This is a genomic window from Vineibacter terrae (assembly GCF_008039615.1).
GTDB classification, from domain to species: domain Bacteria; phylum Pseudomonadota; class Alphaproteobacteria; order Reyranellales; family Reyranellaceae; genus Vineibacter; species Vineibacter terrae.
In genome coordinates this window covers 168,531-220,294 of sequence record NZ_VDUZ01000008.1, presented here as the reverse complement: position 1 = coordinate 220,294, position 51,764 = coordinate 168,531, and the positions used below count along the sequence as shown (strand labels likewise).

Below are 51,764 nucleotides of genomic sequence, written 5' to 3'. Positions count from 1 at the left end.
CGAAGGCATGGGAAGGTGAGGGGTAGGAACGATCAAGCCATGCAGCAAAAATAGGGACTGATCGCTCGTACCCCTCACCTTCCCATCGCTTCGCGATGGGCCCCTCCCTCTCCCCGCTGCCGCGGGGCGAGGGGTGAAAGGCAGCATATGCGAATGCCCTGCGTAGCTCAGAGGGAGCTGCCGCCGGCATCGGCAAGCGGTGCCGTCAGGGCGTTGTAGCCGTAGACCCAGTCCGGGTCGGTCGCGCCCTTGCCCCAGCGGTTCTCGCGCGACGTGCGCTGCACCCGCGCCGTGCGATCCTGGCGCGTCGCCACATAGCGCGCCAGGGCCTGGGGGACACCTTCATGCGCGATACCGTCAAGGCAGCGCGCCAGGATGGCCGCGTCCTCAATGGCCATGGCAGCACCCTGCGCCATGTAGGGCGTCATGGGATGGCAGGCGTCGCCGAGCAGCACCACGTTGCCCTCGCCCCAGCGCGGCAGCGGGTCGCGGTCCACCAGCGTGCGCTTGTGCACCGCCGGGCAGGCCGCGAGCACGCCGCGAACCTGTGGGTGGAAGCCGTCGAATGCCGCACGCAGCACCGCGACGTCACCCTCGGTGGACCAGGATTCGGCGCTGAATTCCGGCTCCGGCTGGCTGGTGACGAAATAGACCTCGCTGCGGTCGGGCTTCACCGGGTACATCACGATGTGCCGATCTTCGCCCCACCACTTCACGCATTCGTCGAGCGTGACACCCTGCAGGAGCCGTGCCGGGAAGACCGTGCGATAGGCGATGCGGCCCGTGAAGTGCAGCTCTGAGTCGCCGAACAGGAAGCGGCGCACGACCGAATTCACTCCGTCGGCGCCGACCACGGCGTCGGCTTCGGCGGTGGCGCCGTCGGCGAAGACGAGCCGCACCCTGCCCGTGGCCAGCGGCTCCAGACCGATCAGTCGATGGTTCAGCCGGATGCAGTCGGCCGGCACCAGGCTGGCCAGCGCCGCATGCAGATCACCGCGATGGGCCAGCAGGTAGGGCGCGCCATATCGCTCCTCGGCCGGCCGGCCGAAGATCATGTCGAACAGCACCTCGCCGGTACGCCAGTCGCGGTTGTTCCATGAGCGCGGATAGAAGGTCTCGCCCCGCAGCCGCTGCTCCAGCCCCAGCGCCCGCAGCACGTGCATGGCATTGCAGCCGATCTGGATGCCCGCGCCCAACCGCGTGAACTGCCGCGCCTGCTCGTAGACAGTGACATCGATCCCCGCCTTGCGCAGGGACGCGGCGGCGGTCAGCCCGCCCATGCCGGCGCCGATGATGGCGACGTCGAGCCTTATCCTTGTCATGCGTGCCACGATACCGTGTCTTGCGCCAGCGGAGCAGGACTTTCATGGCCAGCGGGGCGGCCGCCGACGCGGTCGTGGACAGGATCGGGTATTTTGATACGGTCGTGCGCCGTGGTCCGACCCGAGGTCTTGTCCGTGCTCTCCGCTGGCGGCGCACGCCGCAACGTTCTCACGATTGATCCGCAGGACCAGCTCGAGGTCCTGAAAGGCCTCTCCTCGCCTGTCAGAATCAAGATCCTGCGCCTGCTTCATGCCGGCGGGCCGATGAACGTCAACGAAATCAGCAAGGCGCTCAAGCTGCCGCAATCGACGGTGGCGACACATGTGCAGGTCCTGGAGGAGTCGGCGCTGATCCAGACCCGGGCCGTCAAGGCGACCAAGGGACAGCAGAAGATCTGCTCGGCGCGATACGACGAGGTGTTCATCCGCCTGGACGGCGTCCCGGCGCAGCAGCAGGATCGGATGATCGAAGTCGCCATGCCGCTGGGATTGTACACCAGCTATCAGGTCAGCGCGCCGTGCGGCCTGTGCTCGACCGACGGCATCATCGGCCTGCTCGACGTCCCCGACTTCTTCCTCGATCCCAGCCGCATGCGCGCGTCGCTGATCTGGTTCGGTCGCGGCTATGTCGAGTACAAGTTTCCCAACAATGCCAAGATCGCCCAGGCCGAGGTCGAAGCGCTCGAGTTCAGCCTGGAGATCTCGTCGGAGGTGCCGGGCACCAACACCAACTGGCCGTCCGACATCAGCCTCTGGGTCAACGACACCCTGGTCGGAACCTGGACGTCGCCCGGCGATTTCGGCGACAAGCGCGGGATCCACACCCCGCGCTGGTGGAAGCTCGAGGGATCACAGTACGGCAAGCTGACGACGTGGCGGATCACCGACAAGGGATGCTTCGTCGACGGCGCCAGGGTATCGCGCGTCAACCTCAAGCAGCTCGATCTGGCGGCGCATCACTCCATCCGGCTCAAGATCGGAATCGACGACGGCGCCAAGCGCCCCGGCGGCATCAACATCTTCGGGCGCGGCTTCGGCAACCATGACCAGGACATCAATATGCGCCTGTATCTGAAACCGGCGCTCGCGGAGGGTGCGCCGGCATCAAGGAATGGTGCCGCCCGACTATATCATAAATCTTGATATATATCAGCCTCGTTTGACGTGACGTTGCGAACGATCTAGCCTCACGGCAACGACAAGCGCCCGATGGCGCAGGTGAGGGAGGAAACGATGCGCATCTGGCGTGCCATCGTGACGTTCGTCGTGGCCGTGTCGGCGATTGCGTCCGCCCATGCGCAAGGCTCGATCTCCAAACTGCCGCGTCGCGAGACGCTGATCGTCGAGAACCCCGAAGGAACGATCAAGAACGCCGGCTGGTTCAACATCTGGGCGATCAACGCCGGCGGCCAGTCGACCGGCCTGCACCAGCTGGCGATGGATACCTTCTGGTACATAGACCCGCAACGCGGCCTCGACGGCGTCTGGGACAACTCGCTGGCATCGGAGAAACCCATCTACAACGCCGACTTCACCGAAATGACGGTGAAGCTGCGCCAAGGCATCTTCTGGAGCGACGGCAAGGAGTTCACCGCCGACGACGTCGTCTACACCATACAGACCCACATGAAGACCCCGGGCCTGCGCTGGAGCGCGGCCGTGCAGGTCAATGTCGCCGATATCTCGGCACCAGATCCCTATACCGTCGTCTTCAAGCTGAAGAAGTCCAATTCGCGCTTCCATGCACTGTTCACCGTGCGCTGGAACGCGATGTGGATGATGCCCAAGCACGTGTTCGAGAAGGCGGGCGACCTGCTGAAGTTCGCCTTCGATCCGCCGGTGACGCTCGGGCCTTACGTTCTGCACAGCTACGATCCGAACGGCAAGTGGTTCATCTGGCAGAAGCGCCAGGACTGGCAGCGCACCACCGTCGCCCGCTTCGGCGAGCCGGGTCCGAGATACGTCGCCTATATCGATCCCGGTCCGCCGGACAAGCGCGTGATCGCCCAGCTCAACCATGAGCTGGACATCATCCACGACACGTCACCCGAAGGCATGTTCACGCTGGCCAAGCAATCCAAGACGTCTCACAGCTGGTTCAAGGGCTTCCCCTACGCTCACCCCGATCCGACCCTGCCGGCGGTGATCCTCAACAACCAGCTCGACATGTTCAAGAACCGCGACGTGCGCTGGGCGCTGGCGCTCCTCATCGACATCAAGGCGGTATCGATGGCGTCCTATCGCGGCGCGGCGACCATATCGGCGATCGGCGTGCCGCCGACCGGCTCGCACCCGGAGTACTACCATGCGCCCTTGGAGAGCTGGCTCAAGGACTTCGAGCTCGACACCGGCAAGCGCAAGTTCAAGCCCTATGATCCGACGCTGGGCCGCCAGATCGCCGACATGCTGCGTCCGTCGATGACAGAGCAGATCCCCAGCGACCCCGAGGAGATTAACCGCGCCTTCGGCCGGGGTTGGTGGAAGCCGAACCCGCAGGCGGCGCAGGAGCTGCTGGAGCGCGCCGGCTTCACCAAGCGCGGTGAGCGCTGGTTCATGCCGGACGGCAAGCCGTTCACCATCCGCATCACGGTCGAAGGCGAGTTGCGTCCGGTGATGACCCGTGCCGGCAGCATGATCGCACAGCAGTGGCGCCAGTTCGGGATCGACGCGACGACCATCGTCGCCCAGGGCAGCCTGGTCGACCGCCGCAACGCCGGCGACTACGAAGCGATCATCAGCTGGAGCGTCGAGACCTGGGGCGGGCACCCCGACCTGTCGTTCTTCCTCGACAGCTGGCATTCCCAGTTCGTCGCCGCGCCCGGCAAGGCGCAGCCGCCGCGCAACTGGCAGCGCTGGTCCAGCCCGGAGCTCGACAGGATCATCGAGCAGATCCGGCAAACCGGCTTCGACGATCCCAAGGGGCTCGAGCTGGGCCGCGAGTACGTGAAGCTCGTCGTGCGCGAAATGCCGACCATCCCGTTGATGTCCTATAACGTGTTCACCGTCATGGACGACACGTATTGGACCGGCTATCCCAGCGCCGAGAGCGCGCCTTACACCGATCCGGTTCCGAACTGGGCCAACACCAAGTACATGATGGTCCGGCTGAAGCCGCGGCAGTAGCGTGTGTGTGACATGCCGGGCTATGCGGCCTACCTGCTGTCGCGACTGGGCCAGTTCGTCCTCGTCGTCTTCATCGGGATGAACATCTCGTTCATCGTCACCCACTCCACGCCCATAGACCCGGTAGAGCAGACGATCGCCGCGGCGACCCAGTACGGCAGCACCAATCCCGAGGCGATCGCGCTGATGCGGCAATCCCTGCGCGAGCTGTACGGGCTGGAGGGCGGCCTGGGCGCGCAATATGTCGCGTTCTGGCGACGCATCGCCGTCGGCGACTTCGGCCCGTCACTGTCCGCCTTTCCCACGCCTGTTGCCGTCCTGGTCGGGCGCGCCATCCCGTGGACCGTGGGCCTGCTCGTCGTCTCGACGGTGTTGACCTGGATCCTCGGCAACGCGCTGGGCGGGCTCGCCGGCTACTACCGCAAGAACCGCGTGCTGCGCTTCGCGGGTATCCTGGCAATGGCGTTCCACCCCATCCCCTACTACATCGTCGCGTTCATCCTGCTGATCACCTTCGGCTATCTATGGCCGGTGCTGCCGATCAGCGGCGGCTACATGATGAACATGGAGCGCGGCTTCAACCTGGGGTTCATCATGAGCCTGCTGGAGCATTCCATCCTGCCGATCCTGTCGCTGGTCCTGGTCGGACTCGGCGGCTGGTTCATGGGCATGCGCTCACTGGTGTCGAATGTGGTCACCGAAGACTACGTCACCTACGCCGAACTGGGCGGCGTCAGCCGCCGCCGGATCCTCGTGTCGTACGTCATGCGCAATGCGCTGGTGCCGCAGGTGACCGGGCTTGCCATGTCGCTGGGCGCCATCTTCAACGGCGCCATCATCACCGAGCAGGTCTTCGGCTATCCCGGCATCGGCACCCTGCTCGTGTCGGCCGTGCATGCCGGCGACTACAGCCTGGTGCTCGGCATCACGTCGGTGTCGATCGTCGCCGTCTCGGCGGCGGTCCTGATGATCGACCTGCTCTATCCGTTGCTCGATCCCAGGGTCAGAGCCCGCTAGCCATGTGGCGGATCCTGCGCGACCTCTTCCGCCACAACCGCGCGTTCGCGGTCGGCATGGCGCTGGTCTTCTTCGTGGTGGTCTTCGCGACGCTGTCGCTCTTCTCACCCTACCCGCCGAACGACAGCTTCGTCGTGCCTCCCGACCTGCCGCCGTCCTGGGCCTATCTCCTAGGAACCACGTCACGCGGCCAGGATGTGTTCTGGCTGCTGAGTTTCTCCATCCGCAACACCCTGCTGTTCGGCCTCACCGTCGCCTTCATCAGCCGCATCCTGTCGCTGGTGATCGGCCTCGTCGCCGGCTACCTGGGCGGCGTCATGGACCGCGTCCTCATGTCGATCAACGACACGTTCATCGTGATCCCGCTCTTTCCGATCCTGGTCCTGTTCTACTTCGTGATGCGGGACAGGATGTCCTGGAGCCTGCTGGCGCTGATGATGGCTTGTCTTGGCTGGGCCTACGATGCGCGGCTGATCCGCTCGGTCGCCATGAGCCTGCGTACGCGCGAGTTCACCGAAACCGGCATCTTCTCCGGCATGAGCATGCGCCAGGTGCTGGTCCAGGAGCATCTGCCCTACGTGTTGCCGATCGTCTTCTCCACGACCATGAACAACCTCAACTGGTCGATCGGACTGGAGGTCACGCTCTCGGTGCTGGGCTTCACCGACATCAATACGCCCACGATCGGCGTGCTGATCTACTGGGCGAACCAGCACACCGCGCTGGTCGCCGGAATCTGGTGGTGGATCGCCTTCCCGGTGCTGCTGGTCGTGATCGCCTTCGTGGGCCTGTTCCTGCTGGCCGTGTCGATGAACGAGTACATCGACCCGCGCAGCCGGCTCGACCGGGTGCACGGATGAGCGGGGCGCGGAACAACCCGATGCCCGAACCCGTGCTCGCGGTCGACCGCCTGCGCGCCTACTACCGGACGTCGTCTTTCGGCGTCGAGCGCGAGGTGCGGGCCGTCGACGACGTGAGCTTCCAGGTCAATGCGAACGAGATCTACGGCCTGGCAGGCGAATCGAGCTGTGGCAAGACGACCCTGATCAGGACCATCGCCGCCGCCATCCGCCCGCCCCTGACCGTGGTCGATGGCGCCGTCGTGTTCAACTTCCGCCAACAGCGCCTGGACGTGTACGCCGCCGACACGAAAGCGCTGGATGCGATCCGGTGGAAGAACCTCTCCTATATCATGCAGGGGTCGATGAACGTGCTGAACCCGGTACGGCGGGTACAGCAGTCCTTCGTCGACTTCGCCTATCGCCATCTCGGCCAGCGGATGCCTGCCTTCCTGGGCCTGGTGCGAGCCCATCTGCAGCGGCTCCACCTCGAGCCGGAGGTGCTCGATGCCTTCCGCACCAGCTTTCCGGCGGCATGCGCCAGCGCGTGACCATCGCGCTCGCCACCGTCTGCCGGCCGGAATTCATCATCGCCGACGAGCCGACGACGGCGCTCGATGTGGTCGTGCAGACCGGCGTGCTGGCGATGATCCGCGAGGTGCAACGCGAGATCGGTGCGTCGATCATCTTCGTGACCCACGACATGGCGGTGCACGCCAACCTGTGCGACCGCCTGGGCATCATGTATGCTGGCCGACTGGTCGAGGAAGGCCCCACTGCCGCGGTCTTCCGCACGCCCAGGCATCCCTACACCGCCCATCTCATCGCCAGCCTGCCTCGTCTGGGCGACACCGTGCCCAAGCACGGCCTCGCCGGCGCGCCGCCGAACCTCGCCGACCCGCCGGCAGGCTGCCGCTTCCACCCGCGCTGCCCGCGCGCCATGGACGTCTGCCGGCGGGAGGCACCGCCCATGACGTGGCTGGGCCCTGGGCACCGCGCCGCGTGCTTCGCGGCAGCGCCGGGCGGAGCGTCATGACCGCGCCACTGCTGGAGGTTTCGGACGTTGTCCGGACCTACGCCATGGGCGGCCTGCTGGCCCGTCATCGCACGCGGGCCGTCGATGGCGTCAGCTTCCACCTGGATGCCGATCGGCCCGAGATCCTCGCCGTCGTGGGTGAATCAGGCAGCGGCAAGACCACGCTCGCCCGGATGATCCTCAACACCGTGACGCCGACCGCGGGCATCATCCGCTTCCAGGGCACGGACCTGTCCCGCATCCGCCGCGCTCGTGACCGGCGCGCCTTCATGACGCACGTCCAGCCGATCTTCCAGAACCCGTTCGAGGCCTTCAATCCGCTGAAACCGGTGGACCGCTACCTCTTCGTGACCGCGCAGCGCATGGCCGGCCTGAAAGCCGCCGAGGAAATCAGGCAGCGCGCCGACGACTCACTGAAGACCGTCGGCCTGTCACTGGCAGAAGTCAAAGGGCGCTTCCCTCATGAGCTGTCGGGAGGCCAATTGCAGCGGGTGGCGATCGCCAGGGCACTGATCCCGACGCCAAGGCTGCTGGTGGCCGACGAGCCAGTGTCGATGATCGATGCCTCGTTGCGCACATCGATCGTCAACCTGCTGCGCCGCCTGCGCGACGAGATGGGCGTCTCGATCATCTACATCACGCACGACCTGGCGACGGCATACTACATCAGCGACCGCATCCTCATCATGCATCGCGGCCGCGTCGTGGAGAGCGGCAACGCGCGCGCCGTGCTCGACAATCCGCAGCACGCCTACTCGATCCTGCTCAAGAGGTCGGTGTTGTCGCCCGACGCGGCTGCCAGCGGCGGCGCTGTGCTCGCGGCCGCGACGAGCCGATATGACCAGCCATGATGGAGGCGATGACTTATGCGTAACGTCGACGTTCTTCTTCACCGTGATTTCGTCATAGGCACCACGGACCCTCGGCTCTTCGGCGCCTTCGTCGAGCATCTCGGTCGCTGCGTCTACGGCGGCATTTTCGAGCCTGATCATCCGACCGCCGACAAGAATGGCTTCCGGCAGGATGTCCTGGCGCTGGTGCGCGAGCTCGCCCCGACGATCATGCGCTATCCCGGCGGCAACTTCGTCTCGGGCTACAACTGGGAAGACGGCGTCGGCCCGGTCGCCCGGCGCCCGCGCCGGCTAGACCTGGCGTGGATGTCGACCGAGACCAATGCCTTCGGCACCAACGAGTTCATAGACTGGTGCCGCGCCGCCGCCATCGAGCCGATGCTGGCGGTGAATCTCGGGACCCGCGACGCGGACGCCGCCCGCAACCTGGTCGAATACTGCAACCATCCCGGCGGCACGGCGCTCTCGGACCTGCGGCGCGAACACGGCTGGGCGCGGCCGCACGATGTGAAGTTCTGGTGCCTGGGCAACGAGATGGACGGTCCGTGGCAGATGGAGGCGAAGACGCCGGAGGAGTACGGGCGCATTGCCGTGGAAGCCGCGAAGATGATGAAATGGATCGATCCCACCATCGAGCTCGCGGCCTGCGGATCCTCCGGCCGCCGGATGCCCACGTTCGGGCGATGGGAGGACGCCGTGCTCGAGCACACGTTCGACCATGTCGAGTTCATCTCGTTGCACACCTATCTCAACAACTACGCGGGGGACACGGCCGCCTTCATCGCCAGCTGCGACCTGATGGACAATTTCATCGACGAGGTGGTGGCGATCGCCGACACCGTGGCCGCGCGCCGGCGTTCGGACAAGCGCATCATGCTCAGCTTCGACGAATGGAATGTGTGGTATCGCACGCGGCGCGGCCGCGACGCCAGGGTCAAGCCGGGCTGGCCCGTGGCGCCGCCGATCCTCGAGGAAATCTACAACATGGAGGACGCGCTTGCGTTCGGGGGCGCCTGCATCTCGCTGCTCAATCATGCCAACCGCGTCAAGGCCGCATGCCTGGCACAGCTCGTCAACGTGATCGCCCCGATCATGACCGAGACAGGCGGCCCGGCATGGCGACAGACGATCTTCCATCCCTTCGCGCATTTCAGCAATTTCGGCCGCGGGCGGGTGCTGCGCGCCGTCATCGACTCGCCGACCTACACGGCCAGCTACCTCGATCCGAACGGGCCCCAGGATCTGTATTTCCGGCTGCCGGCCGTACCCTACCTGAAGCTGGCGGCCATCCACGACGAGAAGGCGGGCCTGCTGACCCTGTTCGCCCTCAACCGCAGCTTGACCGAGGACATGCCGCTACAAGTGCGGATCGAGGGCTTCTCGCGCCTCGAGGTGGCGCAATCCCTGCAGCTCTGCGACGCCGACCTGAAGGCCGTGAACACTAAGGAAGCTCCCGATCGCATTGCGCCACTACGTCGTGGAGAACTAGGTAGATGACTGATGCCGTGAACACTAAGGAAGCTCCCGATCGCATTGCGCCCCGTCCGTTGACGGCCGTTCGCGCGTCCTGCAACCGGCTCGATGCGACGCTGTCACCGGCGTCGTGGACGGTCATCCGGATGGCCGTATCTGCATGAGCTTCTGGCCGCGGCGTGGATCCCGGCCCCGTTGCTGCGGCGCTCGGGATGACAGATCAGCCAAGGACAGCAGCCCGTCGGTCACGCCGACATTTGCTGATGATCGCATCGGAACTTCTCATGCGCGCCCTGGTCTGGAGACATGTCGGTTCGTGATACAAGCGTAGCCGACGCAGCACCTGGGGATGCCATGGGTTGGGACAAGGAGCTCGACGAGATCGCGCAACGACGGCAGGCCGCTAAGGCATTGGGTGGCGAGCCAGCCGTGGCTCGCCAGCATGCCAAGGCGCGGCTCACGATCCGCGAGCGCATCGATGCGCTGCTCGACCCCGGCTCATTCCGTGAGATCGGCCCGATCGCCGGCGCCGCCGAGCACACGGACACGGGTGAGCTGGCCGGCATGACGCCAGCCAATTTCGTGCTGGGCTTCGGCAAGATCGCAGGCCGGCCCTGCGTCGCGGGCGGCGAGGATTTCACCATCGCTGCCGGCTCGCCCAACCTGGCCGGCCTGCGCAAGAGCATCTACACCGAGGAGCTGGCCTGCCAGTACCGTGTGCCGCTGGTGCGCCTGCACGAGGGATCGGGCGGCAGCGTCACCGGCAGCGCCGGCAAGGGGGCACCGCCCACGCCGCCCGAGCCGGTCTACGCGCCGCATCGCTTCGCCTCTGTCGGCCGCGCGCTGGCCACGGTGCCGGTGGCGACGGCGGCGCTGGGCGCGGTCGCCGGACTGCCCGCCGTGCGCCTGGTGTCGTCGCACTATTGCGTGATGACGCGCCAGACGGCGCAGGTCCTGGTCGGCGGTCCGGCCCTGGTCGAGCGCGCCCTGGGCCAGGCCGCATCGAAGGACGATCTGGGCGGCGCCGCCGTGCATGAGAAGAGCGGCGTGATCGACGATGTCGTCGACGACGAAGCGGCCGCCTTCGCTGCCATCCGCCGCTTCCTGAGCTACCTGCCGCAGCATGTCTGGGCGCTGCCGCCGGCGCTGCCCTGCACCGACGACCGCAACCGTGCCGATCAGCGCCTGGCCGATATCGTGCCGGTCGACCGGCGCCATGTCTTCGACATGCGGGCCGTCGTGCGCGCCGTCGTCGACCAGGAGTCCTTCTTCGAGATCGGGCGCCGCTATGGCTCGGGGCAGATCACCGGACTCGCCCGCCTGCTGGGCTGTCCGGTCGGCGTGCTGGCCAATGATTGCCGACAGCTGGCGGGATCGATGACGGCAGCCGGCGCGCGCAAGGTGCGCCGCTTCGTCGAGTTCTGCCAGACCTTCCATCTGCCGGTGCTGAACTTCGTCGACGAGCCCGGCTTCATGATCGGCGCCGAGGCCGAGATGGAGGGTACCGTGCGTGCCGGCGCCGGTGCCGTGCTGGCCGTGGCGATGGCCACCATCCCCTGGGCCTCGATCATGGTGCGCAAGAGCATGGGGCTGGGCGCCGCGGCCCACTACGCGCCCGGCAGCTACATCCTTGCCTGGCCGTCGGCGGAGTCCGGCGCCTTGCCTGTCGAGGGCGGAGTCGCGGTCGCCTTCGGACGCGAGATCGCGGCCGCCGCCGATCCGGCGGCGCGACGACGCGAGCTGGAGGCGCAGTTCGCGGCGCGCCGGTCGCCTTTCCCGCGCGCCGAGGCGCTGTCGGTGCATGACCTGATCGATCCCCGCGAGACCCGCGCCCGGCTCTGCGACTGGATCGAGCTGGCCTGGCCGCTGCTCGACCAGCAGGTCGGGCCGACGAGCTTCACGTACCGGCCATGACGATCATGTCGACTCGCATCGTCGTTGGTCGCGTCGCGATGCCACTGTCATCCCGAGCGCAGCGAGGGATCTCCCGCGAAAGGTGCACTGTGCGTCTTGCCGCAGGAGAGCCCTCGCTACGCTCGGGATGACGTAGATAACGGGAGAATCCCCCACATGCCAGGACCGCTGCACGGCTATCGTATCCTCGATCTCAGCGCCGTGATCTCGGGGCCCTACGGCACCATGATCCTGGCCGACCAGGGGGCGGACGTCATCAAGGTCGAGCCGCCCGGGCGCGGCGACTTCACGCGCAGCGCCGGCAACAAGAGCGGCGGCCTCTCGGCCAGCTTCCTCAACAACAACCGCAACAAGCGCTCGATCACCATCGACCTGCGGCACCCCGACGGCGTCGAGGTCGTGAAGCGCCTGGCGCGCATCTGCGACGTGCTGGTGCAGAACTTCCGGCCCGGCGTGGTCGATCGGCTCGGCGTCGGCGAGGCGGCGATCCGAGCCGTCGCGCCCCGTATCATCTACGTCTCGATCAGCGGCTTCGGCGAGACCGGGCCGTTCGCGCACAAGCCGGTCTACGATCCGATCGTGCAGGCGTTGAGCAGCCTGGCCTCGGTCCAGGGCGGTTCCGATGCAGCCCGTCCTCGGCTCGTGCGCACCATCCTGCCCGACAAGCTGACGGCGGTCACCGCCGCGCAGGCCATCACCGCGGCCTTGCTGGCGCGCGAGCGCAGCGGCGTCGGCCAGCACGTCCGGTTGTCGATGCTGGATGCCGTCGTGGCGTTCCTGTGGTCGTCGGACATGGGTGGGCAGACCTATGTCGGCCGCACCATCAGCGCCCAGCGCGCCGCCAGCTTCATCGACCTGATCTATGAGACCAAGGACGGCTACATGAGCGTCGCGGTGATGACCGACGAGCAGTGGTCGGGTCTGACCCGGGCCTTCAACCGGCCGCAATGGCTCGAGGATCCGCGCTTCGCGACCACCGAGCTGCGCGATCTCAACATCGATGCGCGCCTGGAGCTGATCCAGTCGGTGCTGCTCGAGCGCAGCACGGCGGAATGGATGCAGCGGCTCGAAGCCGAGGGCGTGCCGTGCGCCCCGGTGCTGACCCGCAGCGAGATGATCGATCACCCGCAGATCGCGGCCACCGGCATCGTCGTGCAGAGCGATCATCCGCAGGCCGGCCGGCTGCGCCAGGCGCGCAACGCCGCGCGCTTCAGCGTGACGCAGCCGGAGCTTCGCCGCGGCGCCCCCACCCTGGGCGAGCATACGCAGGAGATCCTGCGCGAGGCAGGTTTCAGCGACGACGAGATCGCGCGCCTGCAGGCGACGGCGCTTGGCGGCGCCCGGGGTTCGCACGCAGCCGCAACCGGCACATAGGCGCGGCGCAGCGTCGCTTCATGGTTCGACTCGGTGAATGCGAAGCATTCACCTGTGCTCACCATGAAGCTGTTCTCGAGAGCGGCTGATAGGCTTCGCACGAACCGTCCGTATCAGCCCCGGTCGCGCCACATCGCCGGCCACCGCCAGGCGCACAGGATGAGCGCGGCGACGGCACAGGCCGCCGACACGACCACCGCCTCGGCCGCGCCGATCTGCGATGCCAGCCACCCGATATGCAGGGTGCCGAGCTGGCCGAGGCCGATCGTCGTGGTGAGCACGCCCATGATGCCGGAGCGACGCTCCGCCGGCGTATGCGCCAGCACCTGGGTGCTCTGCATGGCGGCGAACCAGGACATGCCGAGGCCGGCCGGCAGCAGCGCCACCAGCGACAGGGCATAGGCCTGCGACAGGCCGAAGCCCAGCGCACCCAGCGCCACGGCGAAGGAGCCGACCAGGAAGGCGCGGCCGAACCATGCGGGCCGCACGAAGGCCGTCAGCCCGATCGCCCCCAGCATGGCGCCCAGCCCTTCCGTGGACGACAGCAGCCCGACGTCAGCCGGCGCGGCGTGCAGAACCTCCTTGCCGATGACCGGTATCATGCTGCCGTAGGGAAAGCCGAAGAAGTTGAGGCAGATGCTGACCGCCAGCACGCCCTGCACGGTTGTGCTGCGGCGCACGACGGCAAAGCTTTCGGCGATATCGTCCCAGATGCGCCGCTGCCCCGACAGCGCCGCCACGCTGCCGGTTGACATCCCCAGCGCCAGCATCAGCGCCGCGGCGAAGCAGGCGACACCCAGGACGCAGGTCGCCCCGAAGCCGAAGGCGGCATAGAGCACACCGCCGATGAACGGCCCGGCCAGCCGCAGGCCGTTGATCGTGGCCCAGTCGAAGCTGATGGCGGTGCCCGTGTTGGCCATGCCGGCGACGGCGCACATCATCGTGCGCCGCACGGAGTTCTCGGAGCTCCAGTAGGTGCCGATGACCAGCGCCCCGGCGGTGACATGCCAGACCGCGAGCGCATCCAGGGCCGCGAGGATCGCAAGGCTGCCATAGGTCAGCGCCACGGCAGCGATGCCGACCCGCATCAGCCGGCCAAGCGGCATCCGCGCCGCGAGCGCGCCGAACATCACGCCGACGATCATGGGCGCGGCCCGCGCGAAGGTGACGATGGCCACCCAGGTCGGCGAGCCGGTGACGTCGAAGACGTAGATCCCGGTCACGACCATGTCGAGCCAGCGCATGATGCCGGTCGTCGCGCCGATCAGCCATAGCCGTCGAAAGGCGCCATCGGCGATCAGCGCGCGCAAGCCACTTTCCGGCGCCACACCCGCTCCCGTCTGGTGCGCCCGTTCTCGGCGGGCGCGTCTCCTCCGGGCGATATTGTAGAAGAGCCGATGCCGCCTCCGCGCGCCTCGACAGGACAAAGCTGCCCTGCCGCTGCTGCAGCCGTATCGCGGCGGATTTCCTACTGGATGCCGCCGTCGACCTGGATCACCGATCCCGTCGTGAACCCGGAATGATCGCTGGCGAGGTAGAGCGCGGCTGTGACGATCTCCTCCGGCTTGCCGCTGCGCTGCAAGGCGACGCCGGTGTTCTGCCGCGCCTCCTCCGTCCACGCCTTGGAGATGTCGGTGAGGAACCGCCCCGGCATGATCGCGTTCACCCGCACCTTGGGCCCGTATTCGAAGGCAAAGGCCGTGGTGATGGCATTCAGCGCCGCCTTGGCGCCGGCATAGGGTGCGATCGACGGCCGCGGCCGGATGGCGCCGACGCTGCTGATATTGATGATGCAGCCGCCGTTGCCTGCCGCCATGCGGCTGCCCACCAGCGACATCAGCCGGAACGGGCCCTTGAAGTTCAGGTGCACGATGCGGTCAAAAAGCTGCTCGCTCGTTTCCAGCGACGAGGGCGCCAATGGCGAGCTGCCGGCGTTGTTGACCAGGATGTCGACCTTGCCGAAGGCGGCGTAGGCCGCGTCGGCCAGCCCCTCGAGCTCCTCCCAGCGCGTCACGTTGCAGGCATAGGCCACTGCCCGGCGCCCCATCTTCTCGATCTCGGCGGCGACCTGCTGGCAGGCATCCAGCTTGCGGCTGGTCACGACGATGTCAGCACCACGCTCGGCGAAGGCCTTGGCCATCTCATAGCCCATGCCCCGGCTGGCGCCGGTGATCAGGGCCACCTTGCCGCTGAAATCAAACAGACGATCGGTCATCGCTCTCCTCCAGTTCCTTGCACCCTGGTCCTTGCATTCATGCTATCCGACCCACGATGATAACCATCGGCTTGCTGTCGTCACCCTTCCATCAGGCGGTCTGATGACCGAGAAAGACGTCCGGAAGATCATCCATCTGGACATGGATGCGTTCTATGCGTCGGTGGAGCAGCGCGACAATCCCGAGCTGCGCGGGCTGCCGGTGGCGGTGGGCGGCTCGCGCGAGCGCGGCGTGGTGGCGGCCGCCAGCTACGAAGCCCGCAAGTTCGGTGTGCGTTCGGCCATGCCGTCGGTCACGGCGCGGCGCAAATGCCCCGACCTGGTGTTCGTGAAGCCGCGCTTCGACGTCTACAAGGCAGTATCGCGGCAGATCCGCGCCATCTTTGCGGAGTTCACGCCGCTCATCGAGCCGCTGTCGCTCGACGAAGCCTATCTCGACGTGACCACCAACCTCAAGAACATGGCCTCGGCGACGCTGATCGCGCAGGATATCCGCGCCCGCATCCTGACGGAGACCGGCCTCACCGCCTCGGCCGGCATTTCCTACAACAAGTTCCTGGCCAAGCTGGCTTCCGACCAGAACAAGCCCAACGGCCAGTACGTCATCACACCGGCCATAGGCGCGGCGTTTGTCGAAAACCTGCCGGTCGGCAAGTTCCACGGCATCGGCCCCGTCACGGCCGCCAAGATGAACCACCTCGGCATCTTCACCGGCGCCGATCTGCGCGGCCAGACGCTGGCGTTCCTGCAGCAGCATTTCGGCAAGGCCGGCCCGTGGTATCACGCCATCTCGCGCGGCCAGGATGACCGGCCGGTGGTGGCCGACCGGCCGCGCAAGTCGGTCGGCTCGGAAACGACCTTCGCGCAGGATCTCAGCGCGCCGGCCGATATCGAAGCCGGCGTGCTGGCGATGCTGGACGAGGCCTGGGCCTATTGCGAAAAGAGCGGCATCACCGGCCGAACCGTGACGGTGAAGGTGAAGTATGCCGACTTCCAGATCGTGACGCGCAGCCATACCGGCGCGGCGCCCTTCACCAGCAAGCCCGTGGCCGAGCGCACCTGCCTGGAGCTGGTGCGAGGCCTCTTCCCGCTGAGCAAGCCGATCCGGCTGCTGGGCGTGGCGCTGTCCAACCTCAGCACCGACAACGCGTCGGCCCCGACGCAAATGACCTTGGCGCTGTCGTAGAGCCACCCTCCATCAGGGCCGCGTGAAACGCAGCAGCGTGGTCGACCGGAACGAATCCCCCGGCCGCAGCACGGTCGAGGGGAAGCCGGGTTGGTTCGGTGAATCGGGGAAGTGCTGGGTCTCCAGGCAAAGGCCGGCGCGCGGTCCATAGGCGCGGCCCTCGGCGCCGACATCGAGGCCGCGCAGGGCGTTGCCGCTATAGAACTGCACGCCCGGCTCCGTGGTCCAGACCTCCATCGCGAGCCCCGACGGAGGCTCACGCACGCGCGCCGCAAGGCGTGGGCCAGCCGCACCTGTGGATCGCAGGACGAAGGTGTGATCGTACCCGTGGGCCAGCGCCAGCTGCTCGTCGGCCTCAGCGATGCGCGCGCCGATCGGCATGGGTGTGCGGAAATCGAACGGCGTTCCGTCCACCGGCCGAACCTCACCCGTTGGAATGAGATGCCGATCGACCGGCAGGAAGGCGTCGGCGTTGATCTGCAGCTCGTGCGCAAGCACATCGCCTGAGCCGGCGCCGGCGAGATTGAAGTAGGCGTGGTTGGTGAGGTTGATCACCGTCGGGCGATCCGTCGTCGCGGTGTAGTCGAGCCGCAGCGTGCTTCCTTCCAGGGTATAGCGGGCGCGCGCTTCCACGCGTCCCGGAAAGCCCTGGTCGCCGTCAGGGCTGACATGCGCGAGCGTCACCGACGGTGCCACATCCGCCGCCAGCGCGTCCAGGCGCCAGACGGCTGCGTCGAAGCCGTTCCTGCCGCCATGCAACGTGTTGGGCGGCTCGTTCACCGATAAGGCATGGTCGACACCGTCGAGGCGGAAGCGGCCTGCTGCGATGCGATTGGCGAAGCGGCCGATCGTGCCGCCCAAATGCCCCCGCGCGCGGCAATAGTCCTCGAGCGTCGTGAATCCGAGCACGATGCTGCGCGACCTGCCGCTGCCGTCGGGAACATCCAGGGCGGCCAGCGTGGCGCCGTAAGTCAGGATCCGGGCACGCAGGCCGTCCGTGCTGGCCAGCGTGACGACATCGACGTCATCGCCGGCCGCCAGCGTGCCGAACCGGTCGCGCGTGGCACGACCGCGGTCCACCGGCACCGCATGGGGATCCTGGCTCATGACAGCGTGATGCTCACCTCGCCCGCAATCAGTAGCGTATCGGCGCGGCTGATGGAAAGGTCCAGCGTCGCGCGGCCGGCAGCGACCGACCGCACCGTCAGGACCATTGCGCCCCGCTCGCCAGCCCGCGCCGGGCTGAGCATCGTCGCCTTCAGCCCGCCGCTGCCATGCCAGGCCTCTCGACCAAACAGGTCGCACAGCCACGTCTCGACGGGCGCCAGCAGGAGCATGCCCTGGGCGATGGTGCCGCCATAGACGGTTCGCGCGCCGTAGTCAGGATCGACGTGGATCGGCGCATCGGTGCCCAGCAGCGCCCCGAAATCGTTGAAGGCGGCCTGAACCATCGGGGGGCCGGCACGCTCGAACCGCCTGCCCGGCGACAGATCGCGTGCCGTCAGCATGGCCAGTACAGGACATGGCGCACGGTCACGGCGCGGCGTTGATCCTGCGCGCGATGAACGGCCTGCTCGACGACGACGAAGCGCTTGCCTTTGCGGATGTACTTGTCGGCGATCCGCACGCGCATCTCCAGGGCTTCCCCCACCGCGACGCCGTGCTCCAGCACAAGCTCCTCCTTGGCATGCAGCACGCCTGGCGGCAGCCGAAGATGCGCCTTCAGCGTCTTGAGCTCGTTGAGAAGGAAGACAGGCACCGGCTCGCCTGCCGTGACCTCGCGCGGCGGCTCGCCCAGGCACTGCCTGAAGCGCCGCATGTCGTCGGGCGTGATGACGAACACACGCGAAGGCAGGGCGCTGCCGACCTCGATGTCGCCATAGCCGACGCCGGTCCACCCGCCCATGCGCGTGTCGATGTCGGGAGAGGACGCTGGATGCTCCGGCAATACCGCCTCGATGCTGCTGCATGACGATGCCCGGAGCCTACATCGCAAACCAATACTGTCAACAGTTAGCAGATGACATTTGACGCGACTTGTACTAGCAAGTGCCCCGGTCAGTGACCAGCCGGGAGCGAAGGGGGCGCCGATGCCATTGTTCAACGACTTCGGTTTCACCGACGAGCAGAAGATGATGCGCCAGAGCCTGCTGAAGCTGGCGGAGCGCGCCCTGCCGCCGGCGAAGATCCGTGAGCTCGACCGCACCGACGGATGGCCTACCGAGGCCTATCGGGCGCTGGCCAAGGATGGCTGGCTCGGCCTGCCCTACCCGACCGAGTACGGCGGCCTGGGCGGCGGCTACAAGGACATCGCCATCCTGCTGGAGACGCTGTCGTACCACTATGCCTGCTTCGGCACGACCTACATGACGAGCGTCATCTATGCCGGCCTGCAGCTTCTGCACAGCGACAGCGAGGGCCTGCGCCAAGACTACATGGTGCCGATGATCAAGGGCGACCTGTACCTCGCCTTCGCGCTCACCGAGCCGCAGACGGGCTCGGACGCGGCCTCGATCAAGACCTACGCCCGCGCCGACGGCCCCGACTACGTCGTCAACGGCCAGAAATGGTTCATCACCTCGGCCCATGTCGCCGACTATCTCGTGCTGGTGGTCAAGACCGACCCCGACGTGCGTCCCGCCCATAGCGGCTTCAGCATGCTGCTGGTCGACACGCGCGCGCCGGGGGTCTCCATCAAGCCGATCGAGACGATGGGCCGGCACACCACCCATACCAACCAGATCTTCTTCGACAACGTGCGCGTTCCCGGCCGCAACCTGATCGGCGCCAAGAACGGCGCCTGGAAGGCGCTGATGCGCGGGCTGAACCTGGAGCGCATGTGCATCGCGGCCTGCGGCGCCGGCAATGCCCAGAAGGCGGTCGAGATCGCCCAGGACTACGCCACCCAGCGCATCCAGTTCGGCCAGCCCATCTCCCGCTTCCAGGTGATCGCGCACAAGCTGGCCGACATGCGCATCAAGGCCGAGATGGCGCGGCTGGTGACCTATCGCACCGCCGAGATGATGGACGCCGGCGCCGATGCCCGCATGGAGACCGCGATCGCCAAGATCGTGGCCACCGACAACGACTTCGAGTGCGCCCATATCGGCATGCAGGTCATGGGCGGCGCCGGCTACTCGATGGAGCACGACATGCAGCGGCTGTTCCGCGATTCGCGCCTGGGGCCGATCGGGGGCGGCAGCAACGAGATCCAGCGCAACATCATCACCAAGCTGATGGGACTGTAGCGTCGCCACAGCGCAATCGGGGGGACATGCAATGAAACGGCGTTTCCTGGTCAAGTCTACGCTCGCGCTCGGCGCCCTGTGCGGAACCGGCACGGCGCAGGCCCAGACCTATCCGACCACCGGCGTCAAGATGGTGGTGGGCTTCAGCCCCGGGGGCACGGTCGACGTCGTGGCCCGCGTGCTGGCCGAGCATCTCACCACGACGCTGGGCCAGACCTTCATCGTCGACAACCGCACCGGCGCCAACGGCATGCTGGCAGCCCAGACCGTGGCCAAGGCCGAGCCGGACGGGCATACGATCTTTGTCAGCAACAGCAGCTCGATCACGCTCAACCCGACCCTGTTCAAGAACCTGACCTACGACCCCGAGCGCGACTTCACGCCGGTCACCACCGTCGTTGCCGTGCCGCTGATCCTGGCGGTCAATCCCGACAACCCGGAGACCGCGTCGGTCAAGACGTTCCAGGACTTCCTGGCGCTGGTGAAGGCAAAGCCGGGCGCGGTGCCGTTCGGATCGGCCGGCGTCGGCAACATCACGCATCTGGCCTTCGAGCTGCTGGGCGACCGCGCCGGCTTCAAGATGATGCATGTTCCCTACCGCGGCGCGGCGGCAGCCCAGGCAGCGATCTTCTCCAAGGAAGTGATCGCCATCTTCGACACGATGGCGGCCGTGCCGCATGTCAGGACCGGCAAGCTGCGTGCGCTCGCAGTCTCCTCCAGCCAGCGCCTGCCGGCCCTGCCAGACGTGCCCACGGTCGCCGAGCTGGGCTATCCCGGCTTCGACATCACGTTCTGGGTCGGGCTCTTCGTGCCCAAGGCCACACCGCAGGGCATTGTCGACCGCCTCAACCGCGAGGTCATCGCGGCCACGGCGGTGCCCGCCGTGCGCGCCAAGCTCGAGATGCAGGGCGGCGTGCTGACCCAGACACCCGCCGCCTTCGCCGCCAAGGTCAAGTCGGAAACTGCCGAGCTGGCCGCGATCGTCGCCAAGGCGAAGATCACTGTCGAGTAGATTTCCCCTCGCTCGCGGATGCGGAGCGATGCATCTACGCCGGGAGATGCGGGCGCCGGCCGTGCCACGGCACGGCCTGCTCGAGCTGACCGGCGAGGCTGAAGAGGGTGGCCTCGTCACCGAAACGCGCAGCGATCATGACGCCCACCGGCAAACCGTCTGATGTCCATGACAGCGGCACCGACATCGCCGGCTGGCCAGTCGTGTTGTACAGTGCCGTAAAGGGGGAGAACTCGCGCTGCGTACGGCGGAAGTACTCGGGTTTGGGGTTGTCCATGTGCAGCGGCCCGAGCGGAATCGGCGGCGCCGACAGGGTCGGGCTCAGCACCACGTCGTGGCGCTCGTGAAACGCCGCCATCCGCCGACCCTGCCGATGAATTGTCTGCTGCGCTGCGGCATAGGCCTCGGCCGTCATAGCCGCCGACGCCTCCACGGCGGCCCAGGTCACACTCTCCACATCGGCGCGACGCAGCGTGCGCCCGAGCGTTGTCGCTCGCCGGTGGAACGCCTGCGCAACATTGCTCGCCACCAGAACCCAGAGCGCCGCCGCCAGCTCATCCGCGTCGCCCGGCGGCATCGCCTCTTCGACGTCGTGGCCAAGGGCCTCGAGCAGCTTCGCCGCCTCGACCACGGCATCGCGGCACGCAGGGGCTACAGTGGCGCCGCCGAGTGGCGCAGGCTGCAGCGCCACACGCAAGCGGGCGGGCCGGATAGCCACTGCTTCCAGGAAAGATCCTGGCGCGGGCGGCGCGCAATAGGGGTCGCCCGGTGCCATGCCATGTGTCGCATCCAGCGCAGCGGCGCTGTCGCGCACGGAGCGCGAGATCACGTGCTGACACGCAAGGCTTCCCCACCCTTCGCCGGCATCCGGTCCGGCGGGCGTGCGCCCGCGCGTCGGCTTAAGGCCGAAAACGCCGCAGGCCGACGCCGGAACACGGATCGAGCCGCCACCGTCGCTGGCATGGGCCAGCGGCACGATCCCCGTCGCAACCGCCGCCGCAGCTCCGCCCGACGATCCGCCCGCCGTCCGCGCCGTGTTCCAGGGATTGCGAGTGACGCCGGTCAGAGTCGTCTCGGTCGAGACGGCAAGGCCCATTTCCGGCGTTGTCGTCTTGCCGAAGATCACGAGCCCAGCCTGCTGGTACCGTTTCGTCAACGTCGAGTCGTGGTCGGCGACAAAATCGCGAACAGCCGTGATCCCATAGTCGTCGCCGTGCCTGTCAGCAGCAACGACAGATCCTTGAGCAGGAACGGGACGCCCCGGAACGGCCCGTCGGGCAGACCAGCGTCGATCGCCCGCCGCGCCCGCTCAGGGAAGCTGGCCGACAGCGCGTTGACGTGGGGATTCCATCGCGCCACGCGCGCTAGCGCCGCCTCGAGCAGATCGCTCGGCCGGAGCTGACCGGCCTTCACCAGCGCCGCCATGGCCAGCCCATCGAGGTGATCGTATTCCGGCAGGGGCATCATCGGTCATCACCGCGCCGTCGTCGGCCGGTCAGCGTTCATGATGTCACGATGAAGCTGCCAACCGCGGTTGGTGCGCCTCCAGATCACGACGTATTTGCCAGGATCTAGCACCGTGCCATCGGCTGCCACCCACTGAGAGCTGCCGCGCTCCCAGGCCATGTTGCCCGAACCGCCGACCTCGTGCGTGACCAGCGCCAGCCGCGCCGGCCGGCGCGCCTGCGCACGCCGGGCGAATTGCACTGCACCGGCGAGGCCGACCAGCGTTTCATGATCGGGGACCATGATCAGCGCGTCCTCTGTGTATAGCGCCGCGAAGGCGTCGACGTCGTCCCCGTTGATCAGCGCGACGAAGCGCGCGACCTGGGCTTCGATCTCCAGACGGATGGTCAAATCTTCGCTCACGCAGCTTCTCCTTCGACGGCGTTGTGGAGATGACAGGCGACGGCATGCGTGCCGCCCTCACCGGCCAGCACCGGCTCGATCCGGGCACAGACCGGCATGGCCTTCGGGCAACGTGTATGGAACCGGCACCCCGAGGGTGGCCGCAGCACGCTGGGCACCTCGCCGGCGACGATCTGCCTCGGACGCGCCGCCTCAGCCGCCGGGTCAGGGATCGGAATTGCGGCGAGCAGCGCCTGCGTGTACGGATGCAATGGCTGGCGATACAGATCGGCGCTGGCGGCGACTTCGACGATCCGGCCGAGATACATCACGGCAATGCGATCACTGACATGACGCACCACGGCCAGGTCATGGGCGATGAAGATGTAGGCCATCCCGAATCGCTCCTGCAGATCCTCGAACAGGTTTACGACCTGTGCCTGGATCGACACATCCAGCGCCGACACCGGCTCATCGCAGATCAGCAGGCCGGGATGGACGGCAATGGCGCGGGCGATGCCAATGCGCTGCCGCTGGCCGCCGGAGAACTCGTGCGGATAGCGGTCGATCATGTCGGCTCGCAGCCCCACCATCTGAAGGAGCTCACGCGCACGCTCGCGCCGTTCCGCCTTTCCCGGGGCCAGGCCATGCACGGCCAGCGGCTCGCCGATGATATCGGCAACCGGCATCCGCGGATTGAGCGAGCCGTAGGGATCCTGATAGACCATCTGCATGCGCCGCCGAATCGGCTGCATGCCGGCGCGGTCGAGACGGGTGATGTCGCGGCCTTCGAAGACGACGCGGCCATCGTTCACCTCGGTCATGCGCAGCACGGCGAGACCGGTCGTCGACTTGCCGCAACCCGATTCTCCAACCAGCCCGAGCGTCTCGCCGGCGCGCAGGGTGAAGGACACGCCGTCGACTGCTTGCGCCGCGCCGACACGGCGCTTGAAGATGACGCCCTTGTAGAGTGGGAAATGCACCTTTAGCCTCTCGACACAGAGGAGCGGCGCGTCGTTCTCAGACGGCGGCATCGACGAAGCACGCCCGATGGTGGCGCTCCCCGATTTTCTCAAGCATGGGTACGCGCCGCCCGCAGGGATCAGCCGCGAAGCGACAGCGAGGGTGGAAGGCACAGCCGGGCGGCAGCTGCGCCAGGCTCGGCGGGTAGCCTTCGATAGGCTCCAAGCGCGTGGCCGTGTCGCGATCGAGCCTTGGTATCGAGGCCATCAACGCCCTGGTGTAGGGGTGGCTCGCGCGTTCGTAGATGTCTCGCGCCGTTCCCGTCTCCACGATCCGGCCGGCATACATCACGCATACGCGATCGGCGTAGCGCGCCACTACGCCCAGATCGTGAGTGATCAGAATTAGCGCCGAGCGGGTCTCCTGGGTCAGCTCCTTGAGCAGATCCAGGATCTGCGCCTGCACAGTCACGTCTAGCGCCGTGGTGGGCTCGTCGGCGATGATCATGCGAGGCCGGCATGCCAGCGCCATCGCGATCATCACCCGCTGCCGCATGCCGCCCGAGAACTGATGCGGATAGGCCGCCAAGCGTGCGCCGGAGTCCGGGATGCGCACGCGGTCGAGCAGCGTCTTGGCCTTGCCCAAGGCGGCCGCCCATGGCGTGCCGTCGTGGATGCTGAATGGTTCGGCAACCTGCAGCCCCATGGTCAATGTCGGGTTGAGCGACGACATCGGCTCCTGGAAGATCATGGCTATCCTGTTGCCTCGCACGGCCCGCATCTGCCTGTCGTCGAGCGTCAGCAGATCCTGGCCGTCGAAGATCACCTCGCCGGCGACGATACGTCCCTGCGGACTCGGCACAAGGCGCAGCAGCGACAGTGCCGTGACGCTCTTGCCCGAGCCGCTTTCGCCGACGACAGCCAGAGTCTCTCCGGCATCAACGTTGAGGGACACCGAGTCGACCGCGTTGACAAAGCCGCGATCGGTGCGGAACTGAACCGTCAGCCCGCGAACCTGCAGGAGAGGAGAAGTCATGGATCCGGCCATTTCAGTTCCTGTCGAAAAGCGGATGCCGGCGATCAGAAGCCCATCTTCCTCTTCAGCTCCTGGTCGATCCAGATCCGGGCATAGATCGGCCCCGGCCTTACAGCGCCGACAGACAGCTCACCATCGTAGTTCTTCACCCAGGGCCACCACGCGGCATAGAGATAAGCGGTCGGCAGCCAGATGTACGGGGCCTGATCAAGCATATGCACGGTCATCTCGCGCAGCATGCGCTGGCGCTCGGCCTCATCGCGGGTGGCGTAGACATCGGCCATCTTCCTGTCGAACGCCGCATCGCTCCATTGCGACGGATTCCACAACTGGCCCGTCACGAAGTTGGTGCGAATGGTCATGGTCGGGTTGGTGTGCCCCTTGTTCATCAGGTACATGGGGGCGTTCTTGCGCGTCGTCATGGCCGAGAGGAACGCACCGTACTCCATGGGCTGCAGCTCGATCCTCACCCCGATCTTCTCGAGATAGGCCGCGATCATCGGCGCCAGATCGCCATGCGCGGGTGAGCAGGTACAGAACTGCATTTTCGTGGTGAAGCCGTTGGGATAGCCGGCATCTTTCAGCAGTTCCTTGGCCTTCTGCGGATCGTAGGTGAACAGCTGCTTCACCGAAGGCGGCATCTCGGCGAGCGGCTGATAATAGCCGGTCCAGTCCGTATACATGGGAAAACCGAGCATCTCGGCGTTGCCGCCGTAGTAGGCGGCAACGATCTCGTCCTTGTTTACGGCCATGTTGAGCGCGCGCCGCACGCGGATATCGTCGAACGGCTTGGAGTCGACACGCAACGCGACATACTGGCCCAGCGTCGATAGCCGCTTGCTCCAGAGCAGCGTCGGCGCGCTCTTCTTGAGCTCGTCCACAGAACGCCAGCCGACGCTTTCCAGGATGTCCAGCTTGCCGGAACGCAGCGCGGTGAGCTGCGTGGCCGTGTCCTTGATCGTCCGATAGGTCACCTTGTCGACGAACGGCAGCCTGTAGTCCGTATTGCCGATGCGCTCCTTGTCCCAATAATCTGGATTCTTGACGTAGGTCTGGAATCCGCCTTGGACGAACTCGGCGATCTGGAACGGCCCGGTGCCGGTGGCGTTCTTCCAGTTGCTCGGGCCGGCATCGACAAGCTCCTTTGGCACGATCGCCGAGTTGTAGCCCCATCCGAATCGCGCACCCCATTCGGCGTTGAACGCCTTCATGTGGAAGACGACCGTGTGGCGGTCGCGCGCTTCGACGCGGTCGACAAAGTCGAAGTAGTCAGCTTGCTTCCGCGGACTCGTATTCAGCCTGTTGAAGCTGAACACAACGTCATCAGCCACGAACTCGCGGGTCTTCATCACGCCGGGCTTTTCGGGCCACATGATGCCGCGGCGCAGCTTGAAAACGAGCGCCAGGGGGTTGGCTTCCCACTCCCAGCTTTCCGCGAGCTCGCCACGCAAGCCGTCGCTTGGCAGCGAGGCGTCGGCGACGAACCGGTGCTTGCCGCCGTTCTTCCGCGACTTCGACAGGTCGCCAGCGATCAGCTGCTCGAAATAGAAGCCCGTATCGTGGTTCACCTTCCAGTTCCAATCATAGGGATCCCACGACAGGGCGCTCAGCGTGACGTACACCGACCCGATGTTCAGGGCGCCGCCATACCGCGGAGTCTCGCCGTTCTCCGCCGCCGCGCTGCCGGCGACCGTGGCCAACGTCCACGCCATGGCGCCAGCGCGGGCCACCTGCAGCAATTTGCTGTTGCTCATCTTTCCCTCCCTGTTCCTCAAAATGCTCATGGGGCGCTGCGCAGGCGCGGATCGAGCAGGTCGCGCAGGGCGTCGCCGAACACATTGACGGCATACACCACGAGCGTGAGGCAGATCCCCGGCGCCAGCGCCAGCCACGGCGCGTCGTACATGAACACGCGACCGGCACCGCTCAGCATGCCGCCCCAGGTCGGGGCCGGCGGCGGAACGCCCAGCCCGATGAAGGACAGACCTGACTCCGCCAGGATGACGGCACCGACGCGCGTGGTGAAGAGCACGATCACGATCGGCGTCACATTGGGCAGAATGTGATGCCACAGAATGCGTAGAGTGCTGGCCCCGGTGGACTGCGCGGCGTGCACGTACATGTTCTCGCGCACCGAGATGACGGCACCGCGCACGATGCGCGACCCGGCGATGCCGAACAGCAGGCCCAGAAGCCCGATCACCTGCGGCATGCCGGGTCCGATGACGGACACTACGACAATGAGAAGGACGAGGTCCGGGAAGCTCATCCAGGCATCGACGAAGCGCTGGACGACCATGTCGACCTTGCCACCGAGATACCCGGTGAGGACTCCCAGCACGACGGAGATCACCGTGGCGATCGCCGCGGCCGAGAAGCCGATGATCACCGAGAGCTGGGCGCCGTAGAGGACCCGGCTCAGCATGTCACGGCCTAGGCTGTCCGTTCCCAGCGGCGCCTGCAGTGACGGCGGCTTCAGACGCGCAATTGGGTTGATCTGGTTCATGCCGTGCGGCGCGACCACGTCCGCCAGCAGGCCGCAGGCCAGGAACAGCAGGAAGATCGCAGCGCCGAACGCGCCCAGCGGCTTCTCGCGCACCAAACGCACGATGAAGCGCACGAAAGGGCCAGCGTCGCGCCGCCGCGACGTCAGCGCGCCGGTTGCGGGTTGGGCTACCTCGACCATCAGGCATACCTCACTTTGGGGTCGAGCAGCCCGTAGCTGAGATCCACCAGGAGATTGATGAGCAGGACAGCCACGCCGACGACGAGGAAGACACCGGTGATGATCGGGTAGTCACGCTGGCTGACGGCCTCCAGCAGCAGCAGGCCCATGCCGGGGATGACGAAGATCTGCTCCATGATGACCGTGCCGCCGATCAGCAGCGGCGCCTGCAGGCCGATCACCGTGACCACGGGAATGAGCGCGTTGCGCAGCGCATGGCGCATCACAACCAGCTTCTCGCCCAGCCCCTTGGCCCAGGCGGTGCGGATATAGTCCTGCCGCAGCACCTCCAGCATCATGGTGCGCGTCATGCGCATCGTGACCGCGGACATCGCCGTGCCCAGGATCGCGGCCGGGATCAGCATCTGGCCCAGATGCCGCAGGGGATCATCGCGAAACGGCGTGAACTCCACCTCGGGTGCCCAGCCCCACCAGATCGAGGGGAAAACCATGATCATGGTGGCCTTCCAAAACCCGGGGATGGCCAGCATCAGGATGGCGAAGGAACGGCCGACATAGTCACCGATTGTGTCCTGGCGCATCGCCGAGTAGGCCCCGAGTGGCAGCGCGACGATGAGCGCGATCAGCAGCGCCATAAGCCCGAGCTCAAAGGTGACCGCCAGGCGCTCCATCACCAGCTCGGTGACCGGCGTGGTCTGCCACAGGGAGCGCCCCAGATCGCCATCCAGCAGCACAGCGCCGATCCATCGGAAGTACTGGACGTGCATCGGCTTGTCGAAGCCGAGCGCCGCCTCGATCTGCACCCGCGACTGCCGGGTCGCCCCGATGTCGTTCTCCGTCAGCATCAGATCGATGACATCGCCGGGGATCAGGCGCACGGTGATGAACACGATGACGCTGGTGAACAGCAAGGTCGGCACGAGCGCCAGCAATCGCCGAATGATATAGGCCTGCATGATGTCTTTGCCCCGCGCGGTTGCCGCTGGCCGGATCAGGGACGGCCGGCCAGGGCAAGCGCCCGGTCGATGCCGGCGCGCACGTCGGGCCGATCGAGGCGATAGTCGAAGCTGTGCGGCGCCGCCGGCAGGTTGACGACCTCCACCGGCGCATCAGCGGCCAGCAGCGCCGTCGTCGTCTCGTCGAGCATCGCCAGCAGGCCGGGGATCTCATCCTTTCCCGCCCGCAGCATCAGCAACGGCGTGCCCCGCTTGGCCAGCCTTGCTGCCGCGGCGCGCAGGCTCATACGCTCGCCGACCGCCGCATCGACGACGGCGGCGCTGGGGCTGCCCGGCACGATGCCCGTCGAGGGGTAGAACATGGCCACGCTGTCGATGCGGACCGGACGGCCGTCGCTCAGCAGCTCGGGCACCAGCAGGCCGCCGGCCGAGAAGACGAAGGCCCGCACCCGCTGCAGGTCGAGCCCGCGGCTCGCCCCTTCCTTCGCCAACCACGCCAGGACAGCGTCGACCTCCCCCATCGCCTGGTCAAGCCGACGCCGGGGAACACCGAGCGTGTGATCGAACATCACCGCCGCCACGCCGCTGGCCGCAAGGACCGCGCCCCAGTCTCGATAGACCTGCCATGCCGACGGCTTGATCGGCGCCTCGTCCGACAAGCCGCCATGGACCAGGACCACCACGGGCACCGGCTTGCCCGCCTCCTGCCGCGGCAGCGTCAGGTCGACCATCAACGGTGTGCCGTCGGCCCGCGCGCCGGCCGTCTGGCGGCTGCGCACGACACCGGCTTCGCGCAGCGGATGGCGCAATGGGGAGCGGATGGCCTCGACATAGGCCGCCGGGAGCTGGGGCGGCAGCGGCGACGTCTGGGCGGCGGCACTGCCTGCCGTCATCAGCGCCGACAGCGTCAAGGCCATCGCTGGCACACCGGAACGTCTGCGATCCACGACCCCTCCCCGACGCTGTTGCCTGCCTGCAGCAGGCCCTGCGGCTCGTGCGCGGGAGCAGACGCTAGCGAAGCGGAGTCAGGTCCGCAGTGCCGGGATTGCGCAATTGCGCCGCGTTGCCACTACCCTACGCGGCGATGGCGCCGGCGGTGGTCGTGAGGGGGAATGCCCGGGCGATCTCGTCGACCGCGGCGTCCGGCCGAAGCGGCACGAAGAGCTCGATGCGCTGCTCGTCGTCCAACCGGTACGAGGGGTCGTTGAGATAGTACAACAGCAACGGCCGGTCCTCGCATCGCAGCGCCGCCAAGTGGAAGTCGTGCTGCGCGCGGTGCCACACCTCCTGTGGCAGGCCACGCAGGCAGGCATGCCATCCGCCACCTACCGCCTGCCGCGCCAACGGGAGCGGCTCGCGGGTGTTGGCGCTGTCCAGGACGCAGGCGTGGGTGAAGGCGCTGTCCGGCGACAGCACCGCCAGCAGGCGTTCGCTGGATTTGGGGAGGCCTTGCAGCGTGAGGTGGCCGACCAACTCGTCGAAGGCCACCCAGGGATCCGCCAGCGAGCCGATCTGCCGCGTACACGGCCGCATTCGGGGAAACACGATCGCCGACACATCCACCGCGGCGCGCCGGTCCGTGGCGGATGCGCGGATGCTGGGGGGCGCCCCGAACTGACGGCGATACGCGCGCGCAAAGGCCTGTGCGTTGTCGTAGCCAGTGTCAAGCGCCACCATGGTGACACTGGCGTTGCGATCCACAATGAGGCGGTGATGCGCTGCCCGCAGCTTGACGCGCCGCACGGTCGCCTGCGGAGTCTCGCCAACCGCGTGATGATAGAGGCGGATGAAATGGTACGGCGACAGGCAGGCCACGTCTGCCAGCTCGTCCAGCGACAGCCGCACATCCGGCTGCACCTCCAATTGCGCCTCAAGGTAGCGCACGGTCTTGCGGATCCGGCGGCGGCGATCCATCGTGGCGGCAAGTCGGCTGGCCATCAGAGCTTTCCTCGGCTCGGTCGACATCGCTGTCGGACCCGATGCCACACTACACCGGCGATCCCGAGACTTCACAGGCCAACGTTGGTCCGACAGAGCGGGTGGCCCATCGCTGCGGCACGCCGATACCGCTATCGCCAGGAGCGAACCGGGGTGCACCAACTCCCGTTGCGGGCTGCGCGGGCCCTGCTCGAAGGGCTTCAACGGCACCTGGAAGGCGCTGATGCGCGGGCTGAACTGGAGCGCATATGCATCGCGGCCTGCGGCGCAGGCTACTCAATGGAGCGCGAGATACAGCGGCTGTTCCGCGATTCGCGCCTGGGACCGATCGGCGGCGGCGGCAACGACGGCGGGTACCCAACGATGTCTCGCTGTTCTCCTCGCCGCGCCTGCCATGCTACCCTCCATCGGACCTGATGGAGGCGTTCCTTGCGTAGCGCGATATTCGTGTTGTCTTGTGCAGCGATCCTGGGGGCGTGCACGCCCAATCCGCCGGTGACGACGGTCACGGACGCCGACGCCAAGCGGTTCGGGACCAATCCCGGGATGGGCGCGCTGTACGTGGTGCGCACGAACGACGAGATGAGCGCCTACGGCCTCGATCTCGGCCTCGATACGCGGTCGATCGCGACACTGGGACAGAACACATACACGCGCGTCGACCTGGCAAGCGGCCCGCACACCCTGACTTGCCGCGGCGCCAGAGCGCCGCTCGTCGTCCAGATCATGAGCGGACAACCGACATTCATCGACGCGGCGCTGATGCAAGGCCGTTGTGTGATGGCCCCTCTGGATCAGGCCTCAGGCCGCGCTCGCGTGCTGGGCAGCCAGCTCATGCCGCCGCGCTCATAGCAGACAGGCCTTCCGTCCCACCGCCGTGCCTGGTGAGGACAGAAGGCCGGGTGACGTCGTGCTGGGGCCTGGAGTCGCTGGTTGCTGACACACCCGTCATCCCGAGCGCAGCGAAGGAGCAAGCGACGCACGGTGCGCCATTCGCGGGAGATCCCTCGCTGCGCTCGGGATGACAGTCGCGGCCTCACCCTCCACCGATAGCCGGTACGTTCTGCGGCAGCGGCGGTGCGCCGAGCCAAACCCTGGCATCCTCGACGTCCCGGAACAGACGGCACGCGCGCTGGCCTTCCGTCCGGTCGATGAAATATCCGCCCATCTCCTGCTCCGCGTCCGATCCGACGACGAGCGCGATCCGGCCGTCCGACACGTCGTCTCGCCTTCTATCCTTGACGGCCTGGCTCAAGGCGGTGAGATAGCCTGGCCGAAGATCGGCGGTGGCCGACCGCGCATCGAAGAGGACGCGGTAGCCGACGGCGCCTTCCGCAGCCACGGCAGCCATGTAGCTCTCGAAATCCTGGCGCGCGAGCCCACCACTTGCCGTTGCGATAATGAGCTTGGCGCCGTGGTCCACCGTCCATCGCAGCGGCATCCTGCCCTCCGTCTGGTGTCCCCGCAGTGTCGACCTAGCATCGACCAACGGCATGCTCAAGCCGATCGAAATCTGTCGCCTCCGCTCTCAACTGCGGGACCGGCTCTGACCAGCCATCGCAGCCGAAATCCCGGCCGCGCGGTGGCGGAGATCCTCGCCGAGCGCCTTGACGCGGGCTTTGCTCATCTGCGCACCGAAACCGACCGCGCTGATCGCCATCACCGGCTTGTCCAGCGCGTCGAGCACCACGGACGAAACTGTCGTCACGCCCTTCACATAACGACCCAGGTCGACAGCATAGCCACGCTTGCGCACCTCTTCGACCTCGGCCAGATAGGTCTCGAAGGTCAGTTCGTCCTCCCAGCGCAGCCTCGCAAAACGCGCGCGCAACTCTGACGGAGTCAACCCCGAATGCGCGGCCATGCACCGGCCCAACGCCGCGATGTACATCGGCAGGCGCTGCCCGATGCTCATATGGACCCTGATCGCCGCATCGTTGTCGGCGCGGTCGACCAGCACCACGCGTTCCCCCCGCATCACGTGCCACAGCGTGCAGGTCACGCGATGGTTCACCGCCACCTCGCGCAAGTGGGGCCGCACCATCGCGATGTAGCTCACCGGCTCCAGCGTACCCTTGGCCAGCGCCAGCAAGCCCATGCCGACCGCATAGGTCTTGGTGGCCTCGTCGAACACCGCCAGCCCCTCGTGCACGAGCGTCTTGAGCAGGTTGAAGCACGTGCTCGGGTTGAGCTCGAGATCCCGCGCGATCCGGGTGACCCCGACAGGCGCCTGCGCGGCCACCAGGTAACGCAGCACGGCGAGGCCGCTGATCAGAGCGCCGACCAGCTTCTCGGGCATTGGCTCGCCAGGGGGCATCGGATCGTGCTCGCGCAGCTCACTCGGCCTTGAGGTTGAGATCCTTGACGATCGCCCTCCAGACCTGGAGCTGCTCCTCCTGGTACTGCACCGCGTGCTGGCGCGTCGAGGGTGTCGGCACGATGCCGGCCTGCAGCAGCGCAGACCGCACCGTCCCGGTGTTGAGGATCCGCACGACCTCCTGGTTCAGGCGATCCAGGATCGGATCGGGCGTGCCGGCGGGCGCGACCAGGACCCACCAGCCCGACATGTCGGGCGGCGTCGCGAGCCCGCTCTCGGCAAAGGTCGGCACGTCGGGCAGCAGCGGGTTGCGCTGCGCCGTAGGCACGCCGATCGCGCGCACCTTGCCAGATCTGATCATGGCCAGCGACGCGGCCACGTCGGCCACCATGACCTGCACGTTGCCGGCGATCAGGTCGACCAGCGCCGGCGGCACCGACTTGTAGGGCACGTGCGTCATGTCGAGCTGGTAGGTGTTCTTGATCGTGCCGCCGTAGGCGATGCCGCCGGTGTTGCCGCTGGCATAGTTGAACTTGCCGGGGCTGGCCTTGATCAGCCGGATCAGCTCAGGCGCGGTTCTGGCAGCGACATCGGTGTTGACGACCCAGACATAGGTGACCGATCCGACCATCGTGGCGTAGCCCAGGTCCTTGGCCGGATCGTAGCGCACGCCGCCGGTCAGCCCGGCCGGACTGGCGACGAGGCCGGCATTCGTCATCAGCCCCAGTGTGTAGCCGTCGGGCGGCGAGGTCACGACGGCCTCGGTGCCGACGGTCGAGTTGGCGCCGGGCTTGTTGTCCACGACGATCGGCTGGCCCAGCGCACGGGACAATGGGTCGGCGACAATGCGCGCAACGATGTCGCTGCCGGAGCCAGCTGCATAGGGCACAACGAGCCGGATCGGCTTGCTCGGCCAGGGCTGCGCCGCGCCGGGCCCGGCGGCAGCCAGGAGGCTCGCGACGGCAGCGAAGCCGGCGAGCCAGCGGATGATCTTCATGCGCGGTTCCTCCCTTGGTTGTCGTATAGGACGATGCGAAGAGGATGCGCGGCGGCTCAGGGCTTGAAGCCGAGCTCGCGCAGGATGATGTTCTTCTGGATCTCGCTGGTGCCTTCGCCGATCACGTAGACCAGCGCGTCGCGATGGATACGGCCCACCGGATACTCGCGCATGATCCCGGCGCCGCCGTGGATGCGGATCGCCTGCTCGCTCACGGCCACCGCGGTCTCGCTCGCGATCAGCTTCACCCGCGCCGCGGTCGCCGCATCGAGCGTGTTCTGGTCGACGCGCCAGGCGCCGTAGTAGACGAGCCACCGGGCCGCCTCGATCTGGGCCGACATCTCCGCGAGCTTGTGCCCGATCGCCTGGTAGTCGCCGATGCGCCGGCCCGCGACCAGGCGGTCGCGCGCGTAGGCGGTGGCCGCATCGAACGCCGCGCGTGCCATGCCCAGCGCGTTGGCCGCGACGCCGACCCGGTTCTCGCTGAGCGATTCCAGGATCACCGGGTAGGTGCCCAGGCGCTCGCCCAGCACGCAGTCGTCGGGCACGAAGACATCCTCGATATGGATCAAGCCGGTCTCGGAGGCGCGGATGCCCTCCTTCTTCAGCTTGTGGATGACCATGCCCTTGGCCGGCAGCTCGACGATGAACAGGCTGACGGCATCGCCCCTGAGCTCGGGCGCCGTGCGCGCCGCGACCAACAGGAAATCGGCGATCGGCGCGTTGGTGATGTAGAGCTTGCTGCCGTTCAGCCGCCAGCCGCCGGCGACGCGCTCGGCTCGCGTCTTGAGCGCGCGGATGTTGGAGCCGCCGTCGGGCTCGCTGAGCGCGAAGCCAGCGATCTTGCTGCCCTGCACCGCGGGCCGGAAAAAGCGCTGCCGCTGCGCGTCCGTGCCGGCCTTCCAGATCGGCCAGATCCCGAGATGGCTGTGCGCCGACCAGCTCGACGCGAAGCCCTGGCTCATATAGCTCAGCTCCTCACGCACGATGCAGTCGCTGATCTTGTCGAGGCCGCTGCCGCCGTCGCTTTCAGGGTAGCGGACGCCGAGCAGGCCGAGCTCGCCCCAGCGCGCGAACACATGCCGCGGCAGAACCTCGTTTTCCTCTGCCGCCGCGATCAGCGGCTGATGTTCTGACTGGCACAGGCGCCGCACGGTGTCCCGCACGGCGACGTGCTGCTCGGAGAAGGAGAAATCCATGGGCGCTGATATTCTCTATAAAGAATTCTATTCTTGAAAAAGAATACTGCGCATGAGCGGGCTCGAGTCAACGAGTGAATCGCGGACGACTCGAACACCCTGTTTGCAGCAAGAGTCACCACGGCCCGAATTCTCGAACCAAGCAACTTCCCTCATTCGGATCGCCCGCTTACTGTCGTCCCAGCAACGTCGGCCTAGATTGAGAATGGGAACGCTTGAATGGACATCGCCCGCCTGACGCATTTCGTCGAGACCTTCTGGGAGGGCTCGATACTGCCCCCGCTTACCGAGTACATCCGCATTCCCAACAAGTCGCCTGCCTACGATCCGTTTTGGGTGGAACACGGCTACATGGAAGACGCCGTGAAGCTGATGGAAAACTGGGCGCGACAGCAGCTCGGCGCGTTTGCAGGCGCCACGCTGGAGGTGATCCGGCTGCCGGGGCGCACTCCCCTTCTGCTCATCGATCTGCCTGGCGACGACAACAGCGACACCGTCCTGCTCTACGGCCATCTCGATAAGCAGCCTGAAATGGTCGGCTGGTCGGAGGGACTCGGCCCCTGGCAACCGGTCCTAAAGGACGACAGGCTCTATGGCCGCGGCGGCGCGGACGACGGCTACGCGATCTTTGCATGCATGGCCGCGCTTCGCGCGCTGCACGAGCAGAAGGTGCCGCGCGCTCGCTGCGTCATCATGATCGAGGCGTGCGAGGAGTCCGGCAGCTACGATCTGCCCTATTATGTCGACCATCTCATCGACCGCATCGGGAGCCCGTCACTTGTCATATGTCTGGACTCGGGCTGTGGTGATTACGAACGGCTGTGGCTCACCACATCCCTGCGCGGAATCGCAGCCGGCACACTCACGGTGCGCGTGCTGACGGAGGGTGTGCACTCCGGCGACGCGTCGGGCGTCGTGCCCTCCTCCTTTCGCATCATGCGCAGCCTCCTGTCGCGCCTCGAGGACGAGGACACCGGCGAGATCAATCTATCCGAGCTCCGTGTTCAGGTCCCGCCGCAACGCATCGCACAAGCCAGGGAGGTGGCCCGCATACTCGGCGATGCCGTCTACGATCGCTTTCCCTTTGCGGGATCGACGCGGCCGATGCGGGACGACACCGAGGAACTGGTCCTCAACCGCACCTGGCGGTCGCAGCTCGCCGTCGTTGGAATGGACGGCTACCCTGCGCCCGGCAATGCCGGCAACGTGCTTCTGCCGGTTTCGACCGCCAAGCTCAGCGTCCGCATACCGCCAACGCTTATCGGCAAGACGGCCGTGCAGGCGATCAAGCAGGCGCTGGAGGCGGACCCTCCGTACGGCGCCATGGTCGAATTCGAGGCCGAAGATGGACAGAGCGGCTGGGATGCACCGGCGCTTGCACCCTGGCTCGAGGCGGCGGTGGCACAGGCATCACTGGATGCCTTCGGCAAGCCACCGGCCTACATGGGCGAAGGCGGCTCGATTCCGTTCATGGGCATGTTGGGCGAGAAATTCCCGCGCACGCAGTTTGTCATCACCGGTGTGCTCGGCCCTCACTCCAATGCCCATGGGCCCAACGAATTCCTGCACATTCCCACAGGCAAGCGCGTCACGATGGCCGTGGCGCGCCTGATCGCCGCGCACCACGACCGGCAGAGGCGTTAATCGAGGCCCAATCCAAGATCGCGCCTGATTGAAAAGAGGATGGTGCCCAGGGGCGGAATCGAACCACCGACACTGCGATTTTCAGTCGCATGCTCTACCAACTGAGCTACCTGGGCCCGTCGATCACCGGCATCATCGCTGTGCCGGATCCTGGGGTGCGGCGGGGCTGCCCGCCGGTTGGCGGTGACGCTTATAGGGAACGGCCCATCGCCTGTCCAGAGGCACGGCGCCGATCGCGCTTTCGCCTCGCGACGCGGCCTTCGCATCATGGCAGGCTTGCCGAAAGGATGCCCCTGGCGCCTTTACAAGGCGCCATCTCGGCAGTGACACTTCCGTCACAAAAGGCCCGATACTCGGAGGAAACGCGATGCCCAAGCGGCCGATTTCGGCGGATTCGCATATCACCGAACCGCCCAACTGCTATATCGACCACATCGATCCGGCCTATCGCGACCGCGCCCCGCGCATGACCCGCGATCCCGTGCGCGGCGACATGTACATCGTCCCCGGAATGACCTCGACCATTCCGGTCTCCCTTTCGTCGGGCGCCGGCCGGCCGCCCGCCGAGCTGAGCACCACGGGCGCCCGCTTCGAGGAGCTGCACCGCGGCGGCTGGGACGCCGAGGCACGCCTGGCCGACCAGGACCGTGACGGCGTCGCCGCCGAGCTGATCTATCCCTCGGTCGGCATGGTGCTCTGCAACCACGAGGATCTCGACTACAAGCGCGCCTGCATGGAGGCCTACAATCGCTGGCTGCAGAGCTTCTGCGAGCAGACCCCCGGCCGCGTCTTCGGCCTCGGGCAGACGGCGGTGCGCACCGTCGAGGAAGGCATCGAGGATCTGCGCGCCATCAAGGCGATGGGCTTCAAGGGCGTCATGCTCCCCGGCTTCCCCGGCCAGGAGGACTATGACAGCCGCATCTACGACCCGTTCTGGGAAGCCGCCGTCGATCTCGCCCTGCCGCTGTCGTTCCACATCCTGACCTCCAAGACCGACGGCCTCGCCAAGCCGCGCGGCCCCAAGATCAACGCCTTCCTGTCGATCATCCGCGGCAACCAGGACATCCTGGGAATGCTGGTCTTCTCCGGCGTCTTCATGCGGCATCCCAAGCTGAAGGTGGTGTGCGCCGAGGCCGATGCCGGCTGGGCGCCGCATTACATGTACCGCATGGACCATGCCTACAAGCGGCACCGGCACTGGCTTAAGGGCCGCGAGCTGGAGAAGATGCCCAGCGACTATTTCCGCGAAAACATCTTCATGACGTTCCAGGATGACTTCACGGCATTCCAGTTCGCCAACCACGTCAACCACGAGCGCCTGATGTGGGCCAGCGACTTCCCGCACAGCGACTCGACCTGGCCCGACAGCCAGAAGGTGATCGCGGAGCAGACCAGCCACCTGTCGGCCGACGTGCGCGACCGCATCCTGCACGACAACGTCGCCGAGCTGTACGGGCTGTCCGTTCAGTAACGGACGAAACAGCAGCAACAAACGAAACAATCGTGCGCTGGACCCTTCAGGTCCAGCGAGGCACCTCCTTCACCGCCGAGCGGGCGCTTGCTCATGTTGCTCAGCACGACGTGAAGGAGAGGCCAAATGCGTTCGTTGATTCCCGGCATGGTGCTGGGCGCTGTCATGCTTGCCGCAACGCCATCGCTGGCGCAGGAGAAGGTCGGCATCGCGGTGTGCGACGAGTTCCTGGAGAAGTACGCGGTCTGCGCCAGGGACAAGATGCCGGCCGCGCAGCGCGGCACGATCCTCGAGTCGATCGACCAGATGCGCTCGAGCTGGAAGCAGACCCTGGCCAGCAGCCCCGAGTCGAAGGGGCAGATGGAAGGCACCTGCCGCCAGACCATGGAGACGATGAAGACGTCGCTATCCGCCGCCTATGGCTGCAGCTTCTGACGCCGGGGAGACGGACATGCTGGAATTGATCACGCTCCTGGCGGCGCTGGTGCTGTGCGTCTGGACCCCGATCGAGGCGCGCAAGGTGCGCAGCGGCTGGATGCGCAAGAACTTCAAGGGCGATCACGCCGAATTCGTTGTCAAGTACCGGCACCAGCTCGCGGTGATGGGTTGGGTCGGGCTGACGCTCGGCATCCTCAACATCGGCCTTGGGGCGCTCGCCGCCAACGAGGCAGGCTTCATCGTGAAGCTGGTTGTCGGAAGCATCTGGATCGTCGGCGGCGGAGTCTCGCTCGCCTCCCGCCGCCTCCTGAACACGCCACGCACGGCATAGGGATGGGCCGAGCAAGACCGACGGCGCGTGCGGTCAGTCCTCGTCGTCGCCGTCGTCAGCCGGCCGCTCATGGGCAGGCACGCGATAGCTCTCGTTCAGCCAGCGGCCAAGATCGATGTCGGCGCAACGCTTCGAGCAGAACGGGCGATGCGCCGCCTCGACAGGCTTGCCGCAAATCGGGCATTTCGCCTGACGTCTGACGATGCGCAGCGACGGTCGGTCGCTCATGACTCTTCTGCCGTGTTGCCGCGGTCGGCGGGTCCGGCCACGCCCGCCGCGTTGGCACGCTCGAACGCATCGAGCGCCTGCGCCAGGCTCGGGCCGCGGCGCGCCCGCGTGATCTCCATCAGGCCCAGCCGCGTCATCCCGACGACTTGCGTCGGCACCGGATCGTCGGCCACGCGTTCGGCCAGCACCGCCTGCACCCGGGCCCGGTCGCCCTGCGCCCGCATGTCGATGAAATCGACAATCACGATGCCGCCGATATTGCGCAAGCGCAATTGCCGCGCGATCTCTTCGGCGGCGTCGAGGTTGACCTCGAGCGCGGTGCGCGGCCCTTGTCCCTGCCGCATCCCGGCCGAACCGCTGTCGACGTCTATGGCGCACAGCGTGCGGCCGGGCTCGAACAGGATCTCGACCCCCGATCGCAGCACCATCCGCGGCTGCAGCGCGGCCTCGATCTGGCCGGCGACGTCGTGCGTATCCAGCACATCGCCATTGCCGATCACCAGCCGCAGCTCACCGCGATCGTCGAACGAATCGAGCGTGCGGCGCGCCTGCAGCGCCAGCGCCCGGTCATCCAGCACGATCTCGGCCAGGGTGCCGCCGCGGTCGCGCACGGCCCGCAGCAACGGGTGCGGCTCCGACACGAGCACGACCGGCGGACGTTGTGCGAGCGCGCGCGTGCGCAGGCCGTCCCAGCGAACCAGCAATCCCTGGCCTTCGTTCACGACGGCTTCGCGCGGCGCGCCGGCGGCGGCGGTGCGCACTACCCAGCCACCTTCATCGGCACCGATATCTCCCATCGCCTGCAGCAACCGGTCGCGCGCAGCGCTGTCAGGCACCCGGCGCGACAACTGGGTGCCCTCGCCATGCGGGTGGAACACCAGATAGCGTCCGACCAGGCCGAGATTCATCGTCAGCCGCGCGCCCTTGTCCTCCAGCGCATCGCGCGTGACCTGCACCAGGATCGGCAGGCCCGCCGGCGGACGCTCGCCGTCGAAGCCCATCATGTCGGTGCGCCGCAGGAAGCCGGCGCGAGCCGCCCCGATATCCACGAAGGCAGCGTCCAGCTCGGGCACGAAGCGCTCGATACGGCCCAGGATCACCGCGCCCGTCAGATCGGCATGGTCCCTGGTGGCGACCGCCACCTCCACCAGCCGCCCGCCCGACAGCGACGCCAGCAGCGTCGCGCCGGGCGTCTCATGACAGACGAGGCGGTCGATGCTGCTCATGGCTGGCGCCCCGGCGCCAACCGGGCCGCCGCGGCCGCGCGGTGGTATCTCGTCATGCCGTGTCGCGCCACCATCCGGCGCCCCTCAGCAGGTTGACGGTCTCGTGCAGCGGCAGGCCCACGACATTGCTGTACGACCCGGACATGAACGCCACGAACGCTGCGGCCCGCCCCTGGATGGCATAGCCGCCGGCCTTGCCGTGCCACTCGCCACTGGCGATGTAGGCATTGATCTCGGTGGCGCTCAAGCGTTTGAAGCGCACGGCGCTCGTCACCAGCGCCCGGCGCTGCACGTTCCCCGGCCCCATCACGCAGACACCGCCCAGCACGCGGTGCCGCCGGCCCGACAACAGCGCCAGGCACTGCCGCGCCTGAGCCTCGGTCTCGGCCTTGGGCAGGATACGCCGGCCGCAGGCGACCACGGTGTCGGCACCGAGCATGATGCAACCGGGGTGCCGCACAGCCACGGCTTGCGCCTTGGCCATGGCCAGGCGCTGAGCATGGGCCGCCGGCAGCTCCGCGCGCCAGGGCGCTTCGTCCAGGTCGGCCGCATCGACGGCATGCGGCGTCACACCGATCTGGCGCAACAATTCGAGGCGCCGCGGCGAGGCCGATGCCAGCACGAGCGGATAGGCGGTCAAGGTCGGCACGATTGGCGCTGGGACATCGATGGAGCCGCCGGCCATGCCGGCGGCGGCGCCACTTGATGGCGTCCGGGCGGGGTGAAGTCAAGGCGGCAGGACCAACGCCGCGGCATCAAACCTCGACCGCGCCGCTGGCGCCGAAGCGCTGCCGCATGCGCCGCCCCAGCATGTCCCGCACCTGCCGATAGGCCTCCAGCCGCCGCATGCGGTCGTCCTCGATGACGCTCGGATCGGGCGTCGGCCAGTACTCCACCTGCGTGGCCGCATCGCGCGTCAGCTCCAGCGCCGCATGATGCGCTTCGGGCGAGAGCGTGATGATCAGCTCGAACTCCGAAGGATCGATCTCGTCCAGCGTCTTCACGGTATGGCGATGAATGTCGACCCCGACCTCATCCAGCACCGACACGGTGAAGCCATCGAGATCGCCGGCGCGCACGCCCGCCGAATCGAAATACGCGCGCCTGCCGTAGTAGCGCTTGGCCAGGGCCTCGGCCATGGGCGAGCGCACCGAGTTCAACGTGCAGGCGAAGAGCACGCTGGAGGGCAGTTCGCTCATCGGGAGCCCGTCAAGCCCGGGCGAGCAAGGCACAGATCAGCGTGAACAGCCGCCGCGACGTGTCGAAATCGACGTCGATCTTGCCGGCCAGGCGCTCGCGCAGCACTTCGGAGCCCTCGTTGTGCAAGCCCCGGCGGCCCATGTCCAAGGCCTCGATCTGCGACGGGCTGAGCTTTTTGATCGCCGCATAGTAGCTTTCGCAGATCATGAAATAGTCCTTCACGACCTTGCGAAACGGGGTCAACGACAACACGATGTCGCGCAGCTTGCGGCCGCTTTCGTGGCGGACGTCGAACACCAGCCGGCTTTCGTGGATGGCGAGATGCAGGCGGTACGGACCATCGAGCCCGGCCAGCGTGAAGCTGTTCTCCTCCAGCAGGTCGAAGATCGCCACCTGACGCTCGTGCTCGGCTTCCGCCGACCGCGCCGCCATCGTGTCCTCGTCGAGCACGATGTCGATGACCCGGTCCTGGCGTGCGGCCGACATGGTGCTAGCAATCCTCCCGCACGGGTCCGGCATGTGCGGCACGCGTTCCTGACATGAGCATCATGCCCGGTTCGTCCGGATGGAGACGGAGCGGCCATGCGCCGGCAGGCCCTCGGCCGCCGCCAGGGTCACGGCGGCCGGACCGATCCGGGCCAGCGCTTCGGCATCGCAGGACACGATGGATGTGCGCTTCAGGAAATCGGCTACACCCAGTCCCGAGGAGAAGCGCGCCGTACGCGATGTCGGCAGCACGTGGTTGGTGCCGGCGACGTAGTCGCCCACCGCCTCCGGCGTATGGCGGCCGAGGAAGATCGCGCCGGCATGGCGGATACGGCGCATGAGCGTCTCGGCGGGCCCTGGCTCCAGGCACAGCTCGACGTGCTCGGCGGCGATGCGGTCGATGATGGGCGCAGCGTCGAGCAGCGACGGCACCAGGATCACCGCGCCGTTGCCTTGCCAGCTTTTGGCAGCCCGTTCCGCCGTATCGAGCCGCTTCAGCTCCCCCGTCACCGCGCGGCAGACGGCATCGGCAAACGCGGCATCGTCGCAGATCAGGATCGACTGCGCGGCCTCATCATGCTCGGCCTGCGACAGCAGGTCGGCGGCGATCCAGGACGGGTCGTTGGCAGCATCGGCAACCACCAGGATCTCCGACGGGCCGGCGATCAGGTCGATGCCCACCTTGCCGAACACCAGCCGCTTGGCGGCGGCGACATAGGCATTGCCCGGGCCGACGATCTTGTCGACCGGCGCGATCGTGGCTGTGCCATAGGCCAGCGCCGCCACCGCCTGCGCCCCGCCGATACGGTAGATCTCGTCGATGCCGGCGACGCGCGCCGCGCACATCACCAGGGGATCGAGCGCCCCGCCCGGCGTGGGCATGACCATGGCGATGCGGCGCACGCCGGCAACCTTGGCGGGAATAGCATTCATCAGCAACGATGACGGATATGCCGCCTTGCCGCCGGGCACGTAGAGGCCGACGGCGTCCAGGGCCGTGAAGCGCGCGCCCAGGCGCACGCCCTGCGCGTCCACGAAGTCGAGGTCGGTGGGCAGCAGCCGCCGGTGATAGGCCTCGATGCGGGAAGCTGCGAACTCGATCGCGGCACGCGCCTCGGGCGCCGCCGCCGATGCCGCCGCATCGATCTCGGCAGCGCTCAGGCGCAGGGTGCCGGGTGTCACCGCGATGCGATCGAAGCGCGTGGTATATTCGATGACAGCGGCATCGCCGCGCCGGCGTACGTCGGCCACGATATCGCGCGCCACGGCATCGACATCGGCGCCGCTGTCGCGATCGCGCGCCAGGAAGGCGGCGAACGCCGTCTCGAAGTCCGGCGCACGGGCATCGAGCCGCAGAGGCCCGTCAGAGTCGACAGACATGGTCGCGCTCCGCCTCAGGCCGCATCGGCGACGGCGCCATGGGCGGCGGCGCGGAAGCGCTCGATCCAGGCGCCGATGGCCTCCGGCCGCGTCTTGAGCGCCGCCCGGTTGACGATGAAGCGCGACGAGACTTCGGCGATGCGCTCGATCTCCTTCAGGCCGTTCTCCTTGAGCGTTCGGCCGCTGGAGACCAGGTCGACGATTCGGTGGCAGAGTCCCAGGGTCGGGGCCAGCTCCATGGCGCCGTTGAGCTTGATGCACTCGGCCTGCACACCGCGGGCTGCGAAGTGCCGCTTGGTCAGCTCGGGGTACTTCGTGGCGATGCGGATATGGCTCCAGCGCGACGGGTCGTCGCTTGCCGCCAGATCGGCCGGCTCGGCCACAGACAGCCGGCAGCGGCCGATGCCGAGATCGACCGGGGCGTAGATCTCGGTGAAGTCGAACTCCATCAGCACGTCGCTGCCGCAGATGCCCAGATGCGCCGCGCCGAAGGCGACGAACGTCGCGACGTCGAAGGAACGCACCCGGATGATGTCGATATCCGGCCGGTTGGTCGTGAAGCGCAGCGCGCGGGAATCCTCGTCGTGGAACGACGGTTCCGGGTCGATCCCGGCGGCATGCAGCACCGGCGCGGATTCGGCCAGGATCCGGCCCTTGGGCAGGGCCAGGATCAGCTTGTCGCTCGCGCTTTCAGCCATCGGGGCGCCACGGCCCCCCACCACGTCGTTCACGTCGCACACTCCGGGAGACCGGCTCCGGCAGGATGGGCCGGTCGCCTACCATACTCAGCGGGCGGCGTCGACCTCGGCGCCGGGGTGTTCCGGGCGCCACCTCGTGGGCCAAGGCTCGCCCAGATCCTCCAGGTGGCACAATAGCTTAGGCGCCTCCAGCCGGATCGTGCGGTGGGCGGCGAAGCGCAGCAGCACGGTGGTTTTTTCCGGCTCGACGGCCTCGACCCCCACCGACAGCAGCTCCAGGATGCGATCGGGCTCGCCCAGCGGCATGTCCACATGCCGCACCCCGCCCAGCTCGTGGAAGACCAGGGCGCTGTGGGTCCGCGACCAGGCGCCGTCGGCATCGGCCGGCACTTCCCAGCGGAAGCGGTTGGCGACCAGCACCAGCCGCTTCTCGTCGGCGAACCAGCCGATATCCTTGATCGCGACCAGAGCGTCCTGCATGGCGGCGGAGATCACCTGCAGGTCGTCGGCATCGAAGGCGCGCAGCCGGAGCTTGCCGGTCATGGCCCGCCTCAACCCTTGACCCGTTCGATATCGGCGCCGCAGGCCGCGAGCTTCTCCTCGAGGCGCTCGTAGCCGCGGTCGAGGTGGTAGACACGATGCAGCGTGGTGTCGCCCTTGGCCGCCAGGGCAGCAATGGCCAGCGACACCGAAGCGCGCAGGTCCGTGGCCATCACCTCGGCTCCGCGCAGCTCCCGCACGCCGCGCACCATCGCCGAGGCGCCATGGATGTTGATGTTGGCGCCCATGCGCATCAGTTCCGGCACGTGCATGAAGCGATTCTCGAAGATCGTCTCGGTGATCATGGCGGCCCCCTCCGCCCGGCACATCAGCGCCATCATCTGCGCCTGCAGGTCGGTGGGGAAGCCCGGATAGGGTTCGGTCATCACGTCGACCCCGTGCAGCGCGCCGTTGCGGCGCGACACCCGGAAGCCCGCGTTGGTCGGCGTGCATTCCACCCCGGCGCCGCGCAGCGTGTCGATCGCCGACTCGAGCAGGTCGATGCGGCCGCCCACCAGCTCGACGTCGCCCGCGGTCATCGCCACGGCCATGGCGAAGGTGCCGGTCTCGATCCGGTCGGGGATGACCGCGTGCGTGGCCGCGCGCAGGCGCTCGACGCCGTCGATCCGCAGCGTCTCGGTGCCCACGCCCTGGATCCGGGCGCCCATGGCGATCAGGCAGTGCGCCAGATCGGTGATCTCGGGCTCGCGCGCGGCATTGTCCAGGATGGTGGTGCCGCGGGCGATTGAGGCGGCCATCATCAGGTTCTCGGTGGCGCCCACCGAGACCTTGGGGAAGACATACTTCGCGCCGCGCAGCCCGTGCGGCGCCGTCGCCACCATGTAGCCGCCGTCGAGCTCGATCGTGGCGCCCAGCGCCTGCAGGCCGGCGATGTGCAGGTCGACCGGACGGGTGCCGATGGCGCAGCCGCCGGGCAACGACACTCGTGCCTGGCCGCAGCGTGCCACCAAGGGCCCCAGCACCAGCACCGAGGCGCGCATCTTGCGCACGATGTCGTAGGGCGCGGTGGTCGACGTGATCTTCGCCGCGTTCAGGGTCAGCGTCTTGCCATGGCGATGACCGTTCTCGCCCGGCGCCGCTTCGACCTCGACGCCATGCTGCTGCAGCAGAGCGATCATGGTGCCGATATCGGCCAGCCGCGGCACGTTGTGCAGGACGAGCGGCTGATCGGTCAGCAGCGCCGCGGCCATCAGCGGCAGCGACGCGTTCTTCGATCCGGAAATCTGGATGGCGCCCTGCAGCGAGACGCCTCCGCGTACGCGAATACGATCCATTACCCGTGCCCTTCAGATCCGCGGCAGCGTCACGCCGCGCTGCCCCTGGTACTTGCCCGCCTTGTCCCGATACGACGTCTCGCAGGGCTGGTCCCCCTGCAGGAACAGGAACTGGCAGGCGCCTTCGTTGGCGTAGATCTTGGCCGGCAACGGCGTGGTGTTGGAGAACTCCAGCGTCACGTGGCCTTCCCACTCAGGCTCCAGGGGCGTCACATTCACGATGATGCCGCAGCGGGCGTAGGTCGACTTGCCGACGCAGATCACCAGCACGTCGCGCGGGATGCGGAAATATTCGACCGTGCTGGCCAACGCGAAGCTGTTGGGTGGGATGATGCAGACGTCGGTCTGGCGATCGACGAAGCTGTTGGCGCTGAACTCCTTGGGGTCGACCACGGCGCTGTCGACATTCGTGAATATCTTGAACTGGTCGCCCACGCGCGCGTCATAGCCGTAGGAGGAGACCCCGTAGGAAATGACGCCATCGCGCTTCTGGCCATCCACATAGGGCTCGATCATGCCGTGCTCGAGCGCCATCTTGCGGATCCAGCGATCCGACATGATCGCCATGCCACCACCCCTGTTGGCGCCGCCGGAGGGGACCGCGGCGCGTTTGCGGTTGTAGCGCCGCGTCCCCGAGGGCTCAACCGCTTCGCTGGGGATCGTCCGGCTTGGCCTGGCCGCCTGGCCCGTTGTCGTCAGCCTTGGCGCGCGTCTGCGCCTTGCGCCGGCGCAGATTGTCGCGCAGCGCCTGGGCCAGCCGGCGCTCGCGTTCGGCCCGCTCGGCGGCGCGGCCGCCGCCGGCTTTGGGCCTGTCCTGCTCGTCAGTCATAACGAGTTGACTTGTAAGGCTTTTCGGGCTCGCTTCAAGTCGGACAATAGCCCAGGAGACCACCGTGGCCGCTGCCCTGCGCACCCCCGACGATCGCTTCGCCGGCCTGCCCGGCTTTCCCTTCGCGCCGCACTACCTCGACGACCTTGGTGATCCTTTCACCGGGCTGCGATTGCATTACCTGGACGAAGGGCCGCACGACGCCGCCACCACCTTCCTGTGCCTGCACGGCCAGCCGACCTGGTCCTACCTCTATCGGCGGATGATCCCCGTCTTTTCGGCTGCTGGGCATCGGGTCGTGGCCCCGGACCTTCCCGGCTTCGGCCGGTCCGACAAGCCCAGCGACGAAGCGGTCTACACGTTCAGCTTCCATCGTGCGTTCCTGATGCGTTTCATCGAGCGGCTGGACCTGCGCAATATCTGCCTGGTCTGCCAGGACTGGGGCGGCCTGCTGGGCCTGACCCTGCCGATGGACATGCCTGGCCGCTTCACGCGGCTGCTGGTGATGAACACCATGCTGGCGACCGGCGACGCGCCGCTGGGCGAGGCGTTCCTGGCCTGGCGCGCCTTCAGCAACCGGTCACCCGACATGGCGGTCGGCGCCCTGCTCAAGCGCGCCTGTCCGCACCTGAGCGACGCCGAAGCCGCCGCCTACGATGCGCCCTTTCCTGACGCGCGCCACAAGGCCGGCGTGCGCCGCTTCCCCAACCTGGTATGCGACCATCCCGAAGCCGACGGCGCCGCCCTGTCGCGCCGCGCACGGGACTGGTGGCGCACCGACTGGTCGGGACAAAGCTTCATGGCGGTGGGCATGAAGGACCTGGTGCTGGGCCCACCGGTGATGGCCGACCTGCGCCGGCATATCCGCGGCTGCCCGCCGCCGATGGAGATCGCCGATGGCGGCCACTTCGTGCAGGAATGGGGCGCCGCGATCGCCAGCGCAGCGCTGAAGGCGTTCCAGGCTACAGCTTCCGCAGCATCACCTCGTTGACCAGATGGCTTTGTCCCTTGTGCAGGATGAGGTTGGCACGCTGGCGGGTGGGCAGGATGTTCTCGCGCAGGTTCACCAGGTTGATCCGGTTCCAGATCGATGTCGCGGTGGCGACGGCCTCATCCTCGTCGAGCGCGGCGTATTTGTGGAAATGTGAGCGCGGGTCCCGGAAGGTGGTCTGGCGCAGGGTCATGAAGCGCGCGATATACCAGCGCTTCAGCACGTCCTCGTCGGCATCGACATAGATCGAGAAGTCGAAGAAATCCGAGACGAAGGGAATGGCCTTGCCGTCGCGCGGCAGGCGCGCCGGCTGCAGCACGTTCAGGCCTTCGAAGATCAGGATATCGGGCCGGTCGACCACCACCTGCTCGCCGGGGATCACATCGTAGGTGAGGTGCGAATAGACCGGCGCCGCGACATGGCGCTTGCCCGCCTTGACGTCGTGCAGGAAGCGGCGCAGGGCCGGCATGTCGTAGCTTTCGGGAAAGCCCTTGCGCTCCATCAGCTGCTCGCGCTCGAGCACCGCCTTGGGGAACAGGAACCCGTCCGTCGTCACGAGGTCGACCTTGGGCATGTCCGGCCAGCGTGCCAGCAGGGCCTGCAGCACGCGCGCCGTGGTCGACTTGCCGACCGCCACCGACCCCGCGATGCCGATGATGTACGGCACCCTGCCGTCGCTCGTGCCCAGGAAGCGGCGACGGCCCTGGGAAAGCGCCTGGCTCGCCGCGACATGCAGCGCCAGCAGCCGCGACAGCGGCAGGTAGATCTCGTCGATCTCCCTCAGGTCGAGCCGGTCATTGAGGGAGCGCAGCCTGGCGAGATCCTCGGGTTGCAGGGTGCCGGGGGTATGCTCACGCAATGCCGCCCATGCGAGGCGCGTGAAGCGCTGGTACGGCGATGGCTCCGGACCGCCGTTGTCGTCGGCGCTGATGTTGCGGGCATGGGCAAGATGGCGCGAATTGGGTGTCATGCCTCATCCTAGGCACAGGCCGGCTTCCACAGCCAGCCGAACCGTCAGGCAGGGCGCAATCCCGTGCCGCGGTGCTCCAACCTGAGCCATACTCGCGCACCGCAGCCCTGATCCGGGGAGAGGTGCATGGAACCAATCGCGAAGGCGTGGCGACAGGCCGGCGGATGGATCGGGCGTCGTCAATCGGAGCTGCGCCTGGCGGGGCGCGTCACCGTGGCCGGCGTCGTCGCCTTCGCGATCGGGCATTTGCTCAACCTGCCGCAAGCCTATTGGGCGGTGTTCACGGCCGTGATCGTGATGCAGGCCAGCGTCGGCGGCTCGCTGAAGATGGCCATGGACCAGCTCCTGGGCGCGCTCATCGGCGGCGCCTACGGCGCCGTGGTTGCGCTGGCTGTACCGCACACCGAGCCGGTGACGGTCGGCGTGGCGCTGACCGCCGCTCTGGCGCCCCTGGCCCTGCTGGCAGCCCTGCGCGTCAATTTCCGGGTTGCGCCGATCACCGCGATCATCGTGCTGCTGGGCACCACCAGCATGCATGCGGGGCCCGTCGAGGCGGCCCTGGACCGGGCGCTGGAAGTGGCGCTGGGCGGCACCGTCGGCATCGTCGTTTCGCTGTTCGTGCTGCCGGCCCGGGCTCACGGCGTGCTGGCAAGCGCCGCCGGCCGCACGCTGCTGCTGCTCGCCACCCTGCAGCGCACCCTGCTGGCCGGCTTGATCCAGCGTGCCGATCCCCATGATGTCCAGCGCCAGCTGGATGCGATCCGCGGCGCCATCAACAAGGTCGAAACCGCGACCGAGGAGGCGCGGCGAGAGCGGCGCAGCCATCTGACGGACGCGCCCGACCCCGAGCCTTTCCTGCGCACGCTGCTGCGCCTGCGGCACGACCTGGTCATGATCCGCCGCACCGCCGGAGCCCCCCTGCCCGAACCGGTGGCCTCACGCCTGACGCCGGCGCTGGCGCGTGTCTCGTCGGCAACCGACGCCTTCATGACCGGCACCGCAAGCGCGCTCTCCAGTCGCCGGCATCCACCGTCCTTGGCCGAGGTCGACGCCGCTTTCGATGCCTACACGGCGGATCTGCTGACGCTGCGCGGCGAGGGGGTGACCCGGGCCCTGCCCGTCGACGCCATCGGCCGTCTCTACGCCTTCAGCTTCGCGCTGGAGCAGCAGCGCCAGAATTTCCGCGATATGGCCAACCGAACCATCGAGTCGGCACAGCATGAGGCCGGCGTGGCGCCCGCCACCCCGGCCTGAGAGTCGATACCGGCGCTGCCGCCGCCTGCGGCAGCCGCCGGATCAGCAGTCGAAGAACACCGTCTCGGCATCGCCGCGCATGGCGATGTCCCAGCGATACTCGGCAGCGCCGTCTGCCCGCGTGGCGACGAGGGTGGCGCGGCGGGCCTCCTCGATCAGGGCCAGCACCGGATCGGCATCGTTGGCGCCGGCCTCGTCGGAGAAATAGATGCGCGTGTAGAGATGGCGCAGCATGCCGCGCATGAAAAGCGCCACCACGATGTGCGGCGCCTGCAGGCTGTTGCCGGGACCGGGCACCGCACCGGGCTTGATGGTGGTGAAGCGGAAGACGCCGTCCTTGTTGGTGGCGATGCGGCCGAAGCCGGCAAATACCTTGTCCTTGGGCTTGTCCTGGGTGTCTTCGGCGTGGGCATACCGGCCGTGGGCGTCGGCCTGCCAGACCTCCAGCATGGCGTCCGGGATCGGGGCGCCATCGGCATCGAGCACGCGGCCGGTAATCACGATGCGCTCGCCGGCCGCGGCCCCCGCGGCCAGATCGACCGTGTCAAGCCAGGTCAGGCCCAGGGCGAAAAAGGGGCCGACAGTCTGCGACGGCGTGGGCGTAAGCTTGGCCATCTCAGGCCTCCATCGGCGTGGCATCGCGGCCGCGCAGCACGATATCGAAGCGGTAGCCCAGCGCGAACTCCGGCACCGTGGCGTCGATGTCGAAACTGCAGATCATGCGCTCCCGCGCCCGTGCGTCGGTGACGCAGTTGAAGATCGGATCGAGCGGCAGCAACGGATCGCCGGGGAAGTACATCTGCGTCACCAGGCGGGTCATGAAGCTCGGGCCGAACAGCGAGAAATGCAGGTGCTGCGGCCGCCAGGCATTGTGGTGATTGCGCCACGGATAGGCGCCCGGCTTGATGGTGGTGAACGTGTAGATGCCGTCAGCATCGGTGATCGCGCGCCCGGCGCCGGTGAAGTTCGGATCCAGGGGCGCATCGTGCTGGTCGTTGTCGTGCCGGTAGCGGCCCGTGGCGTTGCACTGCCAGAGCTCGACCAGCGTGTGTGGCACCGGCCGGCCGTCGCCGTCCAGCACGCGGCCGGTGACGATGATGCGCTCGCCGATCGGCGCGCCGTCATGTCCCTTGGTCAGATCGTTGTCGTCCGGTCCGACCCGGTCATGGCCGAACACCGGCCCCGTCACCTCGCTCAGGGTCTGCGGCAGCAGCACCAGCTTCCTGCCCGGCGCGCGCTTCACCGATGACGCATAGGCCGGATGCAGATATTCCGGCTGCGTGCCCGGCACGATCCGTCGATAGCCGATCACGTCCATGCGCTCCTCCCGTGTCCGCCTCACAGCGCACCTATCCCGGGCGCCGCCGACGGTCAATCCCGGCCGGCACACAGCCCGGAAATGCCTTGGCCAACACCCCCTGCAGCGTCAAGTATCCAACGGCAACCCGAGACGAGAGGAAGGCTGATGAACAGGCTCACGGGCAAGGTCGCTTTCATCACCGGCGCGGCCGGCGGAATTGGACGCGCGATCTGCGCGCGCTATATCGAGGAAGGCGCCTCGATCGCGGCCGTCGACATCCTGGCCGACGGCGTGCAGGAGTCGCTGCAGGCCGCATCGGCCGGCGATCGTGGCTTCGCCCTGGTCTGCGATATCACCGATCCCGACAGCGTGCGCGCCGCGGTCGCCAAGACAGTCGCACGCTTCGGCCGGCTGGATGTGCTGTGCAACGTGGCCGGCGGCTCCAGCGCCGCCGACGCGCGGGTCACGGACGCGCCCGACTCCGAGTTCTGGCGCGTCATCAAGCTCGACCTCTACGGCACGTTCCTGTGCTGCAAGCACGCGATCCCCGAGATGATCAAGGCGGGCGGCGGCTCGGTCATCAACATGTCGTCCATGGTGGCGCAGATGGCGCTGCCGGAGCGCGACTGCTACACAGCTGCCAAGGGCGGCGTCTCATCCCTCACGCGCTCCATGGCGGCCGAGTATGCCGCCAACAAGATCCGCGTGAACGCGATCGCGCCCGGCCTCGTGCTGACGCCGCGCATCGCGCGCCTGCTTGCCGAGCGTCCCGAGCTTCGCGGCCTGTCCGACACGCACTTGCTGGGCCCCTGCCAGCCGCTCGACATCGCGCAGATGGCGGTCTACCTCGGCTCCGACGAAGCGCGCGTGGTCACCGGGCAGGTCCTGCCGGTCGACAGCGGCGTCACCATCCATTGAGGAGCCGGCCATGACC

Annotated in this window: 52 protein-coding genes, 1 tRNA gene and 2 pseudogenes (1 of these 55 only partly in view); 21 read left to right on the top strand and 34 right to left on the bottom strand. The window is 67.3% G+C overall.

Annotated features, from left to right (window positions below):
- Nucleotides 1-167: 167 nt before the first annotated feature.
- A complete protein-coding gene (locus FHP25_RS09850) occupies nt 168-1,322 on the bottom strand; it encodes an FAD-dependent monooxygenase (protein ID WP_147846746.1) in 1,155 nt (384 codons plus the stop codon).
- 135 nt (nt 1,323-1,457) lie between these two features.
- Here FHP25_RS09850 and FHP25_RS09845 point away from each other — a divergent pair, with 135 nt between their 5' ends.
- The 9 genes and pseudogenes from FHP25_RS09845 to FHP25_RS09805 all read left to right on the top strand — a co-directional run bounded on the left by FHP25_RS09845 (nt 1,458) and on the right by FHP25_RS09805 (nt 12,949).
- On the top strand, nt 1,458-2,465 hold the full coding sequence (locus FHP25_RS09845; RefSeq protein WP_147846759.1) for an ArsR/SmtB family transcription factor: 1,008 nt from the start codon (nt 1,458-1,460) through the stop codon (nt 2,463-2,465).
- Between the two features lie 90 nt (nt 2,466-2,555).
- Nucleotides 2,556-4,445 (top strand): ABC transporter substrate-binding protein, encoded by a 1,890-nt coding sequence (locus FHP25_RS09840; RefSeq protein ID WP_147846745.1) that lies wholly within the window; start codon nt 2,556-2,558, stop codon nt 4,443-4,445.
- A gap of 12 nt (nt 4,446-4,457) precedes the next feature.
- Nucleotides 4,458-5,462 carry an ABC transporter permease gene (locus FHP25_RS09835; protein ID WP_147846744.1) on the top strand — a complete coding sequence of 335 codons (1,005 nt, stop codon included), beginning with the start codon at nt 4,458-4,460 and terminating at the stop codon, nt 5,460-5,462.
- Nucleotides 5,463-5,464: 2 nt separating this feature from the next.
- Complete coding sequence (locus tag FHP25_RS09830; RefSeq protein WP_147846743.1) at nt 5,465-6,322, top strand: ABC transporter permease; 858 nt, start codon at nt 5,465-5,467, stop codon at nt 6,320-6,322.
- Nucleotides 6,323-6,342: 20 nt separating this feature from the next.
- Nucleotides 6,343-7,337 (top strand): annotated as a pseudogene (locus tag FHP25_RS41820) (ABC transporter ATP-binding protein).
- Entirely contained in the window at nt 7,334-8,188 is an 855-nt protein-coding gene (locus tag FHP25_RS09820; RefSeq protein WP_147846742.1) for an ABC transporter ATP-binding protein, read from the top strand. Before FHP25_RS41820 ends, FHP25_RS09820 begins: the two are co-directional and overlap by 4 nt.
- Before the next feature lie 15 nt (nt 8,189-8,203).
- Nucleotides 8,204-9,685: an arabinosylfuranosidase ArfA gene (gene arfA / locus FHP25_RS09815; protein ID WP_147846741.1), complete on the top strand. Its 1,482-nt coding sequence runs from the start codon at nt 8,204-8,206 to the stop codon at nt 9,683-9,685.
- A gap of 330 nt (nt 9,686-10,015) precedes the next feature.
- Complete coding sequence (locus tag FHP25_RS09810) at nt 10,016-11,575, top strand: acyl-CoA carboxylase subunit beta (protein ID WP_147846740.1); 1,560 nt, start codon at nt 10,016-10,018, stop codon at nt 11,573-11,575.
- 156 nt (nt 11,576-11,731) lie between these two features.
- Nucleotides 11,732-12,949 (top strand): CaiB/BaiF CoA transferase family protein, encoded by a 1,218-nt coding sequence (locus FHP25_RS09805; RefSeq protein ID WP_147846739.1) that lies wholly within the window; start codon nt 11,732-11,734, stop codon nt 12,947-12,949.
- A gap of 113 nt (nt 12,950-13,062) precedes the next feature.
- Here FHP25_RS09805 and FHP25_RS09800 read toward each other — a convergent pair whose 3' ends face one another.
- Both FHP25_RS09800 and FHP25_RS09795 read right to left on the bottom strand, forming a co-directional pair.
- The gene (locus FHP25_RS09800) at nt 13,063-14,259 is read right to left on the bottom strand and encodes an MFS transporter (protein WP_178133423.1); all 1,197 of its coding nucleotides are present in this window, start codon (nt 14,257-14,259) and stop codon (nt 13,063-13,065) included.
- A gap of 158 nt (nt 14,260-14,417) precedes the next feature.
- The gene (locus FHP25_RS09795; protein WP_147846737.1) at nt 14,418-15,164 is read right to left on the bottom strand and encodes an SDR family NAD(P)-dependent oxidoreductase; all 747 of its coding nucleotides are present in this window, start codon (nt 15,162-15,164) and stop codon (nt 14,418-14,420) included.
- A gap of 103 nt (nt 15,165-15,267) precedes the next feature.
- Between FHP25_RS09795 and dinB the strand changes: the two genes are divergently transcribed.
- Nucleotides 15,268-16,350 carry a DNA polymerase IV gene (gene dinB, locus FHP25_RS09790; protein WP_147846736.1) on the top strand — a complete coding sequence of 361 codons (1,083 nt, stop codon included), beginning with the start codon at nt 15,268-15,270 and terminating at the stop codon, nt 16,348-16,350.
- 12 nt (nt 16,351-16,362) lie between these two features.
- On the opposite strand, the gene FHP25_RS09785 is transcribed toward dinB, so the two are convergent.
- From FHP25_RS09785 to FHP25_RS40735, 3 genes are read right to left on the bottom strand one after another with little or no spacing between them, the layout of a single operon-like run.
- Nucleotides 16,363-17,457 carry an aldose epimerase family protein gene (locus FHP25_RS09785; RefSeq protein ID WP_147846735.1) on the bottom strand — a complete coding sequence of 365 codons (1,095 nt, stop codon included), beginning with the start codon at nt 17,455-17,457 and terminating at the stop codon, nt 16,363-16,365.
- Complete coding sequence (locus tag FHP25_RS40740; protein WP_178133422.1) at nt 17,454-17,858, bottom strand: MaoC family dehydratase; 405 nt, start codon at nt 17,856-17,858, stop codon at nt 17,454-17,456. Before FHP25_RS40740 ends, FHP25_RS09785 begins: the two co-directional genes overlap by 4 nt.
- The gene (locus FHP25_RS40735) at nt 17,852-18,256 is read right to left on the bottom strand and encodes a hotdog family protein (RefSeq protein ID WP_178133421.1); all 405 of its coding nucleotides are present in this window, start codon (nt 18,254-18,256) and stop codon (nt 17,852-17,854) included. The genes FHP25_RS40740 and FHP25_RS40735 overlap by 7 nt, the downstream gene beginning before the upstream one ends.
- Nucleotides 18,257-18,440: 184 nt before the next feature.
- Here FHP25_RS40735 and FHP25_RS09775 point away from each other — a divergent pair, with 184 nt between their 5' ends.
- Both FHP25_RS09775 and FHP25_RS09770 read left to right on the top strand, forming a co-directional pair.
- A complete protein-coding gene (locus FHP25_RS09775) occupies nt 18,441-19,598 on the top strand; it encodes an acyl-CoA dehydrogenase family protein (RefSeq protein ID WP_147846733.1) in 1,158 nt (385 codons plus the stop codon).
- Between the two features lie 31 nt (nt 19,599-19,629).
- Nucleotides 19,630-20,610, top strand: a complete 981-nt coding sequence (locus FHP25_RS09770; RefSeq protein WP_147846732.1) for a Bug family tripartite tricarboxylate transporter substrate binding protein — start codon at nt 19,630-19,632, stop codon at nt 20,608-20,610.
- 34 nt (nt 20,611-20,644) lie between these two features.
- Here the strand turns inward: FHP25_RS09770 and FHP25_RS09765 are convergent.
- The 9 genes and pseudogenes from FHP25_RS09765 to FHP25_RS09725 all read right to left on the bottom strand — a co-directional run bounded on the left by FHP25_RS09765 (nt 20,645) and on the right by FHP25_RS09725 (nt 30,036).
- Nucleotides 20,645-22,035 (bottom strand): annotated as a pseudogene (locus tag FHP25_RS09765) (amidase).
- Nucleotides 22,036-22,083: 48 nt separating this feature from the next.
- Nucleotides 22,084-22,479 (bottom strand): YybH family protein, encoded by a 396-nt coding sequence (locus FHP25_RS09760; protein ID WP_178133420.1) that lies wholly within the window; start codon nt 22,477-22,479, stop codon nt 22,084-22,086.
- On the bottom strand, nt 22,476-23,492 hold the full coding sequence (locus tag FHP25_RS09755) for an ABC transporter ATP-binding protein (protein WP_147846730.1): 1,017 nt from the start codon (nt 23,490-23,492) through the stop codon (nt 22,476-22,478). The genes FHP25_RS09760 and FHP25_RS09755 overlap by 4 nt, the downstream gene beginning before the upstream one ends.
- Nucleotides 23,479-24,468 (bottom strand): ABC transporter ATP-binding protein, encoded by a 990-nt coding sequence (locus tag FHP25_RS09750; protein ID WP_218578303.1) that lies wholly within the window; start codon nt 24,466-24,468, stop codon nt 23,479-23,481. The genes FHP25_RS09755 and FHP25_RS09750 overlap by 14 nt, the downstream gene beginning before the upstream one ends.
- Nucleotides 24,469-24,500: 32 nt before the next feature.
- Nucleotides 24,501-26,348, bottom strand: coding sequence for an ABC transporter substrate-binding protein (locus FHP25_RS09745; RefSeq protein ID WP_218578302.1), 1,848 nt, complete (start codon nt 26,346-26,348; stop codon nt 24,501-24,503).
- Nucleotides 26,237-27,142: an ABC transporter permease gene (locus FHP25_RS09740; RefSeq protein WP_147846729.1), complete on the bottom strand. Its 906-nt coding sequence runs from the start codon at nt 27,140-27,142 to the stop codon at nt 26,237-26,239. Before FHP25_RS09740 ends, FHP25_RS09745 begins: the two co-directional genes overlap by 112 nt.
- Nucleotides 27,142-28,098 carry an ABC transporter permease gene (locus FHP25_RS09735; RefSeq protein ID WP_147846728.1) on the bottom strand — a complete coding sequence of 319 codons (957 nt, stop codon included), beginning with the start codon at nt 28,096-28,098 and terminating at the stop codon, nt 27,142-27,144. Before FHP25_RS09735 ends, FHP25_RS09740 begins: the two co-directional genes overlap by 1 nt.
- Before the next feature lie 35 nt (nt 28,099-28,133).
- Nucleotides 28,134-29,045, bottom strand: a complete 912-nt coding sequence (locus FHP25_RS09730) for an alpha/beta hydrolase family protein (RefSeq protein ID WP_147846727.1) — start codon at nt 29,043-29,045, stop codon at nt 28,134-28,136.
- A 127-nt stretch (nt 29,046-29,172) separates the two neighbouring features.
- Nucleotides 29,173-30,036 carry a helix-turn-helix transcriptional regulator gene (locus FHP25_RS09725; RefSeq protein WP_178133419.1) on the bottom strand — a complete coding sequence of 288 codons (864 nt, stop codon included), beginning with the start codon at nt 30,034-30,036 and terminating at the stop codon, nt 29,173-29,175.
- A 429-nt stretch (nt 30,037-30,465) separates the two neighbouring features.
- On the opposite strand from FHP25_RS09725, the gene FHP25_RS09720 reads away from it, so the two are divergent.
- A complete protein-coding gene (locus FHP25_RS09720) occupies nt 30,466-30,888 on the top strand; it encodes a hypothetical protein (RefSeq protein ID WP_147846725.1) in 423 nt (140 codons plus the stop codon).
- Between the two features lie 184 nt (nt 30,889-31,072).
- Here the strand turns inward: FHP25_RS09720 and FHP25_RS09715 are convergent, their stop codons facing one another.
- From FHP25_RS09715 to FHP25_RS09700, 4 genes are all read right to left on the bottom strand, one after another.
- Nucleotides 31,073-31,477 (bottom strand): hypothetical protein, encoded by a 405-nt coding sequence (locus FHP25_RS09715; protein WP_147846724.1) that lies wholly within the window; start codon nt 31,475-31,477, stop codon nt 31,073-31,075.
- 87 nt (nt 31,478-31,564) lie between these two features.
- Nucleotides 31,565-32,335 carry an IclR family transcriptional regulator gene (locus tag FHP25_RS09710; RefSeq protein WP_218578300.1) on the bottom strand — a complete coding sequence of 257 codons (771 nt, stop codon included), beginning with the start codon at nt 32,333-32,335 and terminating at the stop codon, nt 31,565-31,567.
- A gap of 37 nt (nt 32,336-32,372) precedes the next feature.
- Entirely contained in the window at nt 32,373-33,350 is a 978-nt protein-coding gene (locus tag FHP25_RS09705) for a Bug family tripartite tricarboxylate transporter substrate binding protein (protein WP_147846722.1), read from the bottom strand.
- A 56-nt stretch (nt 33,351-33,406) separates the two neighbouring features.
- On the bottom strand, nt 33,407-34,549 hold the full coding sequence (locus FHP25_RS09700) for an acyl-CoA dehydrogenase family protein (RefSeq protein ID WP_147846721.1): 1,143 nt from the start codon (nt 34,547-34,549) through the stop codon (nt 33,407-33,409).
- Nucleotides 34,550-34,768: 219 nt separating this feature from the next.
- On the opposite strand from FHP25_RS09700, the gene FHP25_RS09695 reads away from it, so the two are divergent.
- Nucleotides 34,769-36,193 carry a M20 family metallopeptidase gene (locus FHP25_RS09695; protein ID WP_147846720.1) on the top strand — a complete coding sequence of 475 codons (1,425 nt, stop codon included), beginning with the start codon at nt 34,769-34,771 and terminating at the stop codon, nt 36,191-36,193.
- Between the two features lie 40 nt (nt 36,194-36,233).
- Here the strand turns inward: FHP25_RS09695 and FHP25_RS09690 are convergent.
- Nucleotides 36,234-36,309 (bottom strand) — tRNA-Phe (locus tag FHP25_RS09690).
- 251 nt (nt 36,310-36,560) lie between these two features.
- Here FHP25_RS09690 and FHP25_RS09685 point away from each other — a divergent pair.
- From FHP25_RS09685 to FHP25_RS09675, 3 genes are all read left to right on the top strand, one after another.
- Nucleotides 36,561-37,664 (top strand): amidohydrolase family protein, encoded by a 1,104-nt coding sequence (locus FHP25_RS09685; RefSeq protein WP_147846719.1) that lies wholly within the window; start codon nt 36,561-36,563, stop codon nt 37,662-37,664.
- A 126-nt stretch (nt 37,665-37,790) separates the two neighbouring features.
- Nucleotides 37,791-38,099: a hypothetical protein gene (locus FHP25_RS09680; protein ID WP_147846718.1), complete on the top strand. Its 309-nt coding sequence runs from the start codon at nt 37,791-37,793 to the stop codon at nt 38,097-38,099.
- Between the two features lie 16 nt (nt 38,100-38,115).
- Complete coding sequence (locus FHP25_RS09675; protein ID WP_147846717.1) at nt 38,116-38,433, top strand: hypothetical protein; 318 nt, start codon at nt 38,116-38,118, stop codon at nt 38,431-38,433.
- Nucleotides 38,434-38,466: 33 nt separating this feature from the next.
- Here FHP25_RS09675 and FHP25_RS09670 read toward each other — a convergent pair whose 3' ends face one another.
- From FHP25_RS09670 to FHP25_RS09620, 11 genes are all read right to left on the bottom strand, one after another.
- Nucleotides 38,467-38,661 carry a DNA gyrase inhibitor YacG gene (locus tag FHP25_RS09670; protein ID WP_147846716.1) on the bottom strand — a complete coding sequence of 65 codons (195 nt, stop codon included), beginning with the start codon at nt 38,659-38,661 and terminating at the stop codon, nt 38,467-38,469.
- Nucleotides 38,658-39,887, bottom strand: a complete 1,230-nt coding sequence (locus tag FHP25_RS09665) for a ribonuclease E/G (protein WP_147846715.1) — start codon at nt 39,885-39,887, stop codon at nt 38,658-38,660. Before FHP25_RS09665 ends, FHP25_RS09670 begins: the two co-directional genes overlap by 4 nt.
- A gap of 52 nt (nt 39,888-39,939) precedes the next feature.
- Entirely contained in the window at nt 39,940-40,572 is a 633-nt protein-coding gene (locus FHP25_RS09660) for a Maf family protein (RefSeq protein WP_147846714.1), read from the bottom strand.
- Between the two features lie 70 nt (nt 40,573-40,642).
- A complete protein-coding gene (locus tag FHP25_RS09655) occupies nt 40,643-41,086 on the bottom strand; it encodes an arsenate-mycothiol transferase ArsC (RefSeq protein WP_147846713.1) in 444 nt (147 codons plus the stop codon).
- Nucleotides 41,087-41,096: 10 nt separating this feature from the next.
- A complete protein-coding gene (locus FHP25_RS09650) occupies nt 41,097-41,573 on the bottom strand; it encodes a UPF0262 family protein (protein ID WP_147846712.1) in 477 nt (158 codons plus the stop codon).
- 60 nt (nt 41,574-41,633) lie between these two features.
- Nucleotides 41,634-42,953: a histidinol dehydrogenase gene (hisD, locus tag FHP25_RS09645; RefSeq protein WP_147846711.1), complete on the bottom strand. Its 1,320-nt coding sequence runs from the start codon at nt 42,951-42,953 to the stop codon at nt 41,634-41,636.
- A 14-nt stretch (nt 42,954-42,967) separates the two neighbouring features.
- Complete coding sequence (gene hisG, locus FHP25_RS09640; RefSeq protein WP_231712265.1) at nt 42,968-43,684, bottom strand: ATP phosphoribosyltransferase; 717 nt, start codon at nt 43,682-43,684, stop codon at nt 42,968-42,970.
- 54 nt (nt 43,685-43,738) lie between these two features.
- Nucleotides 43,739-44,194: a DUF2948 family protein gene (locus FHP25_RS09635; protein WP_147846710.1), complete on the bottom strand. Its 456-nt coding sequence runs from the start codon at nt 44,192-44,194 to the stop codon at nt 43,739-43,741.
- An 8-nt stretch (nt 44,195-44,202) separates the two neighbouring features.
- A complete protein-coding gene (murA, locus tag FHP25_RS09630) occupies nt 44,203-45,486 on the bottom strand; it encodes a UDP-N-acetylglucosamine 1-carboxyvinyltransferase (protein ID WP_147846709.1) in 1,284 nt (427 codons plus the stop codon).
- A gap of 12 nt (nt 45,487-45,498) precedes the next feature.
- On the bottom strand, nt 45,499-46,053 hold the full coding sequence (gene dcd, locus FHP25_RS09625; protein WP_147846708.1) for a dCTP deaminase: 555 nt from the start codon (nt 46,051-46,053) through the stop codon (nt 45,499-45,501).
- 73 nt (nt 46,054-46,126) lie between these two features.
- The gene (locus FHP25_RS09620; RefSeq protein ID WP_147846707.1) at nt 46,127-46,315 is read right to left on the bottom strand and encodes a hypothetical protein; all 189 of its coding nucleotides are present in this window, start codon (nt 46,313-46,315) and stop codon (nt 46,127-46,129) included.
- Nucleotides 46,316-46,379: 64 nt separating this feature from the next.
- Here FHP25_RS09620 and FHP25_RS09615 point away from each other — a divergent pair, with 64 nt between their 5' ends.
- Complete coding sequence (locus FHP25_RS09615) at nt 46,380-47,306, top strand: haloalkane dehalogenase (protein WP_147846706.1); 927 nt, start codon at nt 46,380-46,382, stop codon at nt 47,304-47,306.
- On the opposite strand, the gene coaA is transcribed toward FHP25_RS09615, so the two are convergent.
- Complete coding sequence (gene coaA / locus FHP25_RS09610; protein ID WP_147846705.1) at nt 47,278-48,276, bottom strand: type I pantothenate kinase; 999 nt, start codon at nt 48,274-48,276, stop codon at nt 47,278-47,280. The genes FHP25_RS09615 and coaA overlap by 29 nt on opposite strands.
- 126 nt (nt 48,277-48,402) lie before the next feature.
- Between coaA and FHP25_RS09605 the strand changes: the two genes are divergently transcribed.
- Nucleotides 48,403-49,530, top strand: coding sequence for an FUSC family protein (locus FHP25_RS09605; RefSeq protein ID WP_147846704.1), 1,128 nt, complete (start codon nt 48,403-48,405; stop codon nt 49,528-49,530).
- 42 nt (nt 49,531-49,572) lie between these two features.
- Here FHP25_RS09605 and pcaG read toward each other — a convergent pair whose 3' ends face one another.
- Together pcaG and pcaH are read right to left on the bottom strand one after the other, a co-directional pair.
- On the bottom strand, nt 49,573-50,145 hold the full coding sequence (gene pcaG, locus FHP25_RS09600) for a protocatechuate 3,4-dioxygenase subunit alpha (protein WP_218578298.1): 573 nt from the start codon (nt 50,143-50,145) through the stop codon (nt 49,573-49,575).
- Nucleotide 50,146: 1 nt separating this feature from the next.
- Entirely contained in the window at nt 50,147-50,848 is a 702-nt protein-coding gene (gene pcaH, locus FHP25_RS09595; RefSeq protein ID WP_147846702.1) for a protocatechuate 3,4-dioxygenase subunit beta, read from the bottom strand.
- A 147-nt stretch (nt 50,849-50,995) separates the two neighbouring features.
- Between pcaH and FHP25_RS09590 the strand changes: the two genes are divergently transcribed.
- Together FHP25_RS09590 and FHP25_RS09585 are read left to right on the top strand one after the other, a co-directional pair.
- The gene (locus FHP25_RS09590) at nt 50,996-51,748 is read left to right on the top strand and encodes an SDR family NAD(P)-dependent oxidoreductase (RefSeq protein WP_147846701.1); all 753 of its coding nucleotides are present in this window, start codon (nt 50,996-50,998) and stop codon (nt 51,746-51,748) included.
- A 10-nt stretch (nt 51,749-51,758) separates the two neighbouring features.
- Nucleotides 51,759-51,764, top strand: the start of a protein-coding gene (locus FHP25_RS09585; RefSeq protein ID WP_147846700.1) for an NAD(P)-dependent oxidoreductase. 879 nt of this gene lie beyond the right edge of the window; 6 of the gene's 885 nt are visible here — the first part of the coding sequence; its start codon is at nt 51,759-51,761; its stop codon lies off the right edge, out of view.

Bases quoted from the DNA above. Each gene is read 5' to 3' on its own strand.
- FHP25_RS09850 (WP_147846746.1), bottom strand. From the start codon at position 1,322: ATGACAAGGATAAGGCTCGACGTCGCCATCATCGGCGCCGGCATGGGC.
- FHP25_RS09840 (WP_147846745.1), top strand. From the start codon at position 2,556: ATGCGCATCTGGCGTGCCATCGTGACGTTCGTCGTGGCCGTGTCGGCG.
- FHP25_RS09835 (WP_147846744.1), top strand. From the start codon at position 4,458: ATGCCGGGCTATGCGGCCTACCTGCTGTCGCGACTGGGCCAGTTCGTC.
- FHP25_RS09830 (WP_147846743.1), top strand. From the start codon at position 5,465: ATGTGGCGGATCCTGCGCGACCTCTTCCGCCACAACCGCGCGTTCGCG.
- FHP25_RS09820 (WP_147846742.1), top strand. From the start codon at position 7,334: ATGACCGCGCCACTGCTGGAGGTTTCGGACGTTGTCCGGACCTACGCC.
- arfA (WP_147846741.1), top strand. From the start codon at position 8,204: ATGCGTAACGTCGACGTTCTTCTTCACCGTGATTTCGTCATAGGCACC.
- FHP25_RS09810 (WP_147846740.1), top strand. From the start codon at position 10,016: ATGGGTTGGGACAAGGAGCTCGACGAGATCGCGCAACGACGGCAGGCC.
- FHP25_RS09805 (WP_147846739.1), top strand. From the start codon at position 11,732: ATGCCAGGACCGCTGCACGGCTATCGTATCCTCGATCTCAGCGCCGTG.
- FHP25_RS09795 (WP_147846737.1), bottom strand. From the start codon at position 15,164: ATGACCGATCGTCTGTTTGATTTCAGCGGCAAGGTGGCCCTGATCACC.
- dinB (WP_147846736.1), top strand. From the start codon at position 15,268: ATGACCGAGAAAGACGTCCGGAAGATCATCCATCTGGACATGGATGCG.
- FHP25_RS09785 (WP_147846735.1), bottom strand. From the start codon at position 17,457: ATGAGCCAGGATCCCCATGCGGTGCCGGTGGACCGCGGTCGTGCCACG.
- FHP25_RS40740 (WP_178133422.1), bottom strand. From the start codon at position 17,858: ATGCTGACGGCACGCGATCTGTCGCCGGGCAGGCGGTTCGAGCGTGCC.
- FHP25_RS40735 (WP_178133421.1), bottom strand. From the start codon at position 18,256: ATGGGCGGGTGGACCGGCGTCGGCTATGGCGACATCGAGGTCGGCAGC.
- FHP25_RS09775 (WP_147846733.1), top strand. From the start codon at position 18,441: ATGCCATTGTTCAACGACTTCGGTTTCACCGACGAGCAGAAGATGATG.
- FHP25_RS09770 (WP_147846732.1), top strand. From the start codon at position 19,630: ATGAAACGGCGTTTCCTGGTCAAGTCTACGCTCGCGCTCGGCGCCCTG.
- FHP25_RS09755 (WP_147846730.1), bottom strand. From the start codon at position 23,492: ATGCCGCCGTCTGAGAACGACGCGCCGCTCCTCTGTGTCGAGAGGCTA.
- FHP25_RS09750 (WP_218578303.1), bottom strand. From the start codon at position 24,468: ATGGCCGGATCCATGACTTCTCCTCTCCTGCAGGTTCGCGGGCTGACG.
- FHP25_RS09740 (WP_147846729.1), bottom strand. From the start codon at position 27,142: ATGGTCGAGGTAGCCCAACCCGCAACCGGCGCGCTGACGTCGCGGCGG.
- FHP25_RS09735 (WP_147846728.1), bottom strand. From the start codon at position 28,098: ATGCAGGCCTATATCATTCGGCGATTGCTGGCGCTCGTGCCGACCTTG.
- FHP25_RS09725 (WP_178133419.1), bottom strand. From the start codon at position 30,036: ATGGCCAGCCGACTTGCCGCCACGATGGATCGCCGCCGCCGGATCCGC.
- FHP25_RS09715 (WP_147846724.1), bottom strand. From the start codon at position 31,477: ATGCCGCTGCGATGGACGGTGGACCACGGCGCCAAGCTCATTATCGCA.
- FHP25_RS09710 (WP_218578300.1), bottom strand. From the start codon at position 32,335: ATGCCCGAGAAGCTGGTCGGCGCTCTGATCAGCGGCCTCGCCGTGCTG.
- FHP25_RS09705 (WP_147846722.1), bottom strand. From the start codon at position 33,350: ATGAAGATCATCCGCTGGCTCGCCGGCTTCGCTGCCGTCGCGAGCCTC.
- FHP25_RS09700 (WP_147846721.1), bottom strand. From the start codon at position 34,549: ATGGATTTCTCCTTCTCCGAGCAGCACGTCGCCGTGCGGGACACCGTG.
- FHP25_RS09695 (WP_147846720.1), top strand. From the start codon at position 34,769: ATGGACATCGCCCGCCTGACGCATTTCGTCGAGACCTTCTGGGAGGGC.
- FHP25_RS09685 (WP_147846719.1), top strand. From the start codon at position 36,561: ATGCCCAAGCGGCCGATTTCGGCGGATTCGCATATCACCGAACCGCCC.
- FHP25_RS09680 (WP_147846718.1), top strand. From the start codon at position 37,791: ATGCGTTCGTTGATTCCCGGCATGGTGCTGGGCGCTGTCATGCTTGCC.
- FHP25_RS09675 (WP_147846717.1), top strand. From the start codon at position 38,116: ATGCTGGAATTGATCACGCTCCTGGCGGCGCTGGTGCTGTGCGTCTGG.
- FHP25_RS09670 (WP_147846716.1), bottom strand. From the start codon at position 38,661: ATGAGCGACCGACCGTCGCTGCGCATCGTCAGACGTCAGGCGAAATGC.
- FHP25_RS09665 (WP_147846715.1), bottom strand. From the start codon at position 39,887: ATGAGCAGCATCGACCGCCTCGTCTGTCATGAGACGCCCGGCGCGACG.
- FHP25_RS09660 (WP_147846714.1), bottom strand. From the start codon at position 40,572: ATGGCCGGCGGCTCCATCGATGTCCCAGCGCCAATCGTGCCGACCTTG.
- FHP25_RS09655 (WP_147846713.1), bottom strand. From the start codon at position 41,086: ATGAGCGAACTGCCCTCCAGCGTGCTCTTCGCCTGCACGTTGAACTCG.
- FHP25_RS09650 (WP_147846712.1), bottom strand. From the start codon at position 41,573: ATGTCGGCCGCACGCCAGGACCGGGTCATCGACATCGTGCTCGACGAG.
- hisD (WP_147846711.1), bottom strand. From the start codon at position 42,953: ATGTCTGTCGACTCTGACGGGCCTCTGCGGCTCGATGCCCGTGCGCCG.
- FHP25_RS09635 (WP_147846710.1), bottom strand. From the start codon at position 44,194: ATGACCGGCAAGCTCCGGCTGCGCGCCTTCGATGCCGACGACCTGCAG.
- murA (WP_147846709.1), bottom strand. From the start codon at position 45,486: ATGGATCGTATTCGCGTACGCGGAGGCGTCTCGCTGCAGGGCGCCATC.
- dcd (WP_147846708.1), bottom strand. From the start codon at position 46,053: ATGGCGATCATGTCGGATCGCTGGATCCGCAAGATGGCGCTCGAGCAC.
- FHP25_RS09620 (WP_147846707.1), bottom strand. From the start codon at position 46,315: ATGACTGACGAGCAGGACAGGCCCAAAGCCGGCGGCGGCCGCGCCGCC.
- coaA (WP_147846705.1), bottom strand. From the start codon at position 48,276: ATGACACCCAATTCGCGCCATCTTGCCCATGCCCGCAACATCAGCGCC.
- FHP25_RS09605 (WP_147846704.1), top strand. From the start codon at position 48,403: ATGGAACCAATCGCGAAGGCGTGGCGACAGGCCGGCGGATGGATCGGG.
- pcaG (WP_218578298.1), bottom strand. From the start codon at position 50,145: ATGGCCAAGCTTACGCCCACGCCGTCGCAGACTGTCGGCCCCTTTTTC.
- pcaH (WP_147846702.1), bottom strand. From the start codon at position 50,848: ATGGACGTGATCGGCTATCGACGGATCGTGCCGGGCACGCAGCCGGAA.
- FHP25_RS09590 (WP_147846701.1), top strand. From the start codon at position 50,996: ATGAACAGGCTCACGGGCAAGGTCGCTTTCATCACCGGCGCGGCCGGC.